The organism is Streptomyces sp. NPDC054047 (genome assembly GCF_055585065.1).
The window spans coordinates 562,392-618,525 of record NZ_JBVJKV010000003.1; the positions used below are offsets into that span (position 1 = coordinate 562,392).

Sequence of the window (56,134 nt, forward strand, 5' to 3'; positions counted from 1 at the left end):
TCATCCGCGACTGGGGCGCCGCGCCCTGGTCGGGCCTGGACAACTACAAGGTGGCGGTGGACTTCGACGCGCCGGTGGGCGAGGCGCTGCTGCACTCGTTCTTCGTCACCTGCGCCTTCACGCTGCTGTCCGTCGGCCTCTGCTGGCTGATCGGGACGACCGCCGCCATCTACCTGCAGGAGACGTTCAAGGGGCGCGGCTTCCTCCGGGCGCTCTTCCTCGTCCCGTACGCACTGCCCGTGTACGCGGCCGTGATCACCTGGGGCTTCATGTTCCAGCGCGACAACGGCCTCATCAACCACGTGCTGCACGACCAGCTGGGCCTCACCGACAGCGCGCCGTTCTGGCTCATCGGCGACAACAGCTTCGTCGCGCTGCTCACCGTGTCGGTGTGGAAGGGCTGGCCGTTCGCCTTCCTCATCATGATGGCCGGGCTGCAGAACATCCCCAGGGAGATGTACGAGGCGGCCGCGCTCGACGGTGCCGGTGTGTGGCAGCAGGTCCGCCGCATCACGCTGCCGTCGCTGCGGCCCGTCAACCAGGTCCTCGTGCTCGTCCTGTTCCTGTGGACGTTCAACGACTTCAACACGCCCTTCGTCCTGTTCGGCAGGTCGGCGCCCGAGGCGGCGGATCTGATCTCCATCCACATCTATCAGTCCTCGTTCGCCACCTGGAACTTCGGCACCGGCTCCGCCATGTCCGTCCTGCTGCTCGTGTTCCTGCTCGCGGTGACGGGCGTCTATCTGTGGGTCACGTCGCGCGAGAGGAAGTCCGTGCATGTCTAGCGTGCGCATGGCCCCACGGCCCCGCCGGGCCGCGAAGCCCCGGTCGCCCATGGCGGCGCCCCGCTCGTTCCTCTGGTCGCGGCGGATCTTCCTGACGCTGCTCACGGGCTTCGTGCTCCTACCCGTGTACGTGATGGTCTCCAGCTCGCTCAAGCCCCTCGAAGACGTGTCCGGCACGTTCCGCTGGATGCCGAGCGGCCTCACGATCCGCCCGTACATCGACATCTGGAAGACCGTCCCGCTGGCGAAGTACTTCATGAACTCGCTGATCGTGGCGGGCGCGGCCACCGTCTGCTCGGTGGTGATCGCCGTCTTCGCCGCCTACGCCGTCAGCCGCTACCGGTTCCGCGGCAAACGCGTCTTCACGGTGACGGTCCTGTCCACCCAGATGTTCCCCGGCATCCTGTTCCTGCTGCCGCTGTTCCTGATGTACGTCAACATCGGCAACGCCACGGGGATCGCCCTGTTCGGCTCGCGGGCGGGTCTCATCCTCACCTATCTGACCTTCTCGCTGCCCTTCTCGATCTGGATGCTGATCGGGTACTTCGACTCGGTGCCGCGCGACCTGGACGAGGCGGCGCTCGTCGACGGCTGCGGGCCGATCGGCGCGCTCTTCCGGGTCGTCGTGCCGGCCGCGATCCCCGGCATCGTCGCGGTCGCCGTCTACGCGTTCATGACGGCCTGGGGAGAAGTGCTCTTCGCCTCCGTCATGACGAACGAAGGCACTCGCACCCTCGCCATCGGCCTGCAGGGCTACTCCACCCAGAACGACGTCTACTGGAACCAGATCATGGCCGCGTCGCTGGTCGTGAGCGTGCCGGTGGTCGCGGGCTTCCTGCTGCTCCAGCGTTACCTGGTCGCCGGCCTCACCGCCGGAGCCGTCAAGTGACCCACCCCCTCCCGTCTGATCCCCTTACGTCTGAGAGGACGTCTGTGTCCGAGCTCATCGACCTTGCCGCACTCCCGCACGACTTCGCGTGGGGCACGGCCACATCGGCGTACCAGATCGAGGGGGCCGTCACCGAGGACGGCCGTTCCCCCTCGATCTGGGACACCTTCTCGCACACCCCCGGAAAGATCGACAACGACGATCACGGTGACGTGGCCTGCGACCACTACCACCGCTGGCGCGAGGACATCGCGCTGATGAAGCAACTGGGCACCAACGCCTACCGGTTGTCCCTGGCCTGGCCGCGCGTCGTGCCCGGCGGCGACGGGCCGCCCAACGCCAAGGGCCTCGACTTCTACGACCAGTTGATCGACGGGCTGCTCGACGCGGGCATCACCCCGTCGGTGACCCTCTACCACTGGGACCTGCCCCAGATCCTCCAGGACCGCGGCGGCTGGCCCGAGCGGGAGACGGCCGAGCACTTCGCGGCGTACGCGTCCCTCGCCGCCGAGCGCTTCGGGGACCGCGTCACCCAGTGGGCCACCCTCAACGAACCGCTCTGCTCCGCCTGGATCGGCCACCTCGAAGGCCGGATGGCACCGGGCCTGACCGACCTGACCGCCGCAGTGCGCGCCTCGTACCACCTCCTGCTCGGGCACGGCCTGGCCACCCAGGCGATCCGTGCCGCGGCGCCCGGCGCGCAGATCGGCATCGTCAACAACCTCTCCACGGTCGAGCCCGCGAGCGACCGCCCCGAGGACGTCGCCGCCGCCCGCCGCGTGGACGGCCACACCAACCGCTGGTGGCTCGACCCGGTGCACGGCCGGGGCTTCCCCGCCGACATGCAAGAGGTCTACGGCGTCGAACTGCCGGAGCGATCAGGGGACTTGGCGACCATCGCGCAGCCGCTCGACTGGCTGGGCCTGAACTACTACTTCCCCGCCGTCGTCTCCGACGACCCGGCCGGCCCCGCGCCCTACGCCCACCAGGTGCGCCGCGAGGGAGTGCCCCGCACCGGCATGGACTGGGAGATCGACGCGAGCGGCATCGAGACCCTCCTGCTGCGCCTCACGAACGAGTACGGGGCGCGCAAGCTGTACGTCACCGAGAACGGCTCGTCCTACCCCGACGTCGTACGCCCCGACGGAACCGTCGACGACCCGGAGCGCACCGACTACCTGATCCGCCACCTCGCCGCCTGTGCGAGCGCAGCCCGCAAGGGGGCGCCGCTGGCCGGGTACTACGCGTGGTCGCTGCTCGACAACTTCGAGTGGGCCTACGGCTACGACAAGCGGTTCGGCCTCGTGCACGTCGACTACGAGACGCAGCGCCGCACGGTCAAGGGCAGCGGCCTGCGCTACGCGGACGTCATCAGGGGCCACCAAGGTCGCGTGAGCCGCGCCGCCTGACCCGGCCCGGCTTGGCCTGGTTCTGCCTGAGCAGCCGACAGCGGCTCCCGGTTCTCCGCCGATCCGGGGCCGCTGCGGCGTCCTTGCCCCACTTCCCCTTGTTCTCTTTGTTCCCTCTGTCTTCCTCCGTCAGGTCGAGTTCGTCTTCCTGCCCTCCTTCGCCGCCGCGCCTATGCACACGAGGCCCAGCAGGAAGGTGAGGCCGCCGATGATGATGTTGGTGAGGATGACGCCCATGTCAGGGCTCGTGCCGACGACCCACGGCGACACGATCATCCAGACGCCCATGGCGCACATGGCCCAGCTCAGGCCGTACATCCTGGCCGGCGCGACGGTGAACCCGAGGCCCAGCAGGCCGATCGCGATACCCATGATGAGGTTGTGCGTCGTGAGGACGGGCTGGCTTGTGGTGAAGTGGACCACCCAGGGGGAGATGGCACAGAAGAGGCCCGTGAGGAACACGGGCCCGTCCACGAGTGCCACATCGTTTCCACCGAGTACGCGGGCGTAGCGATCCCGCATTTCGGATACGTCAGGGTGAGCGGCTATGTCTCCCCTGTGTGAGACGTCGGCCATGAGACTCGTCTCCTCTGGTTCATGCAGGCCTGACCACGTCGCGCGGCGGGATGTCGCGCACATCCATTCTGCTCTTATTTTTTCTTTATGCGTAGTTATGTGCGATTCGTGGTCCACCGGTCACCGCACGTACGGGGGACCAGAACGCGCCGTCCCCCGCCGCGCCCGCTGGAATGGACACGTGACCGCGCCCCCGGACGACTGCCTCGCGCGCAACGAGTGGATCTGCGGCGAGTATCTGAGCACCCGCCGCCAGATCATCGTCGACGCGGTCCTCCAGCATCTGGAGCTGACCGCGGTCTCCGTGCTCATCGCGCTCGTCATCGCCGTCCCGCTGGCCGTCGTAGCCCGCCGCTGGGCCCTGGCGGCCGGTCCCGTCCTGGCGCTGACCACGGTGCTCTACACGATCCCCTCGCTCGCGATGTTCTCGCTGCTGCTGCCCGTGTACGGCCTGTCCGCGTCCCTCGTGGTCGCGGGACTCGTCCTGTACTCACTGACGCTGCTCGTGCGCAACATCCTGGCCGGCCTGCGCGCCGTCCCCGAGGACACCCGGCAGGCCGCGCGCGGCATGGGCTACGGACCCATCCGGCTCCTGCTCACCGTCGAACTGCCGCTCGCGCTGCCCGCCGCGATGGCGGGCCTGCGCATTGCCACCGTCTCCGCGGTCTCCCTCGTCACGGTCGGCGCGATCGTCGGCTTCGGCGGGCTCGGCAACCTCATCTACGCGGGCATGAACACCTACTTCAAGGCCCAGGTCCTGACCGCCTCCGTGCTGTGTGTCGTCATCGCCGTACTGGCCGATCTGCTGCTCCTGGGCGTGCAGCGGATCCTCACCCCGTGGACGAGGGCGGTCCGCTCATGAACACCATCAGCGATGCCTGGCAGTGGCTCACCGACTCGGCGCACTGGGCGGGTGACGACGGCATCTGGCACCGGCTCACCCAGCACCTCGTCCTCACCGTGGTGTGCCTGATCCTGAGCTGTCTGATCGCGCTGCCGGTCGCGCTCGTCCTCGGCCACCTGGGCAAGGGCGGCGCCCTCGCGGTCAACATCTCCAACGTCGGCCGCGCGGTGCCGACCTTCGCCGTCCTCGTCCTGCTGCTCCTCACCCCCATCGGGCAGTGGGGCGAGGGCCCCACCGTCGTGGCCCTCGTCCTGTTCGCCGTGCCGCCGCTGCTCACCAACGCGTACGTCGGCATGCGCGGGGTCGACCGCAGCATCGTGCAGGCCGCGCGCGGCATGGGAATGACGGGACGGCAGATGCTGTGGCGGGTCGAACTGCCGCTCGCGATGCCGCTGGTCCTCAGCGGGGTGCGGATCGCCGCCGTACAGCTCGTGGCCACCGCCACGATCGCGGCGCTCGCCGGCGGCGGCGGACTCGGCCGGATCATCACGGCCGGGTTCAACCTCGCGAGCACCCCGCAGGTGGTCGCGGGCGCCGTCCTGGTCGCGGTGTTCGCGCTGATCGTCGAGGGGCTCTTCGAGATCGGCGAACGGCTCGCCCCGGGGTGGGCGCGGGGGAGAGGGCGGACCGGATGAGGTCACGTGCGGCACGGACGGCGGCGATCGCGGCCGGGACGGCCCTGCTCCTTGCCGGGTGTTCCTCGGGCCCGTCCCTGGAGACCCAGGGCGAGGTCACCGCGCCGCCCGGCGACAGCCACCACCTGGTCGTGGGATCGGCGGGATTCACCGAGAGCGACCTGCTGGCCCAGATGTACTCCCTGCTCCTGACGGAGGCCGGATACGGCGCGGAGATCCTCTCCGTGGCCAACCGCGAGCTCTACGAACCCGCCCTGGAGTCGGGCCAGATCGACGTCGTCCCCGAGTACGCGGCGACGTTCGCGGACTGGCTGAACGCCAAGAAGAACGGCGCGGACGCGAAGCCGGTCGGCTCGCCCGACCTGGACGCCACCATGAGGGCGTTGCGCGGCCTGGCCACCCCGCGCGGGCTCACCGTCCTGGACGCGGGCAAGGCCGTCGACCAGAACGCGTTCGCCGTCACCGCGTCCTACGCCGAGCAGCACCGCCTGAAGACCCTGAGCGACCTGGGCAGGTCCGGCCTGAAGGTACGCCTCGCCGCGGGCGACGAATGCGTGCAACGCCCGTACTGCGAACCCGGCCTGAAGAAGGTCTACGGCATCGACATCACCTCCGTCGACCCCAAGGGCGTGGGCACGACCCAGGCCAAGAAGGCCGTGCAGAGTGGTCAGGACCAGATGGTCCTGACCACGTCGACGGACGCCACGCTCGACGACTTCGGCCTGGTCCTCCTGAAGGACGACAAGAAGCTCCAGAACGCCGACTACATCGTCCCGGTCGTCAACCGCTCCCGCGCGGGCAGCGAGGGCGTCGCAAACGCGCTCGGCCGCCTCAACTCCGTACTGACGACGGCGGACCTGGCCTCGATGAACGAACAGGTGGACAGCTGGCGCAGGCTGCCGCAGGACGTGGCACGGACGTACTTGGAGGAGAAGGGGCTGCTGTAGCCGGCGCCTGGCATGTCGGCGAACGGGGAGGCCTACGCGTCGGCGACGGAGTCGAACTCCACCTGGTCACGGGGCACGCCCTGGGCGTCCGCGTCCACCGAGCGGCGCAGGGCCTCGTGGAGCTTCGCCGGGGTCAGCACGCCGAGGAAGCGTGCCCCGTCGAGGACCGCGACCCAGCCCGCGTCGTGCTGGAGCATCACGCCGAACGCCTGCTTGAGCGGGGCGCCGACCGGGACCCACGCCTTCATGCGGTGGGCCAGATCGCCGACCCTGCCGCCCTCACCGGCCAGCGCCACCTCGTCGATGCCGACCCAGCCGTGCAGATCCCCGTCCGTGTCCAGGACGACGGCCCAGCGGGCGTCCTGCTCGCGCAGCCGGGCGGCGGCGTGCGCGGCGGGCTCGTCGAGGCGGACCACCGACGGCTGCTCCAGGTCGTCCGCCTGGATGTCGGTGACCGAGAGACGCTTCAGGCCCCGGTCGGCGCCCACGAACTCGGCGACGTACGGCGTCGCCGGAGTGCCGAGCACCGCACCGGGAGTGTCGAACTGCTCGATGCGCCCCTGCCCGTACACCGCGATCCGGTCACCGAGCCTGACCGCCTCCTCGATGTCGTGCGTGACCAGGAGGACCGTCTTGCGGACCGCCGCCTGCATCCGCAGGAACTCGTCCTGCAACTGCTCGCGCACCACCGGGTCGACCGCCCCGAACGGCTCGTCCATGAGCAGTACGGGCGGATCGGCGGCCAGCGCACGAGCCACGCCGACACGCTGGCGCTGGCCCCCGGACAGCTGCTCGGGGTAGCGCGATCCGTACGTCTTCGGGTCAAGGCCCACCAGGTCGAGCAGCTCGGCCGCCCGGGCCCGCGCCTTCGCCTTCTTCCAGCCGATCAGCGCGGGGACCGTCGCCGTGTTGTCGAGGATCGTCCGGTGCGGGAAGAGCCCCACCTGCTGAATGACGTAGCCGATACGGCGACGCAGGCGGACCGGGTCCATGTCCGCGATGTTCTCGTCGTTCACGAAGATGCGGCCCGCGGTCGGCTCGATGAGGCGGTTCACCATCATCATCGTGGTCGTCTTGCCGCATCCGGACGGTCCGACGAGCGTGACAAGTTCACCCTGGGCGACCTCGAAGGACAGCTCGTCCACGGCCATCGTGCCGTCCGGGTAACGCTTGCTGACCTGCTCGAACCGGATCATGCACTCACGCTAGCCGCGGCCCTCGGACTCCGCTCACCAGCACCACCTCCAGAGTGCGCGGGCCGTGCACGCCCTCCACCCGGTCCAGTTCGATGTCGCTGGTCGCGGACGGTCCCGAGATCCAGGTGAGCGGGCGGAGCGGGTCGAGCCGTTCGAGTGCCTGCGGGACGGAGGAGACCACCTGGTCCGGGACCCGCACGACACAGACGTGGTGATCGGGGACGAGCGTGATGCGACGACGGCCCTGGTCCGCACTGCCGTCCAGGACGATCGTGCCGGTCTCGGCGACGGCGAGCGCGCAGCCGGTGACGACGCTGTCGACCGCGTCGAGCTCGCGCGGGGTGCTCGCGGCACGGTCGTGCACACGGGCCGCGTCGGCGCCGTCCAGCCAGTGCGCCGGCAGACCGGGCGGCACGAGCACGGTCCGCGCGCCGCGTGCCGCGAGCAGACGCATGAGCAGCTGAGGCAGCTCATCGTCCGCGCAGCGGTGCACGAGCGCGCGATAGTCGGCGAGGTTCTCCGCGAGCAGCTCGACGGTCTGCTCGGTGGTGCGGTCGCCGTGCTCGCGCAGATAGTCGCGCGGGACGGCCGTGTCGTAGGCATCGCTCTCCCCACCGCCGCTCTCCCCGCTGTCGCTCACGTCGGCCAGTGCTCGCCGGACGCGGCCCAGGATCTGGTCCCTGCTGCTCACTTCTTCTCGCCCTTCTGTGCCTTCTGCACCTGGCCGCCGTTCGTACGCCGCCACCAGTCACGGAACGGCTCCGCCGGCACCTTCGGCAGGTCCCGCGTCGCGCTCCACGCCCGGCCCGGGCCCGGCAGCGTGCGCGGATGGAGACGCCGGGTCCCGGACGCCAAGCGCTGCCCGGTCCGCAGCGCCCCCGGGCGGCCGAACGCCCAGCCCGCCGCGCGCATCGCCGCCCGCTCCGCGGCGTGCCCCTTCGCGGGCCGCAGCGTCACCTTCGTGCCGTGCCGTGTCACCTCGCCGCCCTGGACCACCCGCTCCCGCAGGTGGACGAGGACTTCGGGGATGTCGATGGCCACCGGGCACACCTCGTAGCAGGCGCCGCAGAGCGACGACGCGTAGGGGAGCGAGGCGTCGATCTCGCTCTGGGTGCCGCGCAGCTGGGGGCTGAGGATCGCTCCGATGGGGCCGGGGTAGACCGAGCCGTACGCGTGGCCTCCGGCTCGTTCGTACACGGGGCAGACGTTGAGGCAGGCCGAGCAGCGGATGCAGCGCAGTGCCTGGCGGCCCACCTCGTCGGCGAGCGTGTCGGTGCGGCCGTTGTCGAGCAGCACGAGGTGGAAGGTGCTCGGGCCGTCCTCCTGGGATGTTCCGGTCCACATCGACGTGTACGGATTCATCCGCTCGGCCGTCGAGGAACGGGGGAGCGTCTGGAGGAAGACCTCCAGGTCCCGCCAGGTCGGCACGATCTTCTCGATGCCGACGACCGAGATCAGCGTCTCGGGGAGCGTCAGGCACATACGGCCGTTGCCCTCCGACTCGACGACCACCAGCGTGCCCGTCTCGGCGACCATGAAGTTCGCCCCGGAGACGCCGACCTTGGCACGCAGGAACTTCTCCCGGAGATGGAGGCGGGCAGCCTCGGCGAGTTCGGCGGGGGTGTCGGTGAGGCCTTCCGGGGCGGGGCGGCCCCACTCGCTCATCTCACGCGCGAAGATCTCGCGGATCTCGCCGCGGTTGCGGTGGATGGCGGGGACGAGGATGTGCGAGGGGCGGTCCTTGCCGAGCTGCACGATGAGCTCGGCGAGGTCGGTCTCGTACGCGTGGATGCCCTCGGCCTCAAGGGCTTCGTTGAGGCCGATCTCCTGTGTGGCCATCGACTTGACCTTGACCACCTCGGTCTCGGCGGTGGCCTTGACCAGCTCGGTCACGATGCGGTTCGCCTCGTCGGCGTCCGCCGCCCAGTGCACGGTGCCGCCCGCCGCCGTGACCGACTCCTCCAACTGGATCAGGTAGCGGTCGAGATGGCGCAGGGTCTCGTCCTTGATCCGCTTGCCTGCCTCGCGGAGCTGGTCCCAGTCGTCCAGTTCGGCGACGGCGCGGGCCCGCTTGTCGCGGATGGTGTGCGTGGCGTGCCGCAGATTGGCGCGCAGGGTCTTGTTGCCCACGGCCTCGCGGGCCGCCGTGGGGAAGGCGGGCATGCCTACGAACGTGCCGCTCATGACAGGGGTTCCTCTTCCGTGCTCGCCAGGATCTCCGCGATGTGGACCGGGCGCAGGCCGCTCTTGAGGCGCGTCATCGTGCCCCCGATGTGCATCAGGCAGGAGTTGTCCGCCGCGCACAGGGTGTCGGCGCCCGTCGACTCGGCGTTGCGCACCTTGTCCGTACCCATCGCCGACGAGACATCGGAGTTCTTCATCGCGAAGGTGCCGCCGAAACCGCAGCACTCGTCCGCGCCCGGGAGCGTGCGCAGTTCAAGGCCCTTGACCGCTTGGAGCAGCCGCGTCGGACGGTCACCCAGGCCCAGACTCCGCAGGCCGTGGCAGGTCGGGTGGTACGTCACCGGGTGCGGGTAGTACGCCCCGACGTCCGTCACACCGAGGATGTCCACCAGGAACTCGGTGAGTTCGTACGTCTTGGGGACGACGGGTGCGAGGGTGGTCGCCAGGCCGTCGCCCCGGCCCTCGGAGCGGGCCCGCTCTCCCATGCGCGGGTACAGCTCGCGGACCATCGCGCCGCACGAACCGGACGGCGTCACGATCGCGTCGTACTCGTCCGAGCCGAATACATCGGAGAAATGACGGGCGAGCGGCTCTGCCTGGTGGCGGTATCCCGTGTTGTAGTGCGCCTGCCCGCAGCAGGTCTGCGCCATCGGGAAGTCGACCTCAACTCCTAGCCTGGTCAGCAGTTTCACCACCGCACGGCCTGTGTCGGGATAGAGCGTGTCGTTGACACAGGTCAGGAACAGAGCGACACGCATCGCGGGTTCCTCCTCGTCGATCATCGGATGGGTGCAGCGTATGCGCTGCGCGCGCTTTGCGGGAGTCATGGTGCGGGCACGCGTCGCGACGCCTCTTCCCATGCCGCCCGGTGCGCCGGGTCGGTGGTGGGCTCGTAGCGCGTCAACTGCTGCGTGCCGGCCAGCAGGGCGCGCATTTCGTGGCGGTCGCGGAGGAGGCCCTGCGCTCGTGCCTGTACGAGTACGTTGCCCAGCGCGGCGGCCTCGGCGGGGCCCGCGACGACCGGCAGCCCGCAGGCGTCCGCCGTCAGTTGGCAGAGGAGTTCGTTGCGTGCGCCGCCGCCGACCATGTGGACGACGTCCACGGTTCGGTCCGCGAGGCGTTGGGCGTCCTCGACGGCGCGGCGGTGGGCCAGGGCCAGGGAGTCGAGGATGCAGCGGGTCGTCTCGGCGTGGGTGCGGGGGACGGGCTGCGCTGTGGCCTCGCAGGCCTGGGCTATGCGGTGCGGCATGTTGCCGGGGGGCAGGAAGGCCGGGTCTGCCGCGTCGACGACCGAGCGGAGGGCAGGTACGTGGGCTGCCTCGCCGAGGAGCGCCTCCAGGGTGGGAGTGGCGGTGGACGTCTCCCAGGTGCGCAGGCACTCCTGGAGCAGCCACAGGCCCATGATGTTGCGGAGGTAGCGGACCGTGCCGTCGATGCCCAGTTCGTTGGTGAAGTTGGCCGCGCGGCTCTCCTCCGTGCGGATGGGGGCGGTCAGTTCCAGGCCTGCAAGTGACCAGGTGCCGGTGCAGATGTAGGCGAAGTTCTCGGTGGTGGCGGGGACGGCGGCCACTGCTGAGGCGGTGTCGTGAGAGGCGACCGTAGTGACGGGGGTGGGCGTGGCCAGGCCTGTGTCGTCCAGGACCTGCGGCAGCAGATGACCCGCCGGATCGCCGGGGCGCCGCACGGGAGGGAACAGGGTGAGGTCGATGCCGAGGCGTGTGGCCACGTCGTGGGACCAGGTGTTGGCAGCCGGGTCCATGAGCTGCGTGGTGGAGGCGTTGGTCAGCTCCGTGCCGAGTTCGCCCGTCAGCCAGTACGTCAGGAGATCCGGGATGAGCAACAGGTGCTTGGCGGCTGCTAGTTGGGCGGTCCCCTGCGCCGCCATGAGTTGGTAGAGCGTGTTGAAAGGGGCGTACTGGATACCGGTGGCGGCATACAGCTCGGTGGCCGGGACGGTCCCCCACGCTTTGGCCGCGACGCCCTCGGTGCGGGTGTCCCGGTAGTGCACCGGGTTGCCCAGGAGGGCGCCGTCCGCGTCCAGCAGGCCGTAGTCCACTGCCCAGCCGTCGATGCCGATGGAGGTGAGGGGGGCGGAGCCCACACCTGCGGCGCGCAGGCCGTCCAGGATTCCGGTGTAGAGGGAGAGGATGTCCCACCGCAGGGTGCCGGCGGTGCGGACCGGGCGGTTGGGGAAGCGGTGGGCTTCCTGGAGGGTGAGGGTGTCGGGGCCTGTCCGGGCCACCATGACGCGTCCGCTGGAGGCGCCGAGGTCGATCGCGGCGAAGCGGTGGGGTGAGCGGGGGGTGGGGGCGGGACGGGGCATTGGGGCTCGCAGGGGTTGACGGGCGGAGGGCGGGGGCCGTGGGCTGTGGGCTTGAGGGGGCGGAGGGTTGTGGGCTTGAGGGGGCGGAGGGTGAGTGCGGGTGGTCGGTGGGCGGGTGGTGCGACTTGGGGGCGGGGCCGCGCCGGTATGTCCGTCCTCGCTATCGTCCGGTGGCCCCATGGGTACTTCGGCGCCGGAGCGCCGCGAACCGTGCTCCGGGCGGACATACCGGCACGTCCCCTCACGTGTGCTCCCGACTGCGGGTGCGCGGGGGCCGCTGTCCCCCCGCTTGTTCGCCCCCCCCGGGTGGCTACGGGGCAATCGGGTGGGTGGGAAGCAAAGCTTGTTCGTGGGGAGGTGGATGCGGGGTTCTGGGATGCCAGCTAGGCGTTGCCCCCCGGCCGCGTGCGGGGCCGGGGGCCGGAGGGGGTGTCGGCTACCTGAGGAACGCCGCTGCTACGCCCGCGTCCACGGGTATGTGCAGGCCCGTCGTGTGGGACAGGTCGCCCGCCGTCAGGGCGAAGACCGCGTTGGCCACGTGCTCGGGCAGCACCTCGCGCTTGAGAAGGGTTCGTTGGGCGTAGAACGCGCCCAGGTTCTCCTCCTCGATCCCGTACGTCGCCGCGCGCTGCGCGCCCCAGCCGCCCGCGAAGATCCCTGAGCCGCGGACCACGCCGTCCGGGTTGACGCCGTTGACGCGTATGCCGTACTCGCCCAACTCGGCTGCCAGCAGACGGACCTGGTGGGCCTGGTCCGCCTTGGTGGCGGAGTACGCGATGTTGTTCGGGCCCGCGAACACCGCGTTCTTCGACGTGATGTAGATGATGTCGCCGCCCAGGGCCTGGTCCCGCATGACGCGGGCCGCCTCGCGGGAGACCAGGAAGGAGCCGCGGGCCATGATGTCGTGCTGTAGGTCCCAGTCACGGGCCGTGGTGTCGAGCAGGGGCTTGGAGATGGAGATGCCCGCGTTGTTCACCACCAGGTCGACGCCGCCGAAGGCGAGGGCTGTGGTGGTGAAGGCGCTCGTCACCTGGTCTTCGGACGTGACGTCCATGGGAATGGCGATGGCCTTGTCCGGGCCGCCCAACTCCTCCGCCACCGCCGCGGCGCTCTCCGCGTTCAGGTCCGCCACGGCGACGCAGGCGCCCTCCGACACCAAGCGGTGCGCGATCGCCTTGCCGATGCCGCTGCCCGCGCCGGTCACCAGAGCGACGCGGGTGGCCAGGGGCTTGGGGCGCGGGAGGCGTTGGAGCTTGGCCTCTTCCAGTGGCCAGTACTCGATGCGGAACTTCTCCGACTCGTGGATCGGGGCGTAGGTGGAGACGGCCTCGGCGCCGCGCATCACGTTGATGGCGTTCACGTAGAACTCGCCCGCCACGCGTGCCGTCTGCTTGTCCTTGCCGAAGGAGAACATTCCTACGCCGGGGACGAGGATGATCGCCGGGTCGGCGCCCCGCATGGCGGGAGACGCTGGGCCGGCGTGGCGGGTGTAGTAGGCCGCGTACTCCTCTCGGTACGCGGTGTGCAGTTCCTTGAGGCGGGTGATGGCCTCGTCGAGGGGTGCGGTGGGGGGAAGGTCCAGGACCAGCGGCCTGACCTTGGTGCGCAGGAAGTGGTCGGGGCAGGAGGTGCCCAGGGCCGCCAGGCGGGGGTGCTCCGCGCCGGCCAGGAAGTCCAGGACCGTGTCCGTGTCGGTGAAGTGGCCGATCTGGGGGCGGTCCTGAGACGCCAGTGAGCGGATGTGCGGGGCCAGCTCCGCCGCTCGGCGGTGGCGGGCCGGGGTGGGGAGCGGGGCGTAGTCGGCCAGGTGCTTGCCGAAGGGGGCGGGCTTGCCGCGATCGGTGAGGAACGCCTCGGCCGTGCGGATCATGTGCAGCGAGTTGCGCTCGCACTCCTCCGCCGTGGCGCCCCAGGCCGTGATGCCGTGACCGCCCAGGATGCAGCCGATGGCATCCGGGTTGGCTTCTTTCACCGCCGCGATGTCCAGGCCGAGCTGGAAACCGGGGCGGCGCCAGGGCACCCAGGCCACCGTCGAGCCGAAGCACTCGGCCGTGAGCTTCTCGCCGTCCGCGGCGCAGGCCAGGGCGATGCCCGAGTCCGGGTGCAGATGGTCCACGTGCGGTGCGTCGACCAGGGCGTGCATGGCCGTGTCGATGGAAGGGGCCGCGCCGCCCTTGCCGTGCAGGCAGTAGTCGAAGGCGGCGACCATCTCGTCCTCGCGATCCGCGCCGCCGTACACCTCCTTCAGTGCGTGGAGGCGGTCCAGGCGCAGGACCGCCAGGCCCTGTTCGGTGAGGGTGCCCAGGTCGCCGCCCGAGCCCTTGACCCACATCAGGTCCGTGTCCGCGCCGGTGACCGGGTCGGGGGCCGTGCCCTTCGCCGACGCGTTGCCGCCCGCGTAATTGGTGTTGCGCGGGTCGGCGCCCAAGCGGTGGGCGCGGTCCAGGAGTTCCTTGATCCGTGCGTGCTGTGTCATGTCGCTCATGCCCCCCATCCGGCCTGCTCGCCGCCCACGCGATCCTTGACGATCTGCTCCTGCCAGCCTGACTCCTGATAGGCCCTCATGGGATCAGGGTCGAGCCCCGAGTCCTCCCTGACTTCTGCCAGTAGGGGACGGACGTCGGTGTTGAAGGCGTCCATCAGCGCCGCGTTGGCGGCCAGCACGTCGCCCGTCCGCTGGGCCTCGGCCAGCGCGTCCGCGTCGACGAGCAGCGCTTTCGCCGTGGCCTCCTGCACGTTCATCACCGAGCGGATGATCGCGGGGATCTTCGCCTCGATGTTGTGGCACTGGTCGAGCATGAACGCGATGTCGGAGGTGAGGCCTCCGCCGCGGACGACCTCGTACATGATCCGGAAGAGCTGGAAGGGGTCCGCGGCGCCCGCCATCAGGTCGTCGTCCGCGTAGAAGCGCGAGTTGAAGTCGAAGGCGCCGAGGCGGCCCTCGCGCAGGAGGGTCGCGACGATGAACTCGATGTTGGTGCCGGGCGCGTGATGGCCGGTGTCGACGACGACCTGCGCCTTCGGGCCGAGCTTGAGGCAGTGCGCGTAGGCCGTGCCCCAGTCCGGGATGTCCGTCGCGTAGAAGGCCGGCTCGAAGAGCTTGTACTCGATGAGCATGCGCTGGTCGTCGCCGAGTCGGTCGTAGGTGGTCCGCAGCGCCTGCGACAGGCGGTCCTGGCGGCTGCGGATGTCGTCCTGGCCGGGGTAGTTGGTGCCGTCGGAGAACCACAGCTTCAGGTCGCGTGAACCCGTCGCGTCCATGATGTCGACGCACTCCAGGAGGTGGTCGAGCGCCTTGCGCCGGACCGTCGGGTCCGGGTTGGTGACCGAGCCGAGCTTGTAGTCGTCGTCCTGGAAGACGTTGGCGTTGATCGCGCCGAGCGTCACGCCGCGTTCGGCGGCGTAGTCGGCGAGTACCGCGTAGTCGTCGACCTTGTCCCAGGGGATGTGCAGGGCCACCTTGGGAGCCACACCCGTGTGGGCGTGCACGCGGGAGGCGTCGTCGATCTTCTCCCGGGTCGTGCGGGGGACACCTGGCTGCGCGAAGACCTTGAAGCGCGTACCGGAGTTGCCGTACGCCCAGGACGGGGTCTCCAGGGCCTGGGTGGTGAGTGCCGCTTTCACGGCGTCCTTGCTGGTTCCGGCGGTCATCGCGCAGCCTTCCGAAAGAGCGGTCGAGGTGGGTCAGTTGGAGAAGCGGTGGGTGCCGGAGGCCGCGGCGAAGACGGCGCAGCCGTCCTCCATCCGCAGGAACTCGGCCGCTTCGTGCGTCACTTGAGATCGTTCGTCGGCGGGGATCCAGACCTCCGCCGTGGTGTTGGCGGGCAGGGTGAGCGTGAGACGGAAGCCCTCGGAGTCCGTCTTCCAGTGGGTGGTGACCGGGCCGTAGAGGGCGTCGAAACTGCCCTGCGCCTCGGTCACGCCGCCGCCCGGGCGGGGGCGGACGAGGATCTTGCGGAAGCCCGGGTCGGCCGGTGCGATGCCCGCGATGTTCGCGTACATCCACTCGCCCACCGAGCCGTAGGCATAGTGGTTGAAGGAGTTCATGCCGGCGTCCTGGAAGCTGCCGTCCGGCTTGATGGAGTCCCAGCGCTCCCACATCGTCGTGGCGCCCTTGTCGATCTGGTAGCCCCAGCTGGGGAAGGACCGCTGGACCAGGAGGCGGTAGGCGACGTCCGTGTGGCCGGTTGCCGTCAGGACGGGAAGCAGCCGCGGGGTGCCCAGGAAGCCCGTCGACAGGTGCCACTCCTTGGACTTGATGAGCTCCACCAGACGGGCGGCCGCCGGTGCGCGGTCGCCGTCGGCGAGCAGCTCCATGGACAGGGCCAGGACGTACGCGGTCTGCGTGTCGCCCTTCACCCGGCCGCCGCTGGTGACGTATGCCGCGCGGAAGGCGTCTCGGACACTGCCGAAGAGCTTCTTGTACGGGGCAGGGTCCTTGCCCAGGGCTTCGGCGGTCCGCGCGACCAGGTCGGCGCTGTGCGCGAAGTAGGCCGTGCCGATGACGTCCTTGGGGGTCTCGTCCTGGATGTTGAGCCAGTCTCCGTAGCCCTCGGCGGGGCGCAGATATCCGGTGCTGTGCTTCTCCAGGTAGTCGAGCCACTTCAGCATCGAGGACCAGGACTGCTCCAGGACACGCGTGTCCCCGTACGCCTGGTACAGCGCCCAGGGGACGGTCACTCCGGCGTCTCCCCAGCCGGCCACGCCCTTGCCGACCGTTCCGACGAACGGGGCCACGTCAGGGAAGGCGCCGTCGTCGGGCTGCCCGTCGCGCAGGTCGTCGAGCCACTTGGTGAGGAAGCGCGCCGACTCCATCGTGTAGGCGGCGGTCGGCGCGAAGACGTTGATGTCGCCGGTCCAGCCGAGTCGCTCGTCGCGGGCCGGGGTGTCGGTGGGGACGGACAGGAAGTTGCCGCGCTGGCCCCATGTGATGTTGCTGTGCAGCTGGTTGAGCATGGGGACGTTCGTCTTGAAGTCCATCGTGAACGGAGCCGACGTGTGGATCACGCGGCCCACCACGGCGTCGCGCGGCGGCTTGCCCGGGTAGCCCGTCACCTCCACGTAGCGGAATCCGTGGAAGGTGAACCGCGGCTCGAACGTCTCCTTGCCGCCGCCCTTGAGCGTGTAGGTGTCGGTGGCGCGCGCGGTCCGCAGGTTGGTGGTGTAGATCGTTCCGTCGGGGTTGAGGACCTCCGCGTGGCGCAGCTGGACCTTCGTGCCGGCCTTCCCGGAGACGGTGAGGCGGACCGCGCCGACCATGTTCTGTCCAAGGTCGAAGACGAAGACGCCGGGCTCGGGCTCGCTCACCTTCTGGGTGGATATCTCGCTCTCCACGCGCGTGTGCCCGTCGATCTGGGCCACGACGGCGGCCTTCACCTTGTCGATGGCATCAGCCTTGATCCAGTCCGAGTCGTCGAACCCGGCGCGCGTCCAGCCCGCCGTCTCCAGGCGGGCGTCGTAGTCCTCGCCCGACAGGAGGTCCGCGGCGGTCACCGGTCCTGTGGCCGTGCGCCAGTCGGTGCCGGACAGCACACGGTCGGTCGAGCCGTCGGTGTACGTGACCTCCAGCTGGCCCAGGAACGCCGGTCGTTCGCCGTACTGATGCGGACCGAACATGCCGACGTTCCCCGCGTACCAGCCGACCGCGACCGTCACGCCGAGCGCGTTGGCACCGGGCTTCAGCTGCCGGGTCACGTCGTACGTCTGGTATTGGACCCGCTTGTCGTAGTCGGTCCAGCCGGGCGCCAGACGGTCGTCGCCGACGCGCTCGCCGTTCAGCCAGGCGTCGTAGAGGCCGAGAGCCGTGGAGTACAGCCGCGCCCGCGCGACCTTCTTGCCCGGACGCAGGCGGAACTCGTGGCGCAGCTGCGCGGCGGGGCAGTGGTGGGCGGCGACCTTGCCCCAGGGACCCGAGCCCCAGGCGGCGAGGACCTTCGACGCGGCCCAGGAGGCGTCGTCGAACCCGGTCGACCGCCAGTCGCCCGACGGCTCCTTGTCGGTGGCCTTCCACGTGCCGTCGGTGGTGAGCGTGCGCACGCCGTCGGCGGTCGTCAGCTCGAGCAGGCCGAGCAGACCGGCGGGGCCGGTCGTGGCGTTGGTGGCCGAGACGGCGACGACCGCGGCGCCGGGGCGCAGCTGGGCCGTGATGTCGACGACCACGGGGCGGCGCCAGTTGTCGGCGGCGCTGTCCGCTTCGGTGTGCGCCACCCGCGTGCCGTTCACGTACGCGGTGTAGCCGTCGTCGGCCGTCATGACGAGGCGCGCGCGAGTAACCCCTTCGGGGACATCGACGCGGCCGCGGAACCAACGGGTGGCCGCCGGGGCGCTGGTGGCGGGGTCGCCCTCGGGGAACCAGATCCACGAGGCGGCGTCCAGGGCGGGCGCGCCGACGAGGGACGCGGGCGCACCGATCCACCGTGCGGTCCAGTCCTTGGCCGCCAAGAGCCCGGTCTCCCACCAGGAGGGCTCGCTCCACTCGGAGGCCCGGCCCGCGCTGTCCCAGACCCGGACCGACCAGTAGTAGCGCGTACGGGACGTGAGGTCGGGGCCCGCGTAGGGGACCAGGACGGAGTCGCTGGACGCGACCTTGCCGCTGTCCCAGACGTCGGGCTCGGCAATGCGGCCCGGGGCGCTGGCCACGCGCACCTGATAGGCGGTCTGCGCCTGGCCCTCCTTGGTGGACGTCAGAGGCCAACTGAGCCTCGGACGCGGCACGTCGAGACCGAGGGGGTGTCTCACGTACTCGACGGTCGGTCTGGTCACGCGGAGGGCCCGGCCCCCCGCGGAAGGGGCGGCGACGGCCGCCGGAACGGCCCCGGCGGCCATCGCCGTTCCCAGGGCGGCCGTGGCGGTGGTGCTGAGCAGTCGTCTTCTGCTGATCACAACTCGACTCCGTAACGACTCGACGATGAATCGTTTCACGAGAGGCGAAGCTAGGGAGGGTGCTGCCTGATGTCAAGGGGGCTGGTGTGCTTTGCCCTTGGTGCATCAAGTGGCGTCAGGATTTTCAAGTCACGCCCATTGACGCCGTAGTTGGCGCGGGTTTAGCTTCCCTGAAAATTGATTGAAACCTTTCACGCCGGGTGTCCGGCAGGTGACTCCCGATGACGCCCGACCCCTGGCCCCGGCGCCTGACCACTGACGCCCGACGCCTGTTCCCCCATGCCAGAAGCCGTATGCCCTTCGTGACCGATCGGTGCTACCTATGAGAGAGCCCCCCGTCCTTGCCGTGCAGGGCCTGAGCAAGTCCTTCGGGGCGGTGCGCGCCCTGCACGACGTCTCCCTGGAGCTGTACGCCGGTGAGGCGCACGCCCTCGCGGGCGAGAACGGCGCAGGCAAATCCACCCTCATCAAGACCCTCGCCGGGGTCCACCGGCCGGACGCGGGGGAGCTGACGCTCGACGGGTCCCCGGTCGTCTTCCACGGCCCCGGCGACGCCAGGGACGCGGGCGTCGCCGTCATCTACCAGGAGCCGACGCTCTTCCCCGACCTCTCCGTCGCGGAGAACATCTTCATGGGGCGCCAGCCGCGCCGCTCGCTCGGCCGCGTCGACCACAAGGCCGTGCACGCGGCGGCCGACGCGCTCTTCAAGCGCCTGGCCGTGGACCTCGACCCCGACCAGCCCGCGCGCGGGCTTTCCATCGCCGACCAGCAGATCGTCGAGATCGCCAAGGCGCTCTCCTTCGACGCCCGGGTCCTGATCATGGACGAGCCGACCGCGGCGCTCACCGGCAGCGAAGTGGCCCGCCTCTTCGGCGTCGTCCGCACCCTGCGCGAACAGGGCGCCGCCGTGCTGTTCATCTCGCACCGCCTCGAGGAGATCTTCGAGCTGTGCCAGCGCGTCACCACCCTGCGGGACGGCGGCCTGATCGCGAGCGAGCCGCTCACCGGCCTGACCGAGGACGATCTCGTGCGCCGCATGGTGGGCCGTGACCTCGACGAGCTCTACCCGAAGCAGGACACCCAGGTGGGCGACGTCGCGCTGAGCGTCCGCAGGCTGACCCGCGAAGGCGTCTTCACCGACGTGTCGTTCGACGTGCGGCGCGGCGAGATCGTCGGACTGGCGGGACTCGTCGGAGCCGGACGCAGCGAGGTCGCGCGGGCGGTGTTCGGCGTCGACAAGTGGGACGCCGGAACGGTCGAGGTGCAAGGGAAGGCGCTGCTCAACGGCGCCCCGAGCACCGCCATGGCGGCCGGGCTCGCACTCGTCCCCGAGGACCGGCGCGCCCAGGGGCTGGTGATGGACATGTCCATCGAACGCAACATCGGCCTCACCGGGCTGCGGACGACGGTGCGCGCGGGCCTCATGGACCGCGGCGCCGAACGCAGCCGCTCGCTCGACTGGGCGGTGCGGCTCCAGGTGAAGTACGCGCGCATCGCCGACGCCGTCGGCACCCTGTCCGGCGGCAACCAGCAGAAGGTCGTCCTCGCCAAGTGGCTCGCCACCAAGCCCCAGGTGCTGATCGTGGATGAACCCACCCGCGGCATCGATGTCGGCACCAAGGCCGAAGTGCACCGTCTGCTTTCCGAACTCGCTGCCGAGGGGGTCGCGGTCCTGATGATCTCCTCCGACCTGCCCGAGATCCTCGGCATGGCCGACCGGGTCCTCGTCATGCACGAAGGGCGGCTCACCGCCGAGATCCCGCGCGCGCGGGCCACCGAGGAGTCCGTGATGGCGGCCGCCACAGGGAGGACGGCATGAGCGTGACCACCCAGAGCCCGGCACCCGCCGTCGACCCGGCGAAGGCCGGAGCCACCCGCCTGGTCGACCGCGTCTTCAAGATGCGCGAACTGGCCATCCTGCTGGTCTTCCTGGTGATGATCGGCGTCACCCAGGCGGGCAACAGCGAGTTCCTCTCCGAGCAGGGCATCAAGGACCTGCTCCTGAACGCCACCATCCTCGTCCTCGTCGCCACCGGACAGGCCCTGGTCGTCATCACCCGCAACGTCGACCTGTCGGTCGGCTCCACACTGGGGATCAGCGCCTTCGCCGCCGGCAACTACCTCCAGGGCGGCGGCGACTCGACGCTCGCCATCCTCCTCGCCGTCGCGCTCGGCGTCGGCTGCGGTCTGCTCAACGGGGCGCTCGTGAGCCTGGGCCAGGTGCCCGCCCTCGTCGTCACCCTCGGCACCCTCTACATCATCCGGGGCATCGACTCCATCTGGGTCGGCTCCCGGCAGATCACCGCCTCCGACCTGCCGGACGGCTTCGTCGACTTCGGCTCCGGCGGAATCTCGGCCGTGCCCTACCTGGCGCTGATCGCACTCGCCGTCCTGGTCGCGGTCGCCTACTACCTGCGGCACTTCGGCGGCGGACGCGAGCTCTACGCCCTCGGCTCCAACCCCGAGGCCGCACGCCTAGCCGGCATCCCCGTGCGCAAGCGCATCCTCGCCGCCTACACGGCCTGCGGAGCGCTCGCCGGACTCGCCGGCGCGCTCTACCTGGCCCGCTTCGGCAACGTCGACTCCGCCACCGGCAACGGCTACGAACTCACCGTCGTCAGCGCCGTCGTGGTCGGCGGCGTCGTCTTCACCGGCGGCTCCGGCAGCGTCTACGGCGCGGCACTGGGCGCCCTGCTCCTGACCTCCATCAACAGCGTGCTTCCCGCGCTCGGCGTCAGCTCCGTGTGGGTGCTCGCCATCAACGGCGTACTGCTCGTCCTGGCCATCGCCGTCGACCGCATCGTCGCCCTGCGCGTCGCCAAGGCCCTGAAGAAGAGGAACGCACGCCATGGCTGACTCCAACCGGCTCACGCTCACGCGCGCCGTCCGCTGGGACACCGTCGTCGGCGCTCTCCTTGTCGTCCTCCTCCTGATGTCCTTCTCCTTTGTCGACGGTTTCGGCAACGCCCTCAACCTGTCGTTCCTCATCGGCAACACGCTGCCCATCGCCCTGATCGCCCTCCCGATGACGCTCCTCGTCGTCTCCGGAGAGATCGACCTCTCGGTGGCCTCGACGGCGGGCCTCTCCGGAGCGGTGATGGGCGCGCTCTGGAACGCGGGAATGGCCATCGAGACGATCATTCCGCTCGTACTCCTGCTCGGAGTCCTCTGCGGTCTGGTCAACGGGCTCCTGGTGACGCGCCTGGGACTGCCCTCGCTCGCCGTCACCATCGGCACCATGGCCGCCTACCGGGGCATCGCACAGATCGTCCTCGGCTCGGACGCCGTCACCGACTTCCCCACGCAGTACCTGGACTTCGCGGCCGGACGCGTCGGCGACACCTTCCTGCCGTACGCCTTCCTGCCCTTCCTCGTGCTGCTCGCGATCGCCGTCGTCGTCCTGCACGCCACCCCCTTCGGGCGCTCGCTCTTCGCGATCGGCGCCAACGAGGAGGCCGCGCGGTTCGCCGGCGTCCGCGTCAAGCGGCACAAGCTGTGGCTGTTCGTCTTCACCGGTCTCATGGCCTCGCTCACGGGCATCTTCTGGGCCCTGCACTACGCGAGCGCCCGCTACGACAACGCCACCGGCCTCGAACTGTCCGTCGTCGCCGCCGTCCTGCTCGGCGGCATCGACTTCGACGGCGGCAAGGGCACCCTCGGCGGCGCCATCGCCGGAGTCTTCCTGCTCGGCGCCCTGCAGAACGCGATGAGCCTGCTGAACGTCTCCGCACAGTCGCAGATCGTCGTCACCGGCGTGCTGCTCGTGGTGTCCGTGCTCGGGCCGCGCGTGGCCCGGCAGATCGCCGTCGCCCGAGCGGGCCGCCGCGCCGCAGCGCCCGCCCGCTGACCCCTCGTACCGCCGACAAGTCGACAAGTCCGAAAGAAGTCCGAAAGGGACCAACGATGCTCTCTCCCCGCCGCTCCGTCCGCCGCTCCGCCCTCACCCGCGCCTGCGTGACCCTGGCAGCCGTCACCTCGCTCGCCCTGACCGCCACCGCCTGCGCAGGCACCACCAAGGAGTCCTCGAAGAACGACGACGCGGCCAAGGCCTCGAACGCCAAGGCCGACCCGGACGCGGCCACCAAGAAGGGCCTGACCGTCGCCTTCCTGCCCAAGCAGGTCAACAACCCGTACTTCACCGTCGCCGACAAGGGCGGCGAGAAAGCGCTCAAGGAGCTCGGGTCGACGTACAAGGAGACCGGCCCCAACAGCGCCACCGACACCAGCGGCCAGGTCTCCTACGTCAACACGCTCACCCAGCAGCAGGTCGACGCCATGGCCGTCTCCGCGCAGGACCCCGGCGCCCTGTGCACCGCCCTCAAGCAGGCCATGAAGAACGACATCAAGGTCGTCACCTACGACTCGGACACCAACCCCGGGTGCCGTGACGTGTTCGTCTCGCAGTCCAGCGCCGAAGCGCTCGGCCGCACCCAGGTCGAGCTGCTGGGCAAGCAGCTGGGCTACAAGGGCCACATCGCGATCCTCTCCGCCGCCCAGACCGCGACGAACCAGAACACCTGGATCGGCTTCATGAAGGACGAGCTGAAGAAGCCCAAGTACAAGAACATGAAGTTGGTCAAGACCGCCTACGGCAACGACGACGCCCAGCAGTCCTTCCAGCAGACCCAGGGCCTCCTCCAGGAGCACCCCAAGCTGGCCGGGATCATCTCGCCGACGACCGTCGGCATCAAGGCGGCCGCCCAGTACCTTTCGGGGTCGAAGTACAAGGGCAAGGTGCGGCTCACCGGCCTCGGCACGCCCAACGACATGCGCCAGTACGTGAAGAACGGCACCGTCGAGGGCTTCGAGCTGTGGGACCCGGCCAAGCTCGGCGCCCTCGCCGCGCACACCGCCGTGGCCCTGAAGTCCGGCCAGATCACCGGCAAGAAGGGCGAGAAGTTCGAGGCGGGCGACCTGGGCACCTTCACCATCGGCGACAAGGGGGTCGTCGATCTCGGCGAACCGACCGTCTTCGACAAGAAGAACATCGACCAGTACAAATTCTGAGGGGATCGCACGCTGCGGCGCACCAGGCGCCGCACGAGCAACGGAACAAGGGGACGCATGGTCGGCATCAAAGACGTGGCCAAGCACGCCGGCGTGTCGGTGGGCACGGTGTCGAATGTGATCAACCGCCCGGACGTGGTCTCCGAAGAGACCCGCCACCGGGTGCAGTCCGTGATCGAACGGCTCGGCTACGTCCGCAGCGAGTCCGCGCGGCAGCTGCGCGCGGGGCAGAGCCGCATCATGGCGCTGCTCGTGCTCGACATGGGCAACCCCTTCTTCGTGGACGTCGCGCGCGGCGCCGAGCGCGCGGCGCGCGACGCCGGGCTCCGCGTCATGATGTGCAACAGCGGACAGAGCCCCTCCGAAGAGGCCGAGTATCTGGCGCTCTTCGCCGAGCAACGGGTACGGGGGGTCCTGCTGACCCCGGCCGACGCGACGGGACGCAACATCGAGGCGTTCCGCAGGCACGCCATCCCCTTCGTCCTGGTCGACCGGGTCGCCGATGGCGCCACCGAGTGCTCCGTCTCCGTGGACGACGTCCTGGGCGGAGCGCTCGCGGTGCGCCACCTCGTCGACACGGGGCATCGCAGCATCGCGTACGTGAGCGGCCCGCCCGGCCTCAACCAGGTCAAGGACCGCAGGCAGGGAGCGCTGCAGGCGCTGGCCGAGGCCGGGCTTCCGGCATCCGCGCTGCGGGAGCTGCCCACCGAGCGCCTCGACGTGGCCGCGGGACGTGACGCGGGCGCCCGCGTCCTGGGTCTCGCCGAGCGGCCGACGGCCGTCTTCTGCGCGAACGACCTGCTCGCCCTCGGGGTGCTTCAGGCCATGTACGCGGCCGGGGTCAGCGTGCCCGAGGACATCGCCATCGTCGGCTACGACGACATCGAGTTCGCCGCCGCGGCCGTCGTCCCGCTCACCTCGGTGCGCCAGCCCGCCATCAAGATGGGCGCCATGGCCGCGGAACTCCTCCTGGAGGAGACCGAGTCGGACGCCGAGCCGGAAGAACACGATCACCGGCGGGTGGTCCTCCAGCCGGAGCTCGTCGTACGGCGCTCCAGCCTGGTGCCCCGCTGAACGGCCCCGCGACGGGTGTGCTGAACTGGGGCGAAGTGTCCCCTTCCGCATGCGCCCAGGAGCCCCCTTGACCGCCACTGCCTCCTACCGTCAGCCCGGTGTGGTCCTCACCGACCACCGCTTCTCCGTGCCCCTCGACCACGACGACCCGGCGGGGGAGCGGATCGAGGTCTTCGCCCGTGAGGCCGTGGCGAGCGCCCACGGGGGCCACGGGGGAACAGACCTGCCGTGGCTGGTGTATCTGCAGGGCGGTCCCGGGTGCGGGGCCAACCGCTTCGTGGGCAAGGAGGCGTGGCTGGGCAGGGCCCTTCAGGACTACCGGGTGCTGCTGCTCGACCAGCGCGGAACCGGCAGCTCCACCCCGGCCACGCGCCAGACGCTCCCGCTGCGCGGCGGCCCCCGCGAGCAGGCCGACTACCTCACGCATTTCCGCGCCGACTCCATCGTCCGCGACTGCGAACTGATCCGGCGCGAGCTGACCGGCGGCGCCCCCTGGACGGTCCTCGGCCAGAGCTTCGGCGGCTTCTGCGCCACCCACTACCTGTCGGCCGCCCCCGAAGGCCTGCACACCGCGATCATCACCGGCGGCCTGCCCACGCTCGACGGCCACGCCGACGACGTCTACCGTGCGGCCTACCCGCGCATGGCGCGCAAGAGCGCCGCCCACTACGCCCGCTACCCCCAGGACATCGAGCGCGCCCGCCGCATCGCCGCCCACCTCTCCGAGCACGAGCCGGTCCTGAACGGCGGCTACCGCCTCACCGTCGAGGCGTTCCAGTCCCTGGGCATGCTGCTCGGCACGAAGGACGGCAGCCACCGCCTGCACTACCTCCTGGAGGACGCCTTCGTGAGGACCCCGGCGGGCATCGAGCTCTCCGACGCGTTCCAGGAAGACGTACAGGCCAACCTGTCGCTCGCGAACCGCCCGCTCTTCGCGCTGATGCACGAGACGATCTACGGACAGGGCGAGCGGCCCACCGACTGGTCGGCAGAGCGGCTGCGCGGCGAGTTCCCGCAGTTCGACCCGGGCAAGGCGCTCGCCGGGGACGCGCCGCTGCTGTTCACCGGGGAAGCCGTCCAGCGCTGGCAGTTCGACTGCGATCCGGCCCTGCGGCCGCTGCGCGAGACCGCCGAGCTCCTTGCCGCACGCACCGACTGGGCGCCCCTCTACGACACGGCACGCCTGGCCGCGAACGAGGTGCCCGCCGCGGCCGCCGTCTACCACGACGACATGTACGTCGACACCGAACACTCCCTGCGCACCGCCCGCTCCATCCGCGGGCTGCGGACCTGGGTCACCGACGAGTACGAGCACGACGGCCTGCGGACGGGCTCGCCGCGCGTCCTCGACCGGCTGCTCGCCCTCGCCCGGGGCGAGGTCTGAGTCCTCCGCGACCGGGGGCGGCGAAGCTAGGCTGCGGGCATGACAGAGCCGTTGAATGCGAACGACCAGCTCACCCCCATGCCCGAGGACTGGCGGCGCGCCCTCGCCGTCGTCGCCCACCCCGACGACCTGGAGTACGGCTGCTCGGCCGCGATCGCCGGATGGACGGACGGCGGACGCGAGGTCGCCTACCTCCTGGCCAGCCGCGGTGAGGCGGGCATCGACACCCTCGACCCCGCCACCTGCGGCCCGCTGCGCGAGCGCGAGCAGCGGGCCAGCGCGGCCGTCGTCGGCGTGTCGACCGTGGAGTTCCTCGACCACAGGGACGGCGTGATCGAGTACGGGACCGCCCTGCGCCGCGACATCGCCGCCGCGGTCCGCAGGCACCGGCCCGAACTCGTGATCACGCTCAACCACCGCGACACCTGGGGCGGCGTCGCCTGGAACACCCCGGACCACGTAGCCGTCGGCCGCGCGACGCTCGACGCGGTGGGGGACGCGGGCAACCGCTGGATCTTCCCCGAGCTGCTCGAGGAGGACGCCCTCGAGCCCTGGGACGGCGTGCGCTGGGTGGCCGTCGCCGGTTCGTCGTCGCCCACGCACGCGGTGGACGCCACGGCCGGGCTCGAGCGCTCCGTGCGCTCCCTCCTCGAACACCGCACGTACATCGAGGTGTTGACGCAGGAGGACCCCGAGAAGTACTGCCGTGAGTTCCTCATCGGCAACGCCCAGCAGGCGGCGCCGCGCTTCGGAGGCAAGCCCGCGGTGCCGTTCGAGGTCTTCAGTCGCTGAGCCGGCGCCACTACGCTGACGGCACGTCAACTACCTGACGTCCCGTCAGGAACGTAGGCAGGAGCTGGTGCTGGATGATCGACACCATCGGCACGGACATCCCGGAGGGTGAGGAGCGGCTGCGCCTCGACGTCGAGGACGGCCTGGGCATCCTCACCCTCTGCCACCCGCGCAAGCTCAACGCGTGGAGCTGGGAGTCCACGCGCCAGCTGGGCATCTTCGCCGACCGCATCCGCTTCGACGACTCGATCCGGGCGGTGCTGCTGCGCGCCGAGGGGCGGGCGTTCTGTGCCGGGATCGACGTCACGGCCCTCAATGGCCGTGCGATCGACGGGCGTTCGGTCTCCGAACGCACCCACAACTACTACGAGGGCATGCGCTGGGTCCACGAACGCTTCCGCACGTTCGCGCGCCTCCCGCAGCCGGTCGTCGCCGCCGTGCAGGGGTACTGCCTGGGCTTCGGCTTCGAGCTCGCGCTGATGGCGGACGTGCGGATCGCTGCGGACGACGCGGTGTTCGCGCTCCCCGAGGCGCAGATCGGCGTCGCGGTGGACGCGGGCGGCGATCTGCGCATCGCGCGCGACGCGGGCGCGGGCTGGGCCAAACTGCTCTCGCTCACCGGGCGCCGCATCGACGCGGTCACGGCCGAACGGCTGCGCCTGGTCCAACTCGTCACGCCGGTGGACGAGTTGGCCAAGTCCGCCCGCGGCGTCGCCGCGGAGATCGCGGCGAACGCCCCGTTGGCCGTCCAGGGCATCAAACGGGGCATCGACGCGTACGCGGACGCGGGGATGGACGCCGCCCTCGACCGGGTCGCGATGAACGCGGCGATCACGCTGACGTCGGAGGACTCGCGTGCCGGGTACGCGGCCAAGGGGGAGCGGCGGGCGGCCACCTTCGAGGGGAAGTAGCCGCCGAGGCCCCCGGCGGGGCGGTCATCCCACGAAGGGTCCGCGCCCCATCTGCTCGCGCACCGTCACCACCTCCGGGCTCACGAGCCCCCGCCGCTGCCAGTTCGCGCCGTCGACCACCAGCGTGTGCCCGGTGATGAAGCGGGCGTAGGGGGACGCGAGGAAGGTCGCGGCCCAGCCCAGTTCGCGCGGGGCGCCGACGCGCAGGGCGGGCTGACGTGCGTCCAACCCCCTTGGCCGCTGATCGGGTTCGTCCTCCTGCGCGGGCGCCGGCCGGTCGAGGTTGCCGCGGATGTCGGCGGTCATGTCCTCGTGCGGCATCAGGCCGGGCACCAGGCCGTTGACCTGGATGCCGTACGGCCCCCACTCCACCGCCAGGCTCTCGACGAGACTCTTCACGCCCGCCTTGGCCGCCGCGCTGTGCGCGAAACCGGGGCCGCCCGTCCACGCGTACGAGGCTCCGATGTTGATGACGGAGCCGGGCGTCCCCGCCGCGAGATGGCGGCGGCCGAACTCCCGCGTCATGAAGAACGTCCCGGTCAGTGTGATGTCCACGACCGAGCGCCACGCGTTCGGGGACATGTCCTCGGCGGGCACGGGGAAGTTCGCCGCCGCGTTGTTGACCAGGACGCCCGGCAGACCGTACGCCTCCCGCGCCGCGTCGAAGACCTCGGCGACGCGGTCCGGGTCCCGGATGTCGCACGGCACGGCCGTCACCCGCCCGCCGAGGGCGGCGAGATCGTCCCGCGCCGCCTTCAGCCGCTCCTCCTTGCGGCTGGCGATCACCAGATCCGCCCCGAGCCGCGCGAACTCCGCGGCGATCGCCTTGCCGAGTCCGGTCCCGCCGCCGGTCACGAGGACGACCGTCCCCGCGTACGTCCCCTCGGGCAGCGCGCTGGCACCGGGCGGGGCGGGGGCCGGGAGCCCCGGCGGCACCCCTTCGCTCGCATCGTCCGTCATGGCCGCATCGATATCGCGGAACGCCTCAAAGCTCCATGGCCGCACGGAACTTCATGCCGGGGTACCCGCCTCCCCGCGCCGCGCCGCCACGCCTTCGTCGATGTCCCCGAGGGTGAGTTCGTGGTTGATCACGAGCCCGGCCTGGTAGCCCGCGGCCGCCGCGTTGACCACCTGCACCTTGGGGCCCACCGCGTTGCCCACGGCCCACACACCGGGGACGCTCGTGCGGCCGCCCGCGTCCACGGCCGGATACGGCCCGAACGGCGTGTCCTGGGTCCGTGCGCCGAGCCGGTCCGCCAGAGCGTTGCGCGGCACTGCCCCCGCCTCCACGAACAGCACCGAACGGGGGACCGTCCGGCCGTCCGCGAGCCGCACCCCCGCCAGGCGGTCGTCCCGCACGTCGAGTCCGGCCACCTCGCCCTCCACCACCGTGACCCCGGCGACGGCCAGCCTCTCCATGTCGTCGGCGGACAGCTTGGGCGCGGTGTGCGGGAACAGCGTCACATCCTTGGACCACTGCGTGACCAAAAGCGCCTGATGGATGCCGGTCACCGGCGAGGCGATCACACCGAAGGGCTGGTCCCGCACCTCATAGCCGTGGCAGTACGGGCAGTGCAGCACGTCGCGGCCCCAGCGCTCGGCGAGGCCCGGCACATCCGGCAGGGCGTCGACGAGCCCGGTGGCCAGGACGACCCGGCGGGCGTGCACGGACCGGCCGCCCGCGAGGTCGACCGTGAACTCGCCGGGGCCGTCGGCCCGCACGTCCGTGACGCGGTCGTCGGCTGTCTCCACGCCGTACGCCGCCACCTCCCGTCGCCCCGCGGCGAGGAACTCGGCGGGCGGCATCCCGTCCCGTGACAAGTAGCCCTGCATGTGCGCGGCGGGCGCGTTGCGCGGCTCGCCCGCGTCCACGATCAGTACGCGCCGCCGCGACCGGCCCAGGACGAGCCCCGCGCTGAGACCCGCCGCGCCGCCGCCGACGACGACCACGTCGTACGGGCCGTTGATGCTCTTCATCGTGACCACCTCCACGCAGACCGTCGCATCGACAGTGCGGTATTGACAATCAAAGTTGCTGATACTGCAATAGAGGAATGACAGCGAACGATGACGACGGTGCGCATCTCGACGGCGTGCTCGCCGAGGTCGGCCCCCGCCTGCGCAGGATCCGCAAGGAGCGCGGCGCGACGCTCGCGGGTCTCGCCGAGGCCACCGGCATCTCGGTGAGCACCCTCTCCCGCCTGGAGTCCGGGAACCGCAAGCCCAGCCTCGAACTCCTGCTCCCCATCGCCCGCGCCCACCAGGTCCCCCTGGACGAGCTCGTCGGCGCCCCGCCCGTCGGCGACCCGCGCGTGCGGTCGAAGCCGATCGTCCGGCACGGCCGCACGATGGTCCCGCTGACCCGGCAGCCCGGCGGCCTCCAGGCGTACAAGGTGATCGAGCCCGCCCGGTCCGTCGAGCCCGACCCGCAGACCCACGAGGGGTACGAGTGGCTGTACATCCTGTCCGGGCGGCTGCGGCTGGTGCTCGCCGATCATGACGTGATCCTCACGGCGGGCGAGGCCGCGGAGTTCGACACGCGCCTTCCGCACTGGTTCGGGTCCACGGGGGAGGGGCCGGCGGAGTTCCTCAGCCTGTTCGGGCCGCAGGGCGAGCGGATGCACGTACGGGCGCGACCCGCTGAGCGGGCTGGTCAGCAGAAGCGCGAAGCGGACTGACGAGACGGTTCCCCTGCCTGCAAGCGACCGCTTAGTATGCGACGGAGCTTGGTCTACGACAGCCCCGTGGAGGCCCCGCATGCAGGCATGGCAAGTGCACCAGAACGGCGAGCCGGGCGCGGTGATGCGCCTCGAAGACGTGGACCGGCCGGTGCCGGGCGACGGACAACTGCTCCTCAAGGTCCGCGCCGCCAACATCAACTTCCCCGACGCCCTGCTCTGCCGCGGGCAGTACCAGATCACGCCTCCGCTGCCGTTCACACCCGGCGTGGAGATCTGCGGCGAGACCGAGGACGGGCGGCGCGTGATCGCCAACCCCGCCCTTCCGTACGGCGGATTCGCCGAGTACGCGATCGCCGACGCGGCGGCCGTACTGCCCGCGCCCGACGCCCTGGACGACGCCGAGGCCGCAGCCCTGCACATCGGCTACCAGACCGGCTGGTTCGGACTGCACCGCCGCGCGCACCTCCAGGCGGGCGAGACCCTCCTGGTGCACGCGGCCGCCGGCGGTGTCGGCAGCGCGGCCGTGCAGCTCGGCAAGGCGGCGGGTGCCAAGGTCATCGGTGTCGTCGGCGGCGCGGCCAAGGCCGAGGTCGCGCGCGAGCTCGGCTGCGACGTGGTCGTCGACCGGCGTACGGAGAACGTGATCGGCGCCGTGAAGGAGGCCACCGGCGGCCGGGGCGTCGACGTCGTCTACGACCCCGTCGGCGGCGACGCGTACACGCAGTCCACGAAGTGCGTCGCCTTCGAGGGGCGCATCGTCGTCGTCGGCTTCGCCAGCGGTGTCATCCCGACGCCCGCGCTCAACCACGCCCTGGTGAAGAACTACTCGGTGCTCGGCCTGCACTGGGGCCTGTACAACGCCAAGGACCCGCAGGCGATCCTGCGCTGCCACGAGGAGCTCACCCAGCTCGCGGCCAAGGGCGCCATCAAGCCGCTCATCAGCGAGCGCGTGCCGCTGGGCGACGCGGCCGCCGCCGTCCAGCGCGTCGCGGACGGAGTCACCACGGGGCGGGTGGCCGTGGTCCCCGAGGGAGGCGCCGCATGACGGACGCCGCCGAACTGCGTCGCCGCACCCAGGAGTTCCTCGCCGCGCACCCGCCGGCCACGACGGAGCGCGCCGCCTTCCTGAAGGCCCGCTTCGACGCAGGACTCGCCTGGGTGCACTACCCGGAAGGGCTCGGCGGGCTCGGTGCGCCCCGGTCTATGCAGGCCGTCGTGGACGCCGAGTTGGAGGCCGCGGGCGCGCCCGACAACGACCCGCGCCGCATCGGGATCGGCCTGGGCATGGCGGCGCCGACCATCCTGCGCTTCGGCACCGAGGAGCAGAAGCGCGGCTTCCTGCGGCCGCTGTGGGTCGGCGACGAGGTGTGGTGCCAGCTCTTCAGCGAGCCGGGCGCGGGCTCCGACCTCGCCGCCCTGGGTACCCGCGCCGTCCGTGACGGCGACACCTGGGTGGTCAACGGGCAGAAGGTGTGGACGTCCGGCGCGCACGCCGCCCGCTGGGGCATCCTCATCGCCCGCACCGACCCGGACGTGCCCAAGCACCGCGGCATCACGTACTTCGTCTGCGACATGACCGACCCCGGTGTCGAGGTGCGCCCGCTGCGCCAGATCACCGGCGAGGCCGAGTTCAACGAGGTCTTCCTCACCGACGTGACGATCCCGGACGCGCACCGGCTCGGTGAGATCGGGGACGGCTGGAAGGTCGCGCAGACCACCCTCATGAACGAGCGCGTGTCCATCGGCGGCGCCCGCATCCCGCGCGAGGGCGGCATGATCGGCCCGGTCGTCGAGGCCTGGCGCGAGCGCCCCGAGCTGCGCACGCACGACCTGCACCAGCGGCTCCTCAAGCTGTGGGTGGAGGCCGAGGTCGCCCGGGTCACCGGCGAGCGGCTGCGCCAGCAGCTCGTCGCGGGGCAGCCGGGCCCCGAGGGCTCGGGCATGAAGCTCGGGTTCGCCCGCCTCAATCAGGAGATCAGCGGCCTGGAGGTGGAACTCCTGGGCGAGGAAGGCCTGTTGTACGAGGACTGGACGATGCGGCGGCCCGCGAAGGTCGACTTCGTCGGCCGTGACGCCGGCTACCGCTATCTGCGGGCCAAGGGCAACAGCATCGAGGGCGGCACCAGCGAGGTACTGCTCAACATCGTCGCCGAGCGCGTCCTCGGGCTGCCCTCCGAGCCGCGCACCGACAAGGACGTCGCGTGGAAGGACCTCGCCCGATGAGCACGCAGACCCCCCAGAGCGCGCAGCCCGCGCCGCGCGACCTGCTGTACTCCGAAGAGGAGGAGGCGCTGCGCTCGGTGGTGCGCGGCCTCCTCGCCGACCACTGCGACGCCGCCGCGGTGCTCGCGCGCACCGAGTCCGCCGAGCCGCACGACCGAGAACTGTGGAAGGCGCTCACCGACGGCATGGGGCTGGCGGGCCTGCTCGTGCCCGAGGAGCTCGGCGGCCAGGGCGCCACGCACCGCGAAGCCGCCGTCGTCCTGGAGGAGCTGGGCCGCGCGGTCGCGCCCGTGCCCTATCTGACCAGTGCCGTCATCGCCACCGAGACGCTGCTTGCCTGCGACGGCGACGCGGCGAGGGAACTCCTGGGCGCACTCGCCTCGGGGCGCACGGTCGGCGTGCTCACCGTGCCGCTGACCACCGCGCCGGGCGGCGCCCTGCCCGACGTACGCGCCGAGGGCGAGGTCCTGCACGGCAGCGTTCGCGGTGTCGCCGACGCGGTCGCCGCCGACGTGTTCCTCGTGCCGACGAGTGCGGGGCTCTTCGCGGTGGACGCGACCGAGGGAGGTGTGGGCATCGGGCCGCAGACCGCGCTCGACCTCACGCGGCCGCTCGCCACGGTCACCTTCGAGGGGGCACGCGCGCGTGCTGTGGGTCCGGAATCCGGACCCGCTGTACGGCGGGGGCTGCGGGCGGGCGCCGGGCTCCTGGCCTCCGAGCAACTGGGCCTCGCCGACTGGTGCCTGACCGAGACCGTGCGCCACACGAAGGAACGGCACCAGTTCAACCGGCCCGTCGGCTCCTTCCAGGCGCTCAAGCACCGCCTCGCCCAGCTCTGGCTGGAGGTGGTCAACCTGCGCGCCGCCGCGCGCAACGCGGCCGACACCCTCGCCGCCGACAGCGAGGACGCCGATGTCGCGGCGGCCCTCGCGCAGGCCTACGCCTCGCCCGCCACGGTGCACATCGCCGAGGAGGCGCTCCAGTTGCACGGCGGCATCGGCATGACCTGGGAGCACCCCGTCCACCTCTACCTGAAGCGGGCCAAGGCCGACTCCATCGCGCTGGGCACCGTGGGGCGGCACCGGGAGGAGCTGGCCGCGCGCGTGAACCTGCCGGCTCCCTGATCGCGGAGCTCCTGGCCCCGTGATCAATCCGGTACGGCCCGCACGTTTTACCCACCCATTACATCAGGCATAATTGCGACCCGTTCGCAATAACGTTTGATCTTCAGTAGGGGTGTGGAGCATGAGGGCCCGATCGATACGGGGTACGGGCGCGGTAGCGGCGGCCGCCTCACTGGCGGTCGCCGCGTCGGCCTGTTCGGCGCCGGGCGACGGCAAGGGCGCGGGTGGCACCAAGGACTCCGCGGTCGTCGGCATCGCGTACGAACCGGACACCCTGAGCCCGCTCCTCGGCTACGGCAAGGACGGCAACTCCAAGATCTTCGACGGTCTGCTCACGCACGACGCCGACATGAAGCTCAAGCCAGCGCTCGCCGCCGAGCTGCCCAAGGTCGGCGACGACGGCAAGACCTACACCTTCACGCTGCGCGAGGGCGTCAAGTTCAGCGACGGCAAGCCCTTCACGTCCAAGGACGTCGTCTTCACCTACGAGACGATCCTCGACAAGAAGACCAACAACGCCGCCAAGACCGAGCTCGACGCCGTCAAGAGCGTCGAGGCGAAGGGCGACGACACCGTCGTCTTCCACCTCAAGTACCCCTACGCGCCGTTCGCCGAGCGCACCGTCCTGCCGATCGCGCCCGAGCACATAGCCGGCAAGCAGGACGTGAACACCGGCGAGTTCACCACCAAGCCGGTCGGCACGGGCCCGTACAAGCTCGTGAAGTGGTCCAAGGGCGAGAAGCTCGCCTTCAAGGCCAACCCCGGTTACTGGGGCGGCGCCCCCAAGGTCAAGAACTTCACCATGGCGATCATCAAGGACGACGACATCCGCGCCACCCGGCTCGACGCCGGTGAGCTCGACGGCGCGATCCTGCCGCCCAACCTGGCGAAGAAGTACGAGAGCGACGGCAACAAGACGTCGTACGCCGCCAAGACCTTCGACTACCGCGTGGTGACCCTGCCCACCGGCAACAAGGTCACGGGCGACACCGGCATCCGGCGCGCGCTCGACACCGGCGTGGACCGCAAGGCCATGGTCGACTCGATCCTGGACGGCGCGGGCAAGGAGGCCTACGGGCCCGTCCCGACCGACAGCCCTTGGTTCACCAAGGGGACCGAGCGCAAGCACGACCTCGCCGCGGCGAAGAAGCTCCTCGACAAGGCGGGCTGGAAGCCGGGCAAGGACGGCATCCGCGCGAAGGACGGCGTCCGCGCGACGTTCCCGCTCTGGTACCTCTCCGGCGACAAGCTCCGCCAGGACCACGCCCTCGCCTACGCCTCCGACGCCAAGAAGCTCGGCATCAAGGTCGAGGTGCAGGCCGGCACGTGGGAGGTCATCGAGCCGCGCATGCCCAAGGACGCGGTCCTCGCGGGCGGCGGCTCCCCGGCCGACCCGGACTTCGACCAGTACACGCTCCTGAAGTCCTCGCTCGCCGGTGACGGTTTCAACAACATGGCCCACTACGACAACCCCAAGGTCGACAAGGCGCTCGACGAGGCCCGCGAGAGCGGCGACCACGCCGAGCGGCAGGCCGCGTACGACACCATCCAGCGCGAGCTGGTGAAGAACCCGGGCTACACCTTCCTCACCCACATCGACCACCTCTACGTCGTCGACAAGCGCTTCGGCGACCTCTCCACCCAGACCGAGCCGCACGACCACGGTCTCGCGTCAGGACCGTGGTGGAACGTCGAGGACTGGCAGCCGAAGCAGTGAAGTCCGCGCTCCAGCGACTCCCCTGGGGGCCGATGGCGCGCATGACGGGACGGCGGGCCCTGTTCGCCGTCCCGGTCCTGCTCGCCGTCACCTTCGGCGTCTTCGCGATCGCCGCGGCCTCCCCCTTCGACCCCGTCAAGGCCTACGCGGGCACGGCCGGGCTCACCGCGTCCCAGGAGAACCTCGACCAGCTGCGCGCCAACCTCGGCGTCGACCAGCCGCTCGCGCAGCGCTGGTGGCAGTGGCTGACGTCGGCGCTCAGCGGCGACCTCGGGGACTCCAGCACCCTGCGCCAGCCCGTCGCCGACGTCATCGGTGAACGCATCGGCTGGTCCGTGCTGCTCGCCGCCACCGCGTTCCTGCTCGCGATCCTCGTCGGCACCACGCTCGGCGTCCTCGCCGCGCGCCGCCCCGGCGGCTGGTTCGACCGCGCCGTGACCTCGCTCGCCTACACGCTCGAAGCGGCGCCGCCGTTCTGGATCGGTCTGTTGGCCGTCTGGCTGTTCGCCCTGAAGCTGGGGGTGCTGCCATCGGGCGGGCTCACGGACACCGCGAGCTCGGCCGTGACCGCCGGACAGGTCGCGAGCCATCTCGTGCTGCCCGCCGCCGTCCTGGCGATCTCGCAGCTCCCGTGGTTCGTGCTGTACGTACGCCAAGGAGTCGGCGACGCGCTCGGCGACGACCCCGTGAGGGGCGCACGCGCGCGTGGCCTCGCCGAACGGACCGTGCTGCTCGGGCACGCACTGCGCTCGGGCATGCTGCCGGTGCTCACCCTGATCGGCTCCCGCGTGCCCGAACTGATCACCGGGGCGCTCCTGGTGGAGACCGTCTTCAGCTGGCCCGGCATCGCCGCGGCCACCGTCTCGGCGGCGACCGCCGTGGACTTCCCGCTGCTCGCCGCGCTCACCGTCCTCGCCACGGTGGCGGTGCTCCTGGGCAATCTCCTCGCCGACCTGCTGTACGGCCTCGCCGACCCGAGGGTGGGATTCGATGGCTGACGTGACCTGGCGCGCCTCCCTCGGGGGCGCCTCCAAGAGCAGCCGCTCCACGCGCGCGTGGCGGATGCGTTCCTCGGCGTTGACCGTCGCGGCGGTCGTCCTGGCCGTGCTCCTCGTGCCGCCGCTGGTGAACCTCGACGAACAGGCCGTGGATCTCGCGGCCAAGCTGCAACCGCCCTCCTGGGGGCACCCCTTCGGCACCGACGACGTGGGACGCGATCTGCTCCTGCGCTGTGTGTACGGGCTGCGGGTCTCGCTCCTCGTGGGCGTGGTCGCCGCCGTCGTCGCGACCGTCATCGGCACGGCCGTGGGCGCGTTGGCCGCCGCTTCGGGCGGCTGGGTCGACCGGGTCGTGATGCGGCTCGTGGACGTCTTCTCGTCCGTGCCGCACCTGCTGCTCGGCATCTTCATCGTGGCGATGTTCCGGCCCGGCGTATGGCCGGTGGTCGTCTCGGTCGCGCTCACGCACTGGCTGTCCACGGCCCGCATCGTGCGCGCCGAGGTGCTCTCGCTGCGCTCGCGTCCCTACATCGACGCGGCCATCTCCGGCGGCGCGTCGCGGATGCGCGTGACCGTGCGCCATCTGCTGCCCGGCGTGCTCCCGCAGGCAGGACTCGCCGCCGTCCTGATGGTGCCGCACGCCATCTGGCACGAGTCCGCGCTGTCCTTCCTGGGTCTGGGACTGCCCACCCACCAGGCGAGCCTGGGCACCCTCGTGCAGAGCGCGCGCGGCTCGCTCCTGGCCGGGGACTGGTGGCCGACCCTCTTCCCCGGCCTGTTCATCATCGTGCCCACCCTGGCGATCGCGGGCCTCGCGGGCGCCTGGCGGGAACGGATCAACCCCCGGCGCCGATCGGAGCTGATGCTGTGACCGAGCCCGTCTCGAAACCCGCCCTCTCGTCCCCGGTGCTTTCCGTACGCGGACTCTGCGTACGCTTCCGCATGCGCGGCGACACCTTCGTCTCCGCCGTCACCGACGCCCACTTCGACCTGGCGGCGGGGGAGTGCCTGGCCCTCGTCGGCGAGAGCGGCTGCGGCAAGTCCGTGCTCGCCTCGGCGCTGCTCGGGCTGCTGCCGCGGAACGCGGAGACGGCCGGGTCCGCGCTCATCGGCGACGTGGACCTGCTGTCCGCCGACGAGCGCACGCTGGCCCGCACGGTGCGGGGACGGCGCGTCGGTCTCGTACCGCAGAGCCCGGCCGCGCACCTGACGCCGGTGCGCACGGTCCGCGCCCAGCTGGAGGAGACCCTGCGGGAACTGGCGGGCGTGCGCCGCCCGCAGCTGCGCAAGGCCGCCGAAGCCGCCGCCGAGCGGGCCGCGTTCCCCGCCGGGCACCTGGACCGCTACCCGCACGAGCTCTCCGGCGGCCTCGCCCAGCGTGCCGCCACCGCGCTCGCGCTCATCGGCGACGCCCCGCTGCTGCTCGCCGACGAGCCGACCACCGGCCTGGACCGCGAGCTGGTCGACCGCACGGTCGACGAACTGCGCAAGCACGTCGGCGAGGACCGCGCGCTGCTCCTGATCACCCACGACCTGGCCGCCGCCGAACGCATCGCGGACCGCGTCGCCGTGATGTACGCGAGCCGCATCGTCGAAGTCGCCGACGCCGAGGACTTCTTCGGCACCCCCGGACCCCAACACCCCTACGCGCGCGGCCTCCTCAACGCCCTCCCGGAGCGGGAGTTCACGCCCATCCCCGGCATGCCGCCCGAACTGTCCGCGCTACCGGCCGGATGCGCCTTCGCGGCGCGCTGCTCCGGCGCGGACGAGGCCTGCCGCACCGTGCCGCAGGCCGTGGGCGGGGTCGCCTGCCACCACCCCCGTACGGCGGCCGTCCTGGAGGCACCCCGTGCTTGAACTCCTGTCCATCACCGCCGGATACGACCGCCGCGCCCCCGTCATGCGCGGCGTGGACCTCACCCTGGCGCCCGGTGCCTCCGTCGGCCTGCTGGGCCCCAGCGGCTGCGGCAAGTCGACCCTGGCCAGGGTCGCCGCCCTGCTCCACAAACCCGACGCGGGCCGCGTCGTCATCGACGGCGAGCCCGCCCGCGGCTGGCGTCACCGCGCCCCCCGCGCCCAGCGCACCGCCTTCGGCGTCGTCTTCCAGCAGCCCCGCCTCTCCGCCGACCCGCGCCTGACCCTCACGAACCTCATCGCCGAGCCGCTGCGCGCGGCCGGACGCGGAGCCGAGGTCGCCGAGCGGGTACGGGAGTTGGCGGCCACCGTCGGCCTCGGCGAGGACCTCCTGGGCCGCAGGCCGCACGAGGTCAGCGACGGCCAGCTCCAGCGCGCCTGCCTGGCCCGCGCCCTGGTGCTCCGCCCGCGCTGGCTGATCTGCGACGAGATGACGGCGATGCTGGACGCCTCCACGACGGCGGCACTCGTGCACGCCGTGGAGGAGTACCGGCGCGAGAGCGGCGCCGGACTGCTCGCCGTCGGACACGACCGGGTGCTCCTGGAGCGCTGGTGCGAGCGGACCGTCCACTGGGGCGAGTTGGCCGGGGGAGGGGCGACGGCGGCCGTCCGCGGGGCGGCGGCCGAGCACGCCCCCGAGGTGGCCTGAGGTGCCCCGTAGGGACGTGGGTCCGGCGCGGTGAACGCGGGGCGTCGATAGCGCCAACTCCCGTCCCGATGGGGTTTCTTGACGCGGGCATGGCCTCATACTCACTGAGGCCCGTCCCTCGTCCCCTCGCCCTTTCCGGGAGTCTCCATGGCACTCATCACCCGTCGTAGAGCCCTCACCGTCGGTGCCGCGCTCGCCGGTACCGCCGCCGTCCCCGCGTACGCCCAGGCGAGCGAGCGCGGCCACGGACCCCGTCCCCTCATCCGTGCCCACGCGCACAACGACTACGAACACCCCCGGCCCCTCTTCGACGCGCTCGACCACCGCTTCGGCAGCGTCGAGGCCGACATCTACCTCGTCGACGGGCAGCTCCTGGTCGCGCACGACCCCATCGACCTCGACCCCACCCGCACCCTCGAATCGCTCTACCTGGACCCCCTGGCCGCCCGCGTGCGCGCCAACCACGGCTCCGTGTACAGGGGTTACCACCGCACCCCCTTCCAGCTCCTGATCGACATCAAGACCGAGGGCGCGGCGACCTACCTGGAACTGGACCGTCACCTGCGGCGCTACCGGCACCTGTTCACCACGTACTCCTACGGCAAGGTGCGCCGTGGCCCCGTCACGGCGGTGATCTCCGGCGACCGGGCCGCCCGCGCGCCGATGGAGGCCCAGCGCGTGCGCCGCGCCTTCTACGACGGCCGCCTCGCCGACCTGGGCAGCGCGGCGCCCGCCTCGCTCATCCCGCTGATCAGCGACAACTGGACGCTCAACTTCAGCTGGCAGGGCGTCGGCGCGATCCCCGCCGCCGAGCGCGACAAGCTGCGCCGCATCGTCGCCGCCGCCCACAAGCGCGGGCAGCGCGTCCGCTTCTGGGCGACGCCCGACCTGGCGGGCCCGGCGCGCGACGCGGTGTGGGGCGAGCTCCTGGCCGCCGGCGTCGACCACTTGAACACGGACGACCTCGCGGGGCTCGAGGCCTTCCTCGACGCCCACCGGCGGTAGGCCGCGGCCCGGCCGAAGCAACCCCCTGGGACATAACACCCGTTCGGAGGACATGCCGGTCGCCCGGACGGTCCCTCCGCTGCGCCACACTCGGCCCAGAGCCGCGGTGCTGACGTGGCGGAGGAGGTTGTCCCCATGGCCATTTCGGTCTCTGTGGTGCTGCTGCTGGTGATCCTGGCAGTGGTCTTTCTGCGCAACGGCGCACTGAAGTTCTCGCACGCCCTGGTCTGTGCGCTGCTGGGCTTCTACCTGGCGAGTTCGAGCATGGCTCCGACCATTCACAACGGGGTCACGGCCGCCGCGGACATCGTCAGCGGCCTACAGCCTTGATCGTTGCGTGTTCATGAACAACTGTCACCTTTCCATGGACACTTCAAGGCGCCGGCCCTAGCTTCGGCCCATGCCGCGTCGCAGAACCCTCAGCAGTGCCCTCGCCCTGACCGCGCTCACGGTCTCGGCGGTGTCCTTCGCACCTCCCGCCCAGGCGGAGGACATACCGAAGGCGCCGGGGCACCGGCTCGTCGACCAGTACACCGGCGCCCCCGCCGACGCCCACCCGCTGCCCGGCGAACAGCCGCCCCAGCACCCGTATCTCGCCGCCAACGGCCGCAGCGGGATGCACGCCGACGCGGCGGGCAGCGGAACGTACCCCTGGAACGGGCCCCTGGGGAAGAAGCCCGAGGTCAGCAGCGAGAAGATGGCGGCGCTCGGCGGTGAGTGCGCCACCGTCACCTTCGACAAGGACGGTCGCATCGTCACCGTCTGCGGCACGTTCACCGGCTTCCTGGTCAAGCTGCTCGACCCGGACACGATGGAGACGCTGGCCGAGTACAAGCTGCCGCAGCGCCCCTCCACCGTCGAGGCCATCACGCGCCTGGACTTCTCGAAGATCTTCAAGGACACCTCGGGCGGCGCCTACTCGTACCTCGACGACAAGGACCGGCTCGTCCTGGCCGACTCCCGCCAGCACATCGTCCGTCTCGCGCACGAGCAGGCGGCGGACGGCAGTTGGCGGTTCGTCGTCGACAAGGACTGGGACCTGACCGCGCACGTCCCGCACGACTGCGTGACCTGGTCAAATCTCTACCCCAGTGGCGAATGTGACCCGGTCACCTCGGTGATGCCCGACTGGGAGGGCCGCATCTGGTGGGTGACCCGGCAAGGGCGCGTCGGCACCGTCGACCCCACGTCCGGCGACATCCGCTCCATCCGCCTTGAGGGCGAAGAGATCCAGAACTCGTTCTCCGTCGCCGAGGACGGCGTGTCGATCGTCTCCGACCACGCGCTCTACGGCTTCCGGGCCGACCGGGACGGCACCCCGAAGGCCGTCTGGCGCCAGACCTACGACCGGGGCACGGGAACCAAGCCCGGCTCGGTGAACCAGGGTTCGGGCACCACCCCCGACCTCTTCGGCCAGGGCGACGACGACTACGTGGCGATCACCGACAACGCCGACGACCGCATGAACGTCCTCGTCTACCGCCGGGGCGACGACGTCGCCGACGACGAACGCCTCGTCTGCAAGGTCCCCGTCTTCCGCTCCGGCGCGTCCACCACCGACAACTCGCTGATCACCTGGGGCAACAGCCTCGTCGTCGAGAACAACTACGGCTACGAGAACATCACCTCGCTCACCTTCGGGCGCAGCGTCGTCGGCGGCGTCAGCAGGATCGACGTACGCGAGGACGGCAGCGGCTGCGACACCGTGTGGGAGAGCGACGTCCGCGCGCCCTCGAACGTGCCCAAACTGTCCACCGCCTCCGGGCTGCTGTACTTCTACACCAAGGAGCCGAACAGCCTCGGCATCGATGCCTGGTACCTGACGGCCGTCGACTTCCGCACCGGCGAGACCAAGTGGAAGCGCCTCGCCGGCACGGGCGTCGCCTACGACAACAACTGGGCGCCGGTGACCCTGGGCCCGGACGGCACCGCGTACGTGGGCGTGTTCAACGGCCTGGTGGCGGTGCGGGACACCGAGTGAGCGCGCCCCCCGTCGCCGACTAGCTCCGGGAGAACACGCCGATGCCGTTGGCCACCGCGCGTTCGGTTCCGCCGCTGGGGTGATTGCGTACGGTGACGGCCTCCGCGCCCGGGGCCCTCGCGACCAGCGTGGCGGACGAGACCAGGGTGGAGGAGCCGCCGCCGTCCAGGCTGAAGCCGTCCCGCGCGCCCAACCCCCGCAGGGTCTCGGCCATTTCGGCGATGGTCAGCCCCGTACGGAACTCGGGGGAGCCGTCGAGGGACAGGAGCAGGAGGCGCCGGCCGTTGTCGGAGATCCCGGCCGCCGTCCGCACGGCCGACGTGACGGAGTCGAGGCCGGGCAGCGGGGCGCCGCCGCGCAGGACCGGATAGCCGCCGAGCGCGAAGCGGAACGGGGTGCGCGACTGGGCCGCCACCAGGCGGTGCCGGACGTGCACCCGCTCGCCGATCGACAGCTTGCGCAGCTCCTGGGCGCCCGCCTCGCGGCCGACGAGGACGGTGGTGCCGGGGGCCACCGCACCGCTGCCGGGTGTGCCCGCGGACTCCACGACACGCCCGCCGCGCACCGTCACCTCGTGGGTGTCCGTGCTGCAGGGGGCGCCGCGGTTCGTGTCGGTGCCGCAGGTGGAGCGCACCCGCGAGGTGCTGCCCCAGTCGCTGGTGAACGCGCCGACGGACCCCACGGGCAGGGCGTACTGGTTGAGCCCGCCGAGCGGCAACCGGGTCTGCTGGGTGCGTACTTCGCCGTCCAGACGGAGGCTGTCCATGCGGGCCCGGCGGTCGAAGCCCACGCCGAGGACGGCTTCGGTGGTCACACCCGGAGGCATCGCGGGACCGAAGCGCTGACCGTTGGGTACCGCCGCCTTGAGGGCGCGGCCGCGTGCGACCGCCGGGCCGACGGGCGCACCGGTGGCCTCGACGCCCGGATGCTGGGTCTCGGAGATGTTGAAGAAGTCGCCGTTGATGCCGCCGACCGCCCCCGCCCCGTCCGCGAGCGCGGAGACGACGGAGCGGGCACCGACGGCACCCGGATAGAGCAGTCCGACGCCGGTGTCCGGGTCGCTCAGATCGACGTCCAGGACGTGCGCGCGGGCCATGCCGTGGGAGGCGGGAATGTCGAACTTCCAATACTCCACGCCTGGCGCGATACGCGACGCGCCCGTCTTCTCGCTCGCCTGCACGCCGCTGGCCGGTGCCGCTCCCACCAGAGCGGCACCGGCCAGCGTGCCGAATGCCGTGATCACCGAGAGCGCCGCTCTCGCCGTTCTGAACCGTCCCAAGGTGTGCTTGAGCCGTGTCCCCACCATGCCCCCTGACGTCTCCCGGGCCGACCAACTGCCCCAGTGTGAGTGCCGGTCTGACAGTGCGCCAGAGGGCAGCGCCGTATGGGTGCAGGGCCGGTGGCTAGGAGCCGACCAGCCGGGAACGGATGAGGAAACGTACGCCTTCCGGGGCTTCGAGGGAGAAGCCGCTGCCGCGGCCCGGCACCACGTCCACGATCAGCCGGGTGTGGCTCCACACGTCGTACTGGCTCTTCGACATCCAGAAGGCGACCGGTTCCGCCATGCCTTCCACGTCCAGCGAGGCAAGGCGCACATCGGAGTCGCCGGTCCGGAACTCGCCCGCCGGATAGCACATGGGCGCGCTGCCGTCGCAGCAGCCGCCGGACTGATGGAACATCAGTGGTCCGTGGGCCTCCCGCAGCCGCCGCAGCAGATCGGCGGCGGCGGGGGTCAGCTCCACGCGCGGGGTGTCGGTCATGGGCAGCCGCTCCTTGGTCACCGGGACGCCGTCGATGCGGTGGCCCAGTCAACTCACGGCAACGTTGCGAGGACGTTGCGGCCACGCGCGTGGAGGCGCGTGCGGATGAGCGTGTGGATGCGCGTGTGGGCGCGGTTCACGGCTCCGTCAGGCGAGCACCGCCCGGACGGCCTTGCCGCGCCGGCCGCTGCCGACGACTTCGAGACGCGCCGAGAGGTGACGGACCATCGCCAGGCCCCGGCCGCTCTCCCGTTCGGTGCTCGGCTTGAGCGTGCGCGGACCGACGGGGCTCGCGTCGTGGACCTCGACCGTCACGTGGTCGTCGGACACCTCCAGGCGCAGCCGGCAGGGACTGTGGCCGTGCTGGGTGGCGTTCGTGACGAGTTCGGACACGATCAGCGTGGCATCGTCCACCCGCTCGGCGTCCACCTCCATCAGGTGCCGACGGGGCCGGGTGAGGAACGCGGAGGTCAACCTCCGCGCCCGGCCGGCCGAAGCGGCCTCCTGCGGCAGTGCGTACTCCACTCGGGCTACGTGCCGATGGGCGCGCTTGTGCGCACGCATGGCGACTCACTCCCCTCCCCTGGGACAACCGGCGTGCTCGCGACGACATCCGCTCACCGGGGCCACGACGTGTCTTGCGCGGCCGATCCTGCTCCCCCCTGATGCCCGCCCATGGTGATCGCCAATCAAGCCCCTGCAAGCGCGGGGGACAGCGCGGCGCGGGAGCCCCCGCGACGGGTGCTGAGGTGGGCGCCGAGGCGGGTGTCGGTGCGGGTGTCGGTGCGGGGTGCCGCCCACCGCGAGCCGACGGCAGCCTGCACGTCTACGCCGCGCTGGAGGCGCCCGAGGACTGGATCTCCGCCATCGACTTCGGCGCAGACCACGCCGACCTCGCCAAGGCCGCCGTCCTGGAACACTTCGCCGACTGGGACAAGAGCCTGCGGGCGCTGATCGCCGACGCCGACGGCGCGCTGATCCCGCGCCGCGTCCACGCCCTGCCGGCCGGCCACCGCTGGGACCGGGTCCCGGGCGTCACGCTGCTCGGCGACGCGGCCCACCTCATGTCGCCCTTCGCGGGGGAGGGGGCGCCAACCTCGCCATGGTCGACGGGGCGCAACTCACCGGTGCCGTCGCCGCGCATCCCGGCGCCACCGAGAAGGCGCTCGCCGCCTACGAAGAGGCGCTGTCTCCCCGCAGCGAGAGCGCCGCGGTCGCGTCCGCCGACAGCCTCGTCCGCTGCTTCCGCCACGACACGCCGCAGGGTCTGCTCGACCTGTTCGCCGGCGCCTAGCCCAGATCGGGGTCGGGGCAGTCGGCGGCGAGGAACGGGCCGAGCAGGTCGAGCAGGGCGTGGGGCCTGTCCAGCGGGATGATGTGGCCGCAGTCCTGGATAAGGTGGCCGGTCAGGTCGTCGGCGAGGGGGCGCACCTGCCGTTCGAGGGCGGCTCCGACGGGGTGGGAGCCGACCGTCATCGTCGGCATGGTGAGCCGGGCGTGTGCGGCGGCGTCCTGGATCTGCCGCCCGCTGGTGGGCATGGCCCGGTAGTGGGAGAACGCGCACCGCAAGGCCTCGCGCCCGGTGTAGGCGCGGTGGAAGGCGTCCCGGATGGGGTCCGGGACACCGCGGCCGTGCGTGCCGGTGTGCAGGAACCAGTCGACGTACTCGGCCTCCTGCCCGGCCAGGACGCTCTCGGCGAGCCCCGGGACCGAGTGGAAGCCGAACCACCAGGGCGGGCCCCCGGCGAGGAAGTCCTCCGCGCCGGGCAGCGGTCCCAGGAGCGACTCCATGACGACGAGCCTTCGTACGAGATCGGGTCGGCGCAGCGCGAGGAGGAAGGCGGGCGGTGTGCCCGCGTCGATGCCGACGACCGCCGCGCTCCGTTCCCCGAGCGCGTCGAGGAGTCCTTCGGCGTCGGTGGCGAGGGTGTCGGCGTCATAGCCGTCGGCCGCCCGCGTGCTGGCGCCCAGGCCGCGCAGGTCGGGGGCGATGACGCGGTGCCGCGGGGCGAGCCGGGGCATGACCTCGCTCCAGAGCTGCCAGGTGTGGGGGAAGCCGTGCAGGAGCAGGACGGCGGGGCCGGTGCCCGCGATCGCCACGTTGAGGGTGATGCCGTTGGTGGTGATCTGCCGCAGGGAGGTGCCGGGGGCGGCTGAGGCGGCTGAGGGGAGGTGCATGGTGGGTGGCTCCGAAGTGGTTACCATTGGTGACCACATGAGGCTAGGTAACCGTCCCTGGCCTGCCAAGAACGTACTTTCCCGACAGGTGGTGAGCCCGAGGTGACCACCCCTCCCCAGGCGCGCCGTGCGGCGAGCCCCAAGCCGGCAGCGCGCGGCGACCTCTTCGATCCCGACTGCCCGACCCGCAGACTCCTCGACCGCATCGGTACGAAGTGGACGTCGATGGCGGTCAAGGTCCTCGCGGAGGCCGAGCCGCACGAGGTCCGCTTCGCCGAGCTGCGGCGCCGTATGCCGGGCGTCTCGCAGAAGATGCTCTCCACGACCCTGCGGGGCATGGTGCGCGACGGCCTGGTCGCCCGGCGGGTGGAGCCGACCGTTCCGCCTCGGGTGCACTACCGCCTTACCGGCCTGGGGCTGTCCCTGGAAGGGCCGCTCGCCGTGGTCAGGGCGTGGGCGGAGGAGCACATGGTGGAGATCGACCGCGCCAATGAGCGCAGCAACGCGGGAGCCGCCGGCGCACTCGGCGACTGAGACACATCCGTGGGCCCCCGCGCGGGGCGGGGCGCCCCGCGGCTCACGCCCGGTCAGGGAATGCGCGCCACGGCCGCGTAGATCCCGCCGCCCGCCGCCTCCGGCCGGGCGGTGTCCTTGAACCACTCCGTGGCCGTGACCAGGCCCGGCTCGACGAGGTCGAGCCCCTCGAAGAAGCGGGCGAACTCGCCGCGGATGCGGAAGGCGAGCCGGATGCCCCCCTTCGCGTACTCCGCGGTGACCTGCTCGGCCAGCTCCGGGTAGATGTCGGACGAGGCGTGCGAGAGCACCAGGTGACTGCCGGAAGGCAGGGCGCCGATCAGCGTGTTCACGATGCCGTACGGGTCCTGGTCGTCGGGCAGGAAGTGCAGGAGCGCGATCAGGGAGAGGGCGATCGGGCGCTCGAAGTCGAAGAGGCCGCGGGCGTGTTCCAGGATCGCCCGCGGCTCGCGGACATCCGCCTGGATGTAGTCGGTGATCCCCTCGGGGCGGCTGACCAGCAGGGCCTCCGCGTGCCGCAGCACGATGGGGTCGTTATCGGTGTAGAGGACCCGCGCCGACGGCACGATGTCCTGGACGATCTGGTGCAGGTTCGGCGCGGTGGGTATTCCGGTGCCGATGTCGAGGAACTGGTCCACGCCCCGGGTGGCGAGCCAGGCGACCGCGCGGTTCATGAACGCGCGGTTCTGCCGCGCCGCGTCCTTCGCCTCGGGCGGCAACTTCTCGCCCACCGCCTCGTCGACGGGGTAGTTGTCCTTGCCGCCGAGCAGCCAGTCGTAGACACGCGCGGGGTGCGGGTTGCTGGTGTCGATCGTCGGCCTGGGCGCACCTGGGGTCATGACGTGCTCCGTTGCTGCTGCGAGACGCTTGGGTCGCCGCAGTCTGCCACAGCAACATCGTCTTGAGCATGGGGTGTTGGGGCCACGTACGAAGGGGCGAGGAATCAGTCAGACCCCGTGCGGGCGGGCCGCGCCGATCGCGCCATTCGTCCTGGCGGCCCACCCGCCACGGGTGTCCCGTGGAGCCTCTGCTCTCTCGTGGCACGGGTCCGGGGGCACCTTCCGAAATGCCATTGGTTTCCACACCCCCGGCGCCCTCGGCAATACGGCAGGAGTTTACCGACGATATGGAACAGGGAAGTCCGCTCATCGGCCAAGTGGCGCGTTCGCGACGGTTATTCGACATCATTGAGTCAAATGACGCTGGTGGTTGATTTTCAAATATGGCAGAGTCTTCAAGTAAGTGTCCGGACAAGTCGAAAGGCGAGATCTGACTGACCGTCCGGCCGCTCTGGACCAGCCGTCAGGCGCGGGGGAGAAGTCGGCTCATGAACTTGGTGGACCGTGGGGAAGAATTCTCGATCATGGATGGCATGCTCAACGCCTGCATGGCGGGGCATGGCGGAGTGTTATTGGTAAGCGGCGCGGTGGCCAGCGGGAAAACCGCGCTGCTGCGCGCGTTCAGTGCCCGGGCGAGCGCGGCCGGCGCGTTGTTTCTACAGGCCACGGCGTCAGAGGCGGAGAGCGACCTGCCCCTTGGAGTCATGGGGCAGTTGCTGCTCGGCGCGGATCTGCCGGGCGCCGACGCCAAGCGGGCGGCCCGGCTTGTGGACCTGATCGCGGTGGCCGCGCAGATTCGGCGGGCCGAGGGGGTGTTGCCCGCCGTCGTGATGAATGAGATTCCCAAACTCTGCGGGATTGTCCTGGAACAGGCCAGGGAAAGGCCGGTGGTGCTCAGCATCGACGACGTGCACCATGCCGACGGCCACTCCCTGGAATGCGTCCTGTACCTGGCCCGCCGACTCGACGCCAGCCGTATTCTGGTGGTCCTCGGAGAGAACAGCGGATTCCTGGCCGGAAATACGCGATTACACGCGGACTTGCTGCGTCTGCCGGGCTGCCGCAATATCAGGCTCGGACCACTCGAGCGGCACGGAGTGGCCGAAATGATCTCCGGTTTCGGCGGCGAGGGGTGGGGGACGCGCCAACTCGTCGCGGACGTCCATCGGACGGGCGGCGGGAACCCGCTCCTGACACGGGCGTTGATCGAGGACCGCCGTGCGTCGGACGCCGACGGGTGCGGCCCGGCGGGCCTCGTGCCGGGCGAGGCCTTCGCACAGGCCGTCGCCACCGGCCTGTACCGCAGCGACGTGTCGACGCGGCACACCGCGTGGGCGCTCGCGGTGGTCGGCCCGGACGTGCCGCTCGCCGAACTGGTGGAAGTCCTGGGAACCAGCCGGGAGTCGGTCCACCGCAGCCTGCGCGCCCTGAACGACGCGGGGCTGCTCGACTCCGGCTGGTTCCGCCACGAAGCGGGCAGGACCGCGGTCCTGCGGAGCATGGAGCCCGCACACCGCGCCCGCCTCGAGGCCCGCGTCGCCCAAGTGCTGCACGAGCACGGCGAGGCGGCGACCGTGGTGGTGCAGCATCTGATCGCGGCCGAGCCCATCGACGCCCCGTGGGCGCTCGGCACGCTCCTGGAGGCCGCCGAGCGCGCGCTGGCCGACGACGAGGTCGAACTGGCCCTCACCTGCCTGCGCGCCGCCCGCGACACCCGCACCGACGCCCGGCAGTCCGTGGCGATCAGGGAAGCGCTGACCCGGGCGGAATGGCGGCTCAACCCGGCCACCGCCGCCCGGCACCTGCCCGAGCTCACCGCCGACGCACTGCGCGGCGGCCTCGGCAACCGGCACACCGTCGAACTCGTCGGCCACCTGCTCTGGTTCGGCCAGGTCGACCCGGCCCTGGAGATACTCGGCGCCGCCGAGCAGGCCGGCACGGACACCGAGCTCTCCGGGCAGCCGGAGGCCTCGCGCCGGCTCGACTGCGTCCGGTCCTGGATGGCGTACGAATATCCCGGACTCCCCGGCTCCGCGCGCGCCCGTGCCCGCCACGGCGACGCCGAGCGGCGCGCGCGGACGCCGGCGCGCAGTCCCCATCAGCGCGCGGCGATCCTGATGAAGGCCGTCCTGGACGGGGCGGGCGAGGACGTGGTGGCCCGGGCGGAGCAGATCCTGCAGAGCACCCGCCTGGACGACGGCACGCTGACGGCGCTCGTCGTCGCCCTCAACTCCCTTGTCCTGGCCGACCGTCTGGACACGGCGGCCCTCTGGTGCGAGACCCTGTGCAAGGAGGCCGCCGAGCGCCACGCACCCATGTGGCAGGCCCTCCTCGCCGCGGTCAGGGCGCGCGTCGAACTGAGGCTCGGCGGGCTCGCCGCCGCCGAGGAGTCGGCGCGCCTGGCGCTCACGCTCGTCCCGGCCGAGGGCTGGGGCGTGGCCATCGCCTCGCCGATCGCCACCGCGGTCTGCACCCTGACGGCCATGGGCAGGCTCGACGAGGCGGCGGCCCAACTGAGCGTATCCGTACCGGAGTCGGCGTTCTGCACCTCCGACGGGCTGCTCTACCTCCGGGCGCGCGGCCACTACTACCTCGCCGCCGGGCGTCCCTACGCCGCGCTCGACGACTTCCACACGTGCGGCGACCTCATGACCCGCTGGGAGTTCGACCTGCCCGCGCTGGTCCCGTGGCGGACCGACGCCGCCCAGGCCCATCTGCTGCTCGGTGACGACGACAGGGCCCGGACGCTCGCCCAGGATCAACTGGCCCTGGTCGGCGGCGCGAACGCCGGGGGCGACTGGACGCGCGGCGTCTCGCTGCGGGTCCTGGCGAGTGCGCTCACCCCCGGGCGCCGGCTTCCGCTCCTGGGCGAGGCCATCGACATCCTGCGGGAGCGCGGCCACCGCGTGGAGCTCGCCCGTGCCACGGACGAGCTGGCCCGCGCCCACCGCGAGCTCGGCAACGGCGGTCGGGCACGGGCCCTGGCCCGCAAGGCGCAGCAGTTGGGACGGGAGTGCGGGGTTCCCGTCCCCAGGGTGTCGCCGGTGGCCGACACCGGCAGCTCCCTTCCCGCCGAGCAGCCGTGGCCGTCCGGAGCCCGCCGCGGGGCCGACGAGCTGAGCGACGCGGAGCTGCGCGTGGCGACGCTCGCGGCCCGCGGCCACACCAACCGGCAGATCGCCGACAAGCTGTTCATCACGATCAGCACCGTCGAGCAGCACCTCACGCGCGCCTACCGCAAGCTGGCCGTCCAGCGCCGGGCGGACCTGGTCGGCAAACTCAGCCCCGTCCCCGTACCCGTCGCGGGCTCCGGCAGGGGGGAGGGGCGCCAGGAGGGGCGTCAGGAAGGGCGCCGCGAGGGGCGGAAGGACAGCGGGCCCTGCGACCGTCTTCGCGTGGTGTAGAGGCCGCGGGAGGCGCAGGTCGCCGTGCGGGTTGATGACCACGGCCTGCATCTCCTCTCCCGGACCGTCCACGACCACCCGGACGACGTGCGGTCGTTGCCAGGCGTTTCTCGCTTCTACGCGGTCTCGTTTCTACGCGGCGGCCGGTCACACTGCGGTCCGCGAAGCTGTGACCGGAGGATCCGCCACCGCGGCGGTACCCTTTCGACAGCAGCAGGTCGAACACGAGAGCGCGTCGACGGGGGGCCGTCGCCGGAGCTGTGACCGGTGTGTGACGTGGGATCGGGCAACGTGGTGCCGCATGATCAGCCTCTGCCGCGGCGGCGCTGCACGCCACCCCTCCCGCCGGTCTCTCCGGCCCTCTCCGCCCGTGACGTGCCGTGCGAGGGGTGGGCGATGAGGGTATTGGTGGTCGAGGACCACGCGGAGCTCGCACATTCGGTGGCGCGCGTCCTGCGCCGCGAGGGGATGGCCGTCGACGTCGTCTACGACGGCTCGGACGCGCTGGAACGCACGACGGTCGTCGACTACGACGTGGTCGTGCTCGACCGGGACCTCCCCGGGGTCCACGGGGACCAGGTCTGCAGCGCGCTGGCCACCCAGCCGATGCACGCCCGGGTCCTGATGCTCACCGCGTCCGGCACGATCGCCCACCGGGTGGAGGGGTTCAGCCTCGGCGCCGACGACTACCTCCCCAAGCCCTTCGCGTACGCCGAACTGGTCGCCCGTATCCGCGCGCTCGCCCGGCGTTCGCAGCCCGCGCTGCCGCCGATCCTCGTCCAGGGCGACCTGCGGCTCGATCCGGCACAGCGGATCGCCTCCCGCGGCGGGGTGCGTCTGGCGCTGACGCCCAAGGAGTTCGCGGTCCTCGAGTACCTGCTCGCCGCCCAGGGCCGGGTGGTGTCGGCGGAGGAGCTGCTCGAGCGGGTGTGGGACGAGGCGGCCGATCCGTTCACCACGACGGTCAAGGCGACCATCAACCGGCTGCGCCCCAAGCTCGGCGACCCGCCCATGATCGAGACCGTTCCCCGTGGCGGCTACCGGATCTGAGATGCCCACGGCTACCGGGATCTGAGATGTCCACGGCTACCGGATGTGAGATGCCCATGCGCCTGCCCACGCTCCTCGCCCGGTCATCGGGGCTCGTCCGCTGGCTGCTGCCACGGCGCGTCCGCGTCCGACTGACGCTCCTCTACGGAGTGCTGTTCGTCGCCTCGGGCGTGGTCCTGCTCGCCATCACCAATCTGCTCGTCGCCCGCTCCCCGGCGAACCTCGTCCTCGTCAAGAACAGGGGCGGCGAACCCGTGCTCGCACCGGGCGCCGACGGCCGTCTCTACCTCGGTTATCCCGATGCCAACTCCTCCGGCCAGCTCAACGACATCACCCAGCAGCTGCGCGACCAGGCGATCCGTCAGCACGAGATCGAGATGGACCACCTGCTGGTGCAGTCGGGCATCGCGCTGGCGATCATGGCCGTCATCGCGATCGTGCTCGGCTGGGTGGTCGCCGGACGCGTGCTGCGTCCGCTGCGCACGATGACGGGCACCATCCAGCGCATCTCGGCCCGCAACATGCACGAGCGCCTCGCCGTCGTCGGACCCGCCGACGAACTGAAGGACCTCGCCGACACCGTCGACGGACTCCTCGGCCGCCTGGAAACGGCCCTGGACTCCCACAAACGCTTCGTCGCCAACGCCGCGCACGAACTGCGCACGCCGCTGACCCTGGAGCACGCGCTCCTGGAGGAGTCCCTCATCGACCGCGATGCCACCCGCGAGTCGTTCCGGTCGAACTTCGAACGGCTCCTGGAGATCAGCAAGCAGCAGGCCCGCCTCCTGGAGTCGCTGCTCACCCTGTCCAGCAGCGAGCGCGGCATCGACCACCGCGAACCGCTCGACCTCGCGGACATCGCCGAGGAGGTCGTCGCGGCCTCACGCCCGGAGGCGGCGCGGCGGGGCGTGCGCATCGAGACCACGATCGGGCCGGCCCAGGCGTCGGGCGACTCGGCCCTCGTCCAACGCCTGATGGCCAACCTCGTCGACAACGCGACGGGCTACAACACCCCCGGCGGGCACGTGGAGGTCACCACCCGCACCGCCGCGGGGCGGGCCGTCGTCGCCGTGGCCAACACCGGGCCCGAAGTGCCGCCGGAGCACGTGGAGCGGCTCTTCGAACCCTTTCAGCGGCTCGGCCGCACCGCGGGCGACGGACATCACGGCCTCGGCCTCTCGATCGTCCGCGCCATCGCCACCGCGCACGACGCGGTGATCGGCGCCCATGCCCGCCCCGGAGGCGGCCTCGTGGTGGAGGTCTCCTTCCCGCCGCGGACGGATCCGCTCCCACGCCCCGCGGGAATCGGCCCTCCGGGAATTGGGCAGTTGGACGATGCGTCGGCCATCCGTTGAGGGGCGGGACGCGAACTCCTACCGTTGGTGCGGCGCCTGATGGATCCCCCCGTCCGCATGTGCCGCCGGACCCGGCGAAGCCGTCTCCAACAACGGGAGGAACCCCATGGTGGTCGTGATGGCCCCCGAGGCCACGCAGCAGGACGTGGACGCGGTCGTCGAACTGGTGCGGGCGGCGGGCGGTGACGCGTTCGTCAGCCGCGGCGTGACCCGCACCATCGTCGGCCTGGTGGGAGACGTGGACGCGTTCGACGCGCTCAATCTGGCCAACCGCCCCGGCGTCCTCGACGTCGTGCGGATCTCGGCGCCGTACAAGCTGGTCAGCCGGGAGCACCACCCCGACCGGTCCGTGATCAGGGTGGGCGGCGTACCCATCGGACCGGACACCCTGACCGTGATCGCCGGACCCTGCGCGGTGGAGAGCCCCGAACAGACCCTGGCCGCCGCACAGATGGCCAAGGCCGCGGGAGCCGCGCTGCTGCGCGGCGGGGCGTTCAAACCGCGCACATCGCCGTACGCCTACCAGGGGCTCGGCGAGAGCGGGCTGCGGATCCTCGCCGACGTCCGGGACGAGACGGGGCTTCCGGTGGTCACCGAGGTCATCGACCCGGCAGGCGTCGAACTGGTCGCCCCTTACGCGGACATGCTGCAGGTCGGCACCCGCAACATGCACAACTTCGCGCTCCTCCAGGAGGTCGGCGCGGCCGGGCGGCCCGTGCTCCTCAAGCGCGGCTTCGGCGCCACCATCGAGGAGTGGCTGATGGCGGCGGAGTACATCGCCCAGCGGGGCAACCTCGACATCGTGCTCTGCGAACGCGGCATCCGTACGTTCGAGACCGCCACCCGCAACACCTTGGACATCAGCGCCGTGCCCGTGGTCCAGCGCCTCTCCCACCTGCCGGTGATCGTGGACCCCTCGCACTCGGGCGGCCGCCGCGACCTCGTCGTCCCCCTCACCCGTGCCGCCCTCGCCGTCGGCGCGGACGGCGTCATGATCGACGTACATCCCGATCCCGGCACGGCGCTCTGCGACGGCAGTCAGGCCGTGACCCGGGCCGAGATCGGTGAACTCGCGAACATCGCCGCGGTCATGTCGCCCCTGATGGGCCGCACGCTCACGCGGCCGACGGCGCGAGCCGGGGCGGGATCGGGCACCCGATAGGGGTGAATAGGGGTTTCAAGACCTAGATCAATGCTGCTAGTGAGGGGTACCAGGCCGGAAAGCGCGTTGTTAGGGTGAACGTGGTTCGGCCAGCGGGATTCCGCTCCCATTCAGGATCGGAGCGGAACCCCCAGGAGGGGAAGTGGCGCCGAGTGCGGGTGTAGTTCTGCTAATCCACGAGAGATGTGCGGCTCGGGCTCATCACCGCAGTGCCGGTGTATTTCCGCGCACCTCGTTCATCGCCCGGCCATCGGGCGAACCGGTCTTACGAGCGTGCATCACCTTTCACTTCTGGCCAATCCCTCCCTGATGCCGCGCCGATCCTGACCGGCGGGCCGACATGCGCGCACGGGCGACATCAGATCACTAGGGGGATTTCCATTGGCAATACCTGGGCATGCGCAGATCGACCAACTCATGGTCGTCGAAGTCGAGATCAGGTCGCTGTCGACGGCCGACTCACCGCGAATCTCCGGCATGGATCAGGAACACGTGGAGGCGCTGGCAGTGGTGCAGACCCCGCTGCCGCCCATCACCGTGCACCGCTCGACCATGCGCGTCATCGACGGACTGCACCGGTTGCGGGCCGCCGAACTGCGGGGGCATCGCAAGATCGCGGCGAAGTTCTTCGACGGGGACGCGGCCGACGCCTTCGTCCTGGCCGTCGAGTCCAACGTCACGCACGGTCTGCCGCTGACCACGGCCGACCGGAAGCGTGCCGCCGGGCGCATCATCGCCTCGCACCCGCAGTGGTCCGACCGGATGATCGCCTCGGTCAGCGGCATCGCGCCGGGAACCGTCGCGGAGATCCGCAGACGGGCCCCGGCCGAGCAGGCCGGCGAAGCGAGCAGGATCGGCCACGACGGCCGGGTTCGCCCGGTCGACGGCACCGAGGGACGCAGGGTGGCCAGCGAACTCATCGCCGAGAACCCCCAGCTGTCCCTGCGCCAGATCGCACGCGTCGCGTCCATCTCCCCGGAAACGGTCCGCGACGTGCGCAACCGGATGATGCGTGGCGAGGACCCGCTGCCGCAGCGCGGGAAACGGGGCGGCGGCGAAGGAAGCGCGAGCGCCCCCAGCAGCGGCACCGGCCCCACCATCGTGACCGACCGTGACACGGGCCAGGACCGCGCCGCGGTCCTCAAACGCCTCAACGCCGACCCGGCGCTGCGCTTCAGCGAGACCGGCCGCACCCTGCTGCGGCTGCTCAACATCCACACGATCAGCGCGGAGGACTGGGACGAGATCATCGACAAGGCCCCGCCGCACTGCGGCCGCATCGTGGCCTACCTGGCCAACGAGTGCGCGGAGATGTGGGCGGAGGTAGCGGTGCGCGTCCAGCGCAAGGTCGCCGAGACCGCGTAGGACACCCCGGGCGTCCAAGTGGGCAGACTGCCCACTTGGACGCCGACCTCCCGATCCGGTCGACCACGAACATTTCTCCGGCCATGGATATTTCCCTGACCACGGGCAGTTCCACGGCGCGTATCGCGATGCCCCGACTCGGGTATTTCCGTGCCCAATTCAGGGCCTGGATGGCCGGAATGCAGAAAGGTATCGTCCTGCGGGTGACCACATTGCGTGTCATATCGACGAGCCCCATTCCGTAATGCCGAGGCAGGAGGATCCCGTCGCGTGTTGATCACCCAAGGACCTGGTGGA

At 71.1% G+C, this 56,134-nt stretch carries 48 protein-coding genes and 1 pseudogene (1 of these 49 running past the window's edge); 33 read left to right on the forward strand and 16 right to left on the reverse strand.

The annotated features are described in order from the left end of the window. The 3 genes in view from ACZ6ZP_RS14265 to ACZ6ZP_RS14275 are tightly spaced (at most 44 nt apart) and all read left to right on the forward strand, a layout consistent with a single transcriptional unit that may run on beyond the window. Positions 1-785: the 3' portion of a carbohydrate ABC transporter permease gene (locus tag ACZ6ZP_RS14265; protein ID WP_383817183.1), read on the forward strand. It extends 208 nt beyond the left edge of the window; only the last 785 of its 993 coding nucleotides appear in the window; its start codon lies off the left edge, out of view; it ends in the stop codon at positions 783-785. Then, positions 778-1,674 carry a carbohydrate ABC transporter permease gene (locus tag ACZ6ZP_RS14270; protein WP_351156790.1) on the forward strand — a complete coding sequence of 299 codons (897 nt, stop codon included), beginning with the start codon at positions 778-780 and terminating at the stop codon, positions 1,672-1,674. The genes ACZ6ZP_RS14265 and ACZ6ZP_RS14270 overlap by 8 nt, the downstream gene beginning before the upstream one ends. 44 nt (positions 1,675-1,718) lie before the next feature. Then, positions 1,719-3,083, forward strand: a complete 1,365-nt coding sequence (locus ACZ6ZP_RS14275) for a GH1 family beta-glucosidase (RefSeq protein WP_399971968.1) — start codon at positions 1,719-1,721, stop codon at positions 3,081-3,083. Between the two features lie 129 nt (positions 3,084-3,212). On the opposite strand, the gene ACZ6ZP_RS14280 is transcribed toward ACZ6ZP_RS14275, so the two are convergent. Beyond that, positions 3,213-3,659 (reverse strand): SPW repeat protein, encoded by a 447-nt coding sequence (locus tag ACZ6ZP_RS14280; protein WP_351156785.1) that lies wholly within the window; start codon positions 3,657-3,659, stop codon positions 3,213-3,215. A 181-nt stretch (positions 3,660-3,840) separates the two neighbouring features. Between ACZ6ZP_RS14280 and ACZ6ZP_RS14285 the strand changes: the two genes are divergently transcribed. The 3 genes from ACZ6ZP_RS14285 to ACZ6ZP_RS14295 are packed head-to-tail and all read left to right on the forward strand — an operon-like array spanning position 3,841 to position 6,145. Further along, on the forward strand, positions 3,841-4,521 hold the full coding sequence (locus ACZ6ZP_RS14285; RefSeq protein ID WP_249591883.1) for an ABC transporter permease: 681 nt from the start codon (positions 3,841-3,843) through the stop codon (positions 4,519-4,521). Further along, a complete protein-coding gene (locus ACZ6ZP_RS14290) occupies positions 4,518-5,198 on the forward strand; it encodes an ABC transporter permease (RefSeq protein WP_351156782.1) in 681 nt (226 codons plus the stop codon). Before ACZ6ZP_RS14285 ends, ACZ6ZP_RS14290 begins: the two co-directional genes overlap by 4 nt. After that, positions 5,195-6,145 carry an ABC transporter substrate-binding protein gene (locus ACZ6ZP_RS14295; RefSeq protein WP_351156780.1) on the forward strand — a complete coding sequence of 317 codons (951 nt, stop codon included), beginning with the start codon at positions 5,195-5,197 and terminating at the stop codon, positions 6,143-6,145. Before ACZ6ZP_RS14290 ends, ACZ6ZP_RS14295 begins: the two co-directional genes overlap by 4 nt. 32 nt (positions 6,146-6,177) lie before the next feature. Here ACZ6ZP_RS14295 and ACZ6ZP_RS14300 read toward each other — a convergent pair whose 3' ends face one another. The 8 genes from ACZ6ZP_RS14300 to ACZ6ZP_RS14335 all read right to left on the reverse strand — a co-directional run bounded on the left by ACZ6ZP_RS14300 (position 6,178) and on the right by ACZ6ZP_RS14335 (position 18,730). Then, positions 6,178-7,341 (reverse strand): ABC transporter ATP-binding protein, encoded by a 1,164-nt coding sequence (locus tag ACZ6ZP_RS14300; RefSeq protein WP_351156777.1) that lies wholly within the window; start codon positions 7,339-7,341, stop codon positions 6,178-6,180. Between the two features lie 4 nt (positions 7,342-7,345). Continuing rightward, a complete protein-coding gene (locus ACZ6ZP_RS14305) occupies positions 7,346-8,032 on the reverse strand; it encodes a LutC/YkgG family protein (RefSeq protein WP_351156775.1) in 687 nt (228 codons plus the stop codon). Next, complete coding sequence (locus tag ACZ6ZP_RS14310; protein ID WP_351156772.1) at positions 8,029-9,525, reverse strand: LutB/LldF family L-lactate oxidation iron-sulfur protein; 1,497 nt, start codon at positions 9,523-9,525, stop codon at positions 8,029-8,031. The genes ACZ6ZP_RS14305 and ACZ6ZP_RS14310 overlap by 4 nt, the downstream gene beginning before the upstream one ends. Further along, positions 9,522-10,283 carry a (Fe-S)-binding protein gene (locus ACZ6ZP_RS14315; protein ID WP_351156769.1) on the reverse strand — a complete coding sequence of 254 codons (762 nt, stop codon included), beginning with the start codon at positions 10,281-10,283 and terminating at the stop codon, positions 9,522-9,524. The genes ACZ6ZP_RS14310 and ACZ6ZP_RS14315 overlap by 4 nt, the downstream gene beginning before the upstream one ends. A gap of 65 nt (positions 10,284-10,348) precedes the next feature. Next, positions 10,349-11,848, reverse strand: coding sequence for a rhamnulokinase (locus ACZ6ZP_RS14320; RefSeq protein ID WP_351156765.1), 1,500 nt, complete (start codon positions 11,846-11,848; stop codon positions 10,349-10,351). A gap of 436 nt (positions 11,849-12,284) precedes the next feature. Then, complete coding sequence (locus tag ACZ6ZP_RS14325) at positions 12,285-14,324, reverse strand: bifunctional aldolase/short-chain dehydrogenase (RefSeq protein ID WP_351157953.1); 2,040 nt, start codon at positions 14,322-14,324, stop codon at positions 12,285-12,287. Positions 14,325-14,329: 5 nt separating this feature from the next. Further along, the gene (gene rhaI / locus ACZ6ZP_RS14330; protein ID WP_366464567.1) at positions 14,330-15,499 is read right to left on the reverse strand and encodes an L-rhamnose isomerase; all 1,170 of its coding nucleotides are present in this window, start codon (positions 15,497-15,499) and stop codon (positions 14,330-14,332) included. A gap of 33 nt (positions 15,500-15,532) precedes the next feature. Beyond that, positions 15,533-18,730, reverse strand: a complete 3,198-nt coding sequence (locus ACZ6ZP_RS14335; RefSeq protein WP_366464566.1) for an alpha-L-rhamnosidase — start codon at positions 18,728-18,730, stop codon at positions 15,533-15,535. A gap of 322 nt (positions 18,731-19,052) precedes the next feature. Between ACZ6ZP_RS14335 and ACZ6ZP_RS14340 the strand changes: the two genes are divergently transcribed. The 8 genes from ACZ6ZP_RS14340 (at position 19,053) to ACZ6ZP_RS14375 (ending at position 27,898) form a co-directional block, all read left to right on the forward strand. Then, positions 19,053-20,549 carry a sugar ABC transporter ATP-binding protein gene (locus ACZ6ZP_RS14340; RefSeq protein WP_351156756.1) on the forward strand — a complete coding sequence of 499 codons (1,497 nt, stop codon included), beginning with the start codon at positions 19,053-19,055 and terminating at the stop codon, positions 20,547-20,549. After that, the gene (locus ACZ6ZP_RS14345) at positions 20,546-21,586 is read left to right on the forward strand and encodes an ABC transporter permease (protein WP_351156753.1); all 1,041 of its coding nucleotides are present in this window, start codon (positions 20,546-20,548) and stop codon (positions 21,584-21,586) included. Before ACZ6ZP_RS14340 ends, ACZ6ZP_RS14345 begins: the two co-directional genes overlap by 4 nt. Then, positions 21,579-22,577, forward strand: a complete 999-nt coding sequence (locus ACZ6ZP_RS14350; protein WP_361463969.1) for an ABC transporter permease — start codon at positions 21,579-21,581, stop codon at positions 22,575-22,577. Before ACZ6ZP_RS14345 ends, ACZ6ZP_RS14350 begins: the two co-directional genes overlap by 8 nt. Before the next feature lie 56 nt (positions 22,578-22,633). Next, on the forward strand, positions 22,634-23,737 hold the full coding sequence (gene rhaS, locus ACZ6ZP_RS14355) for a rhamnose ABC transporter substrate-binding protein (RefSeq protein ID WP_469406898.1): 1,104 nt from the start codon (positions 22,634-22,636) through the stop codon (positions 23,735-23,737). A 57-nt stretch (positions 23,738-23,794) separates the two neighbouring features. Continuing rightward, positions 23,795-24,811, forward strand: coding sequence for a LacI family DNA-binding transcriptional regulator (locus ACZ6ZP_RS14360; protein ID WP_351156744.1), 1,017 nt, complete (start codon positions 23,795-23,797; stop codon positions 24,809-24,811). A gap of 49 nt (positions 24,812-24,860) precedes the next feature. After that, a complete protein-coding gene (locus ACZ6ZP_RS14365) occupies positions 24,861-26,195 on the forward strand; it encodes an alpha/beta fold hydrolase (protein WP_351156741.1) in 1,335 nt (444 codons plus the stop codon). A gap of 39 nt (positions 26,196-26,234) precedes the next feature. Further along, entirely contained in the window at positions 26,235-26,987 is a 753-nt protein-coding gene (locus tag ACZ6ZP_RS14370; RefSeq protein WP_351156739.1) for a PIG-L deacetylase family protein, read from the forward strand. Between the two features lie 74 nt (positions 26,988-27,061). Continuing rightward, positions 27,062-27,898 carry an enoyl-CoA hydratase/isomerase family protein gene (locus ACZ6ZP_RS14375; protein ID WP_366464564.1) on the forward strand — a complete coding sequence of 279 codons (837 nt, stop codon included), beginning with the start codon at positions 27,062-27,064 and terminating at the stop codon, positions 27,896-27,898. Between the two features lie 24 nt (positions 27,899-27,922). On the opposite strand, the gene ACZ6ZP_RS14380 is transcribed toward ACZ6ZP_RS14375, so the two are convergent. Together ACZ6ZP_RS14380 and ACZ6ZP_RS14385 are read right to left on the reverse strand one after the other, a co-directional pair. Beyond that, positions 27,923-28,858, reverse strand: a complete 936-nt coding sequence (locus tag ACZ6ZP_RS14380; RefSeq protein WP_361463960.1) for an SDR family oxidoreductase — start codon at positions 28,856-28,858, stop codon at positions 27,923-27,925. A gap of 51 nt (positions 28,859-28,909) precedes the next feature. Further along, positions 28,910-29,875, reverse strand: coding sequence for an NAD(P)/FAD-dependent oxidoreductase (locus ACZ6ZP_RS14385; protein WP_383816891.1), 966 nt, complete (start codon positions 29,873-29,875; stop codon positions 28,910-28,912). A 77-nt stretch (positions 29,876-29,952) separates the two neighbouring features. Here ACZ6ZP_RS14385 and ACZ6ZP_RS14390 point away from each other — a divergent pair, with 77 nt between their 5' ends. The 12 genes from ACZ6ZP_RS14390 to ACZ6ZP_RS14445 all read left to right on the forward strand — a co-directional run bounded on the left by ACZ6ZP_RS14390 (position 29,953) and on the right by ACZ6ZP_RS14445 (position 42,190). After that, positions 29,953-30,576, forward strand: a complete 624-nt coding sequence (locus tag ACZ6ZP_RS14390; protein WP_351156730.1) for a helix-turn-helix domain-containing protein — start codon at positions 29,953-29,955, stop codon at positions 30,574-30,576. Between the two features lie 79 nt (positions 30,577-30,655). Beyond that, a complete protein-coding gene (locus tag ACZ6ZP_RS14395; protein WP_361463956.1) occupies positions 30,656-31,624 on the forward strand; it encodes an NADPH:quinone oxidoreductase family protein in 969 nt (322 codons plus the stop codon). Then, complete coding sequence (locus tag ACZ6ZP_RS14400) at positions 31,621-32,802, forward strand: acyl-CoA dehydrogenase family protein (RefSeq protein ID WP_351156725.1); 1,182 nt, start codon at positions 31,621-31,623, stop codon at positions 32,800-32,802. Before ACZ6ZP_RS14395 ends, ACZ6ZP_RS14400 begins: the two co-directional genes overlap by 4 nt. After that, a complete protein-coding gene (locus ACZ6ZP_RS14405; protein ID WP_469406902.1) occupies positions 32,799-33,926 on the forward strand; it encodes an acyl-CoA dehydrogenase family protein in 1,128 nt (375 codons plus the stop codon). The genes ACZ6ZP_RS14400 and ACZ6ZP_RS14405 overlap by 4 nt, the downstream gene beginning before the upstream one ends. A 121-nt stretch (positions 33,927-34,047) precedes the next feature. Next, the gene (locus ACZ6ZP_RS14410) at positions 34,048-35,643 is read left to right on the forward strand and encodes an ABC transporter substrate-binding protein (protein ID WP_361463952.1); all 1,596 of its coding nucleotides are present in this window, start codon (positions 34,048-34,050) and stop codon (positions 35,641-35,643) included. A 32-nt stretch (positions 35,644-35,675) separates the two neighbouring features. Next, positions 35,676-36,641, forward strand: coding sequence for an ABC transporter permease (locus ACZ6ZP_RS14415; RefSeq protein ID WP_351156718.1), 966 nt, complete (start codon positions 35,676-35,678; stop codon positions 36,639-36,641). Beyond that, entirely contained in the window at positions 36,634-37,512 is an 879-nt protein-coding gene (locus tag ACZ6ZP_RS14420) for an ABC transporter permease (RefSeq protein WP_383816902.1), read from the forward strand. The genes ACZ6ZP_RS14415 and ACZ6ZP_RS14420 overlap by 8 nt, the downstream gene beginning before the upstream one ends. 71 nt (positions 37,513-37,583) lie before the next feature. Further along, positions 37,584-38,498: an ABC transporter ATP-binding protein gene (locus ACZ6ZP_RS14425; RefSeq protein WP_469407262.1), complete on the forward strand. Its 915-nt coding sequence runs from the start codon at positions 37,584-37,586 to the stop codon at positions 38,496-38,498. After that, positions 38,491-39,204 (forward strand): ABC transporter ATP-binding protein, encoded by a 714-nt coding sequence (locus ACZ6ZP_RS14430; protein WP_361463950.1) that lies wholly within the window; start codon positions 38,491-38,493, stop codon positions 39,202-39,204. The genes ACZ6ZP_RS14425 and ACZ6ZP_RS14430 overlap by 8 nt, the downstream gene beginning before the upstream one ends. 147 nt (positions 39,205-39,351) lie before the next feature. Beyond that, positions 39,352-40,209: a phosphatidylinositol-specific phospholipase C/glycerophosphodiester phosphodiesterase family protein gene (locus ACZ6ZP_RS14435; protein WP_361463949.1), complete on the forward strand. Its 858-nt coding sequence runs from the start codon at positions 39,352-39,354 to the stop codon at positions 40,207-40,209. A gap of 135 nt (positions 40,210-40,344) precedes the next feature. Then, positions 40,345-40,539: a hypothetical protein gene (locus ACZ6ZP_RS14440; protein WP_160503040.1), complete on the forward strand. Its 195-nt coding sequence runs from the start codon at positions 40,345-40,347 to the stop codon at positions 40,537-40,539. A gap of 70 nt (positions 40,540-40,609) precedes the next feature. Further along, entirely contained in the window at positions 40,610-42,190 is a 1,581-nt protein-coding gene (locus ACZ6ZP_RS14445) for a hypothetical protein (RefSeq protein ID WP_469406904.1), read from the forward strand. Between the two features lie 19 nt (positions 42,191-42,209). Here the strand turns inward: ACZ6ZP_RS14445 and ACZ6ZP_RS14450 are convergent, their stop codons facing one another. The 3 genes from ACZ6ZP_RS14450 to ACZ6ZP_RS14460 form a co-directional block, all read right to left on the reverse strand. Continuing rightward, positions 42,210-43,496, reverse strand: coding sequence for a phosphodiester glycosidase family protein (locus ACZ6ZP_RS14450; protein WP_351156707.1), 1,287 nt, complete (start codon positions 43,494-43,496; stop codon positions 42,210-42,212). A gap of 97 nt (positions 43,497-43,593) precedes the next feature. Further along, complete coding sequence (locus tag ACZ6ZP_RS14455; protein WP_351156705.1) at positions 43,594-43,950, reverse strand: DUF779 domain-containing protein; 357 nt, start codon at positions 43,948-43,950, stop codon at positions 43,594-43,596. A 147-nt stretch (positions 43,951-44,097) separates the two neighbouring features. After that, a complete protein-coding gene (locus ACZ6ZP_RS14460) occupies positions 44,098-44,514 on the reverse strand; it encodes an ATP-binding protein (protein WP_351156703.1) in 417 nt (138 codons plus the stop codon). 167 nt (positions 44,515-44,681) lie between these two features. Between ACZ6ZP_RS14460 and ACZ6ZP_RS14465 the strand changes: the two are divergent. After that, positions 44,682-45,244 (forward strand): annotated as a pseudogene (locus ACZ6ZP_RS14465) (FAD-dependent oxidoreductase); the annotation flags it as partial. Here ACZ6ZP_RS14465 and ACZ6ZP_RS14470 read toward each other — a convergent pair. Next, entirely contained in the window at positions 45,241-46,128 is an 888-nt protein-coding gene (locus ACZ6ZP_RS14470) for an alpha/beta fold hydrolase (RefSeq protein WP_469406905.1), read from the reverse strand. The pseudogene ACZ6ZP_RS14465 and the gene ACZ6ZP_RS14470 overlap by 4 nt on opposite strands. 102 nt (positions 46,129-46,230) lie before the next feature. Between ACZ6ZP_RS14470 and ACZ6ZP_RS14475 the strand changes: the two genes are divergently transcribed. Further along, positions 46,231-46,662, forward strand: a complete 432-nt coding sequence (locus ACZ6ZP_RS14475; protein ID WP_469406907.1) for a winged helix-turn-helix transcriptional regulator — start codon at positions 46,231-46,233, stop codon at positions 46,660-46,662. A 53-nt stretch (positions 46,663-46,715) separates the two neighbouring features. On the opposite strand, the gene ACZ6ZP_RS14480 is transcribed toward ACZ6ZP_RS14475, so the two are convergent. Continuing rightward, positions 46,716-47,501 carry an SAM-dependent methyltransferase gene (locus ACZ6ZP_RS14480; protein ID WP_469406909.1) on the reverse strand — a complete coding sequence of 262 codons (786 nt, stop codon included), beginning with the start codon at positions 47,499-47,501 and terminating at the stop codon, positions 46,716-46,718. A 488-nt stretch (positions 47,502-47,989) separates the two neighbouring features. Here ACZ6ZP_RS14480 and ACZ6ZP_RS14485 point away from each other — a divergent pair, with 488 nt between their 5' ends. The 5 genes from ACZ6ZP_RS14485 (at position 47,990) to ACZ6ZP_RS14505 (ending at position 55,837) form a co-directional block, all read left to right on the forward strand. After that, positions 47,990-50,905, forward strand: a complete 2,916-nt coding sequence (locus ACZ6ZP_RS14485; RefSeq protein ID WP_469406910.1) for a helix-turn-helix transcriptional regulator — start codon at positions 47,990-47,992, stop codon at positions 50,903-50,905. 396 nt (positions 50,906-51,301) lie between these two features. Then, complete coding sequence (locus ACZ6ZP_RS14490; protein WP_351156689.1) at positions 51,302-51,955, forward strand: response regulator transcription factor; 654 nt, start codon at positions 51,302-51,304, stop codon at positions 51,953-51,955. 56 nt (positions 51,956-52,011) lie between these two features. Next, on the forward strand, positions 52,012-53,310 hold the full coding sequence (locus tag ACZ6ZP_RS14495) for a sensor histidine kinase (RefSeq protein ID WP_469406913.1): 1,299 nt from the start codon (positions 52,012-52,014) through the stop codon (positions 53,308-53,310). A 106-nt stretch (positions 53,311-53,416) separates the two neighbouring features. Next, entirely contained in the window at positions 53,417-54,472 is a 1,056-nt protein-coding gene (gene aroF, locus ACZ6ZP_RS14500; protein WP_351156684.1) for a 3-deoxy-7-phosphoheptulonate synthase, read from the forward strand. A 417-nt stretch (positions 54,473-54,889) separates the two neighbouring features. Beyond that, positions 54,890-55,837 carry a ParB/RepB/Spo0J family partition protein gene (locus ACZ6ZP_RS14505; protein ID WP_361463934.1) on the forward strand — a complete coding sequence of 316 codons (948 nt, stop codon included), beginning with the start codon at positions 54,890-54,892 and terminating at the stop codon, positions 55,835-55,837. Positions 55,838-56,134 lie beyond the last annotated feature (297 nt).

What these genes read in the sequence shown, in the direction of transcription:
- ACZ6ZP_RS14280 (WP_351156785.1), bottom strand. Translation starts at nt 3,659, where the DNA reads ATGGCCGACGTCTCACACAGGGGAGACATAGCCGCTCACCCTGACGTA.
- ACZ6ZP_RS14405 (WP_469406902.1), top strand. Translation starts at nt 32,799, where the DNA reads ATGAGCACGCAGACCCCCCAGAGCGCGCAGCCCGCGCCGCGCGACCTG.
- ACZ6ZP_RS14295 (WP_351156780.1), top strand. Translation starts at nt 5,195, where the DNA reads ATGAGGTCACGTGCGGCACGGACGGCGGCGATCGCGGCCGGGACGGCC.
- ACZ6ZP_RS14445 (WP_469406904.1), top strand. Translation starts at nt 40,610, where the DNA reads ATGCCGCGTCGCAGAACCCTCAGCAGTGCCCTCGCCCTGACCGCGCTC.
- ACZ6ZP_RS14415 (WP_351156718.1), top strand. Translation starts at nt 35,676, where the DNA reads ATGGCGCGCATGACGGGACGGCGGGCCCTGTTCGCCGTCCCGGTCCTG.
- ACZ6ZP_RS14365 (WP_351156741.1), top strand. Translation starts at nt 24,861, where the DNA reads ATGCGCCCAGGAGCCCCCTTGACCGCCACTGCCTCCTACCGTCAGCCC.
- ACZ6ZP_RS14350 (WP_361463969.1), top strand. Translation starts at nt 21,579, where the DNA reads ATGGCTGACTCCAACCGGCTCACGCTCACGCGCGCCGTCCGCTGGGAC.
- rhaI (WP_366464567.1), bottom strand. Translation starts at nt 15,499, where the DNA reads ATGACCGCCGGAACCAGCAAGGACGCCGTGAAAGCGGCACTCACCACC.
- ACZ6ZP_RS14485 (WP_469406910.1), top strand. Translation starts at nt 47,990, where the DNA reads ATGAACTTGGTGGACCGTGGGGAAGAATTCTCGATCATGGATGGCATG.
- ACZ6ZP_RS14370 (WP_351156739.1), top strand. Translation starts at nt 26,235, where the DNA reads ATGACAGAGCCGTTGAATGCGAACGACCAGCTCACCCCCATGCCCGAG.
- ACZ6ZP_RS14375 (WP_366464564.1), top strand. Translation starts at nt 27,062, where the DNA reads ATGATCGACACCATCGGCACGGACATCCCGGAGGGTGAGGAGCGGCTG.
- ACZ6ZP_RS14390 (WP_351156730.1), top strand. Translation starts at nt 29,953, where the DNA reads ATGACAGCGAACGATGACGACGGTGCGCATCTCGACGGCGTGCTCGCC.
- ACZ6ZP_RS14400 (WP_351156725.1), top strand. Translation starts at nt 31,621, where the DNA reads ATGACGGACGCCGCCGAACTGCGTCGCCGCACCCAGGAGTTCCTCGCC.
- ACZ6ZP_RS14385 (WP_383816891.1), bottom strand. Translation starts at nt 29,875, where the DNA reads ATGAAGAGCATCAACGGCCCGTACGACGTGGTCGTCGTCGGCGGCGGC.
- ACZ6ZP_RS14360 (WP_351156744.1), top strand. Translation starts at nt 23,795, where the DNA reads ATGGTCGGCATCAAAGACGTGGCCAAGCACGCCGGCGTGTCGGTGGGC.
- ACZ6ZP_RS14450 (WP_351156707.1), bottom strand. Translation starts at nt 43,496, where the DNA reads ATGGTGGGGACACGGCTCAAGCACACCTTGGGACGGTTCAGAACGGCG.
- ACZ6ZP_RS14470 (WP_469406905.1), bottom strand. Translation starts at nt 46,128, where the DNA reads ATGCACCTCCCCTCAGCCGCCTCAGCCGCCCCCGGCACCTCCCTGCGG.
- ACZ6ZP_RS14440 (WP_160503040.1), top strand. Translation starts at nt 40,345, where the DNA reads ATGGCCATTTCGGTCTCTGTGGTGCTGCTGCTGGTGATCCTGGCAGTG.
- ACZ6ZP_RS14435 (WP_361463949.1), top strand. Translation starts at nt 39,352, where the DNA reads ATGGCACTCATCACCCGTCGTAGAGCCCTCACCGTCGGTGCCGCGCTC.
- ACZ6ZP_RS14410 (WP_361463952.1), top strand. Translation starts at nt 34,048, where the DNA reads ATGAGGGCCCGATCGATACGGGGTACGGGCGCGGTAGCGGCGGCCGCC.
- ACZ6ZP_RS14325 (WP_351157953.1), bottom strand. Translation starts at nt 14,324, where the DNA reads ATGACACAGCACGCACGGATCAAGGAACTCCTGGACCGCGCCCACCGC.
- ACZ6ZP_RS14495 (WP_469406913.1), top strand. Translation starts at nt 52,012, where the DNA reads ATGCGCCTGCCCACGCTCCTCGCCCGGTCATCGGGGCTCGTCCGCTGG.
- ACZ6ZP_RS14290 (WP_351156782.1), top strand. Translation starts at nt 4,518, where the DNA reads ATGAACACCATCAGCGATGCCTGGCAGTGGCTCACCGACTCGGCGCAC.
- ACZ6ZP_RS14345 (WP_351156753.1), top strand. Translation starts at nt 20,546, where the DNA reads ATGAGCGTGACCACCCAGAGCCCGGCACCCGCCGTCGACCCGGCGAAG.
- ACZ6ZP_RS14460 (WP_351156703.1), bottom strand. Translation starts at nt 44,514, where the DNA reads ATGCGTGCGCACAAGCGCGCCCATCGGCACGTAGCCCGAGTGGAGTAC.
- rhaS (WP_469406898.1), top strand. Translation starts at nt 22,634, where the DNA reads ATGCTCTCTCCCCGCCGCTCCGTCCGCCGCTCCGCCCTCACCCGCGCC.
- ACZ6ZP_RS14315 (WP_351156769.1), bottom strand. Translation starts at nt 10,283, where the DNA reads ATGCGTGTCGCTCTGTTCCTGACCTGTGTCAACGACACGCTCTATCCC.
- ACZ6ZP_RS14505 (WP_361463934.1), top strand. Translation starts at nt 54,890, where the DNA reads ATGGTCGTCGAAGTCGAGATCAGGTCGCTGTCGACGGCCGACTCACCG.
- ACZ6ZP_RS14270 (WP_351156790.1), top strand. Translation starts at nt 778, where the DNA reads ATGTCTAGCGTGCGCATGGCCCCACGGCCCCGCCGGGCCGCGAAGCCC.
- ACZ6ZP_RS14455 (WP_351156705.1), bottom strand. Translation starts at nt 43,950, where the DNA reads ATGACCGACACCCCGCGCGTGGAGCTGACCCCCGCCGCCGCCGATCTG.
- ACZ6ZP_RS14320 (WP_351156765.1), bottom strand. Translation starts at nt 11,848, where the DNA reads ATGCCCCGTCCCGCCCCCACCCCCCGCTCACCCCACCGCTTCGCCGCG.
- aroF (WP_351156684.1), top strand. Translation starts at nt 53,417, where the DNA reads ATGGTGGTCGTGATGGCCCCCGAGGCCACGCAGCAGGACGTGGACGCG.
- ACZ6ZP_RS14425 (WP_469407262.1), top strand. Translation starts at nt 37,584, where the DNA reads ATGCGCGGCGACACCTTCGTCTCCGCCGTCACCGACGCCCACTTCGAC.
- ACZ6ZP_RS14490 (WP_351156689.1), top strand. Translation starts at nt 51,302, where the DNA reads ATGAGGGTATTGGTGGTCGAGGACCACGCGGAGCTCGCACATTCGGTG.
- ACZ6ZP_RS14310 (WP_351156772.1), bottom strand. Translation starts at nt 9,525, where the DNA reads ATGAGCGGCACGTTCGTAGGCATGCCCGCCTTCCCCACGGCGGCCCGC.
- ACZ6ZP_RS14480 (WP_469406909.1), bottom strand. Translation starts at nt 47,501, where the DNA reads ATGACCCCAGGTGCGCCCAGGCCGACGATCGACACCAGCAACCCGCAC.
- ACZ6ZP_RS14420 (WP_383816902.1), top strand. Translation starts at nt 36,634, where the DNA reads ATGGCTGACGTGACCTGGCGCGCCTCCCTCGGGGGCGCCTCCAAGAGC.
- ACZ6ZP_RS14340 (WP_351156756.1), top strand. Translation starts at nt 19,053, where the DNA reads ATGAGAGAGCCCCCCGTCCTTGCCGTGCAGGGCCTGAGCAAGTCCTTC.
- ACZ6ZP_RS14300 (WP_351156777.1), bottom strand. Translation starts at nt 7,341, where the DNA reads ATGATCCGGTTCGAGCAGGTCAGCAAGCGTTACCCGGACGGCACGATG.
- ACZ6ZP_RS14395 (WP_361463956.1), top strand. Translation starts at nt 30,656, where the DNA reads ATGCAGGCATGGCAAGTGCACCAGAACGGCGAGCCGGGCGCGGTGATG.
- ACZ6ZP_RS14380 (WP_361463960.1), bottom strand. Translation starts at nt 28,858, where the DNA reads ATGACGGACGATGCGAGCGAAGGGGTGCCGCCGGGGCTCCCGGCCCCC.